Raw genomic sequence first — 57,671 nt, forward strand, 5'->3', positions numbered from 1 at the left:
CTACACCTCTCGGACGGCGGGGCGGGACCTGCGCGGGTTCTGGGAGCGGTGGGGGGCGCCGGTGACGGCGGAGTACCTGGCACGGGTGGCGGCCCTCGGACTGCCTGCGCCCGACGTGGACCCGAGCACGCTGGCCGAGTAGGAGCCCGACACCGATGCGCCCCTCCCCCTCCACCCCGAACCCCGAACCCCACCAGACCTCCCCGAACCCCACGTCCGACTCCCCCTCCGAGCCCCACCCGACACCCTCCTTGAACGCCGCACCCGACACCCCCTCCCCCACGTCGACCGACGCCCGCGGCGCGCTCCTTCGGGCCGCATCGCCGGATCCGGTGCAGGCCCTTCATCGGCGCGGGTTCCTCGGGCTCGCCGGCGGCCTGGCCGCGTTCCTCCTCCCCGACGGTCCGTTGTCCACAGCCACCCCGGCCGGCCCCACCTTTTCCACAGAACCCCGCTCGGCCCCCACCCCCACCACCCCGACCAGCCAGACTTCCGGCGTGACCGAGTTCGCCACCCTCCGCGCCAAGGCCACCGCGATGCTCACCGGCGCCCCCTTCGACCCCGCCGACCCGGCCTTCGCGGCCCCTCTCGCACGGCTCGACGCCTCGGCCACGACCCTGCGCGACACCCTCGACCGCTCACCCGAGCGCACCTCCCTCTGGCCCGACCTCCCCCTCAAAGGCGCCTCCGGCGACATCTCCAGCAGTCACCAGCGCCTGCGCACGCTGGCCACCGCCTGGGCCACCCCCGGCTCGAAGCTCCACGGCGACACCACGCTCGCGACGGAGCTCCTCAGCGCTCTCGACTTCCTCTACGCCCGCGCCTACAACGAGACCAAGAAGGAAGTCGGCAACTGGTGGCACTGGGAGATCGGCGCCGCCCGATCCCTGATCGACACCTGCCTGCTGATGTACGACGTCATCAGCCCCGGCCAGCGCGCCGCCTGGATCCGGGCGGTGGACCGCTTCTGTCCCAACCCAGACCGCCGGACCAACCTCACCAACTTCTCCGAGACCGGCGCCAATCGGGCCGACAAGGCACTGATCGTCGCCCTGCGCGGAATCGTCGGCGACGACGCCGCCAAGATCGCCCTGGCCCGCGACGGGCTGTCCGACGTGCGCGACGCCGGGCGCAACACCCTGTTCGGCTACGTCACCGCACGCGACGGCTTCTACGCTGACGGCTCGTTCATCCAGCACGACACCGTCGCCTACACCGGCTCCTACGGCGTCGTGCTGCTCCAGTCCGTGAGCGCGGTGCTCGGTCTGCTGGGCGGTTCGAGCTGGGAGGTCACCGACCCCAGGCGGGCGGTGATCCTCGACGCCGTGGAGCGGACGTTCGCGCCGTGGATCCACGACGGCCTGATGATGGACAGCGTCAGAGGCCGCGCGGTGTCACGCGGCGCCTACCGCGACCACGACGCCGGGCGTGACACGGTCGACGCCGTGCTCCAGCTCGCGACCGGCGCGCCCGAGCCCTACGCGAGCAGGTTCCGGGCGCTGGCCAAGGGCTGGGCGAGCAGGGGCAGGTTCATGGAGCGCGCGGGCATCGCGGCGACGGCCAGGGCGCGTGCCGTGCTCGCCGACGCCGCTGTCACCGCCGCGCCCAGACCGGTCGGACATCACGTCTTCGCCGACATGGATCGGGTCGTGCACCGCCGTCCCGCCTGGTCGTTCGCCCTCAGCCTCGACTCCAGGCGGATCGCCGGCTACGAGTGCGGCAACGGGGAGAACTACCGCGCCTGGTACCAAGGCGACGGCGTCACCTACCTTTACACCGACCTCGACCACTACAGCGCCGACTACTGGCCGACCGTCGACTCCTACCGGCTGCCGGGCACCACGGTCGACACGCGGCCCCGCGACCCGGCCGTCTCCGTCAGCGGCACCGGCACCTTCCGCCCGGCGAACGCGTGGGCGGGCGGCGCCGTCCTCGGCGGGTACGGCGTGGCGAGCCTCGAACTCATGGCCATGGGCACCACACTCACGGCCAGGAAGACCTGGGTCTGCCTCGACGACGCGGTCGTCTGCCTGGGAGCGGGCATCACCAGCACCGACGGCAGGACGATCGAGACCGTCGTCGACAACCGCGGCGCCTCCGGGCCGCTGATCGTCGACGGCATGCCCCGGGAGGACGGCGAGAGCACGTCCACCGCCTCGTGGGCACACCTGGAGGGCGTGGGCGGTTACGTCTTCCCTGGTGGCGCGCGGCTGCGCACGCTCCGCGAGGTGCGCACCGACACCTGGAGGGCGATCAACGACGGCGCCGACACGGGTGGCACGCCAGGGCCGGTGTCCAGGGAGTACGTCACGCTCTGGTTCGACCACGGCGCCAACCCGTCGGGCGCGGGCTACGCCTACCTGCTGCTTCCCAACGCGACCGCCGCGCAGACCGCCGCCCACTCCGGCGTCGAGATCCTCGCCAACACCGCGCAGGTCCAGGCGATCGCCGCCAAGCAGGGCGACGCCCGGCTGTTCGCCGCCACCTTCTGGTCGGCGGGCGAGGCGGGCGAAGTCACCGCCTCGGCGCCCTGCGCCGTCCTCGTACGGCGCGCGGGCGACCGGGTCTACCTGGCGGTCTCCGACCCCGGCCGCACGGTCGGCACCGTCACGCTCACCCTCGACCACCCCGCCCACGGCGTGGTCGGCAGCGACGACACCGTGACCGTCCGACCGGGTAAGAACCCCACGATCACCGTCAACCTGGCCGGATCGCGCGGTCACACCCACACGGCCGAGCTCACCGTCGGCCGCCATCGAGAAGGCTGGGCATGATCCCTCCCTACCTGTCCCTGCCGCCCACCGACCGGCTGCTCTCGCCGCGTACCGGCTGGACGCGCGCCCATTGGGAGGCGCTGACCGACCACCTGCTCGACTCGGTCGTGCCGTACGCGTCTCCTGGGTTCGCCCAGTACCGGCTCCCGGGACGCGCCAGTTGGTCGGGCAGGGCGCTCGACGGTCTGGAGGGATTCGCCCGCACGTTCCTGGCCGCCGCGTTCCGCATCGCGGGCGCGCGCGGCCAGGTACATCCCGCGCTGATCGAGCGCTACGCGACCGGCCTCGCCAACGGCACCGACCCCGCCAGCGGCGAGGCGTGGCCCGAGCTGACCGACTGCTCCCAGCAGATGGTCGAGGCGGCCTCCATCGCCGTCGGGCTGCACGAGTCGAGGCCATGGCTGTGGGACCGGCTCCCTGCCGAGGTGCGGGAGCGGGTCGTCGCCTGGCTGAGCGGCTTCCTCGGCAAGCGGACCTGGGACAACAACTGGATGCTGTTCCAGACCGTGAGCGAGGAGTTCGTGAAGTCGGTCGGCGGGCCTTATGCGCAGAACGAGATCGACAGAGGCCTCGACCGGATCGAGGAGTGGTACGTCGGCGACGGCTGGTACACCGACGGCGGCACCCGCAACTTCGACTACTACGGAGGCTGGGCGCTCCACCTCTACCCGCTGCTGTGGACGCGCATGTCCGGTGACGCCGACCGCGCCAAGCTCTACCGTGCCCGCCTGACCGAGTTCCTCACGACCTACCGGCACTTCTTCGGCGCGGACGGCGCGCCGATCCACCAGGGCCGCTCGCTCTGCTACCGATTCGCCTCACTCGCCCCGGTCTGGCTCGGCGCCCTCGTCGAGGCGACACCTCTCGCTCCCGGCCAGACCAGGAAGCTGGCCTCGTCCGTCGCCCGCCACTTCGCCGAACGCGGTGTCCCCGACCGCCGGGGCCTGCTTTCCCTGGGCTGGTACGACACCTTCCTGCCCACCACGCAGGCGTACTCGGGACCGGCTTCGCCGTACTGGGCGTCCAAGGGCCTGCTCGGCCTGCTGCTCCCGCCCGAGCATCCGGTGTGGACCGCCCGCGAACAGATGCTCCCCATCGACGAGCACGATGTCACCGTGGCCATCCCCGCCACCGGCCTGCTCCTCCACGGCACCCGCCACGACGGCATCGTCCGTCTGGTCAACCATGGCAGCGACCACGGCGCGCCACCCGACGACCCCCACTACGCCAAGCTCGCCTACTCCACCCGAACCGCCCCCGAAGCCGCCGAACACGCCTGGACCCGGAACGTCGACAACCACCTCGCCCTCGTCACCCCTGACGGCCTGCCCTCCGCGCGCGGCGCGATCCATCCGCTGACCTGTGAGGGACGCACCGCTTCCTCCTACACGGCAACCCCCGACGGCACCCGCATCACCACGACCTCCATCGTCCGCGGCCCGTGGGAAGTCCGCATCCACGAGATCGCCACCCCCCAGCCACTCACCCCCACACCGAACCCAGCGGACCTAACCCCCCGCCCCCCGCTCCAGCCAACAACCAGAACCAGAGCCACAGCCACGCTGACACAACCGCCCACAGCCACGCTCCACCCCACCCCCTCGCCACCTCAATACGCAGCACCACCCCAACCCCACGCAGCCACGCGCCCTGCCACAGACCCAGCCACGCCCCGGTTCGACTCGACCACCCGCCTCGACCCCGAGCCGGCCACACCCCGAACCGGCTCGACCACCAACCCCACCACCGAGCCGACCGCACCCCAACCCACCGAGACCACCGAGCCGGGTTCAGCCCAAACCACCCGGCATGCCGCCACCCCGACCTCACCCGGAGAAGAACCCTCCACGGCAGCGCACCCCCCTAGCCCCGGTGACGCGGAATCCCCGCCGCCCCTCGCCCGATCTCCCCACACCGACGAGCGCTCCCCCATCGCCACCCAGACCAGTGAAAGGCCTGCCGGACCGGCGGTACGAGAAGGCGGCTACGCCGTGTCCGACACCTCACCACCCGACATCGCCACCGGTCCAGGGTGGGCGCTGGCCCGCCGTACGGACGGGCTCACCTCCGCGATCATCGGCCTGTACGGCTGGCAACACGCCGACGTGTCCCGTGACGTGGAGTCGAACGCCTTCGGCCCCCACTCGGCCGTCCCCTGCCTGCACGCCGACACGCCGGGCCTGCACGTCTCACTCGTCGTGTTGTCAGGCGACACCGTCCACCCGTCCGCACTCCGCGAGGCGATCACGGTCGACGTGTCACCCCACGCGGTCACCGTCGCCTTCCCCGACGGCGACCGCCAGACGCACCCCCTGACCACCTCACCCACGCACCTGGCCCACTCCCCGCACGCCGAACCACCAGCCATGCCCTCATGAACCCGGAAGCCCGCCCCCGACTCCCGTGCCCACCCACCCGCACACCACGTCCCCAGAAGATCGATCCGAACACCACGTCCCCAGAAGACGTCCTCGACCGCGCGACACCATGCACGCCACCCACACGGGCACCGCACGAAAACCCGACCCGCCTGAACGCCAGGCTCGACCCCGGTGCGACCACCGAACGCCCGGCACAACCGCCGAACGCCCGGCACAGCCAACGAACCGTCCAGCACGACCGCCGAACCTCCGGGACCGAACGTCCAGCACAACCGCCGAACGCCCGGCACAACCACCGAACCTCCGGCACGACCGACTGTTGTCAGTCCTGGAGATGTCTGACTGAGGCGATGTCCACCACGCGCCCATCCAGGGTGGTGATCGCGCACGGTGGCACTCCGTCCACCAGCAAGTGGGCGGGGACTGATGCGTCACCCACCAGCGTGCGCAGCAGATCGACGGTGATGCCGCCATGAGTGCAGACGACGATCGCGGACGACTCGTGTGCGTGATCAGCGAGGAAGGCTTGGAAGCGCTCGGCAGCCCGGTACGACGAGTCGCCGCTGAGAGGAACGAAGTCGCGATGTCGTACTGCTGTCGCCCAATCGGCCAGGAAGTCCTCGAGAGATTGCGTACCGTCCCAGTTCATCCGTTCGCGCAGTCGGGCATCCTCTCGCACGGGGACACCGACCGCCGACGCGATGATGTCGGCGGTCTCGCGGGCCCGCCGCATCGGGCTGCTGAACACGGCGCCCGGATCAACGGCCTGCAGCCGGCGAGCGGCTCGATGCGCTTGGCGGCGCCCGATCGCGGTCAGACCCGGATCACCGGCGCGTTGCTCCTTCTCGCCATGCTGAACCACGTAGAAGATCGCCATACTGCCGCAGGATGTCCCATGGTGGCCCATCGCCGCACGCCAATATCGCGGCGCACAGAACCGGGTCGGTCGCATGAGAGGGCGTTCACGCGACCTCTCCAGACGCAGCGCGCAGAGAACAGTCAGCGCGAAAACCGCCGCTCGACCCCAGAACACAAGGCGCAACGCGCTGACCATCCCATGCGCCGACCAGCGAACACGATCACGCCTGACGCGCGGAGCCGTCTCTCAGCCCGACGAACACACCGCCCGACGAACCCGCCCAAGGCGCGAGTCGATCAGCCAGCGCGAAGGCGCACGATGCAGTCCGCGATGTGGTCGTTCACCAGGCCGATGGCCTGCATGAGCGCGTACGCGGTGGTCGGCCCCACGAACCGGAAACCGTACCCCTTCAGCTCCTTGGCGAGCGCCTTCGACCCGGGCGTGATCGCAGGAACGTCAGCCATCGAGCTGGGAACAGGAGAATCAGGATCAGCATGCCGCCAGACCAGCTCGGACAACCCTCCGGGCACCTCGAGCGCGGCCCGGGCGTTGGCGATGGTGGCCTGGATCTTGGCCCGGTTGCGGATGATGCCCTCGTCGGCGAGCAGCCTGTCGACGTCCGCCTCGGTGTAGGTCGCGACCTTCTCGATGGAGAAGTCGTCGAACGCCTTTCGGAAGTTCTCCCGCTTGCGCAGAATCGTCAGCCACGACAAGCCCGACTGGAACGCCTCCAGGCTCACCCGCTCGAACACCCTGTCATCGCCGTGAACAGGGCGACCCCACTCGTCGTCGTGGTAGGCGATGTAGAGCGGGGTCGTCATGCCGGTCCACTCGCACCGAATGACCTCGCTCACGAACGGCCCTTCTTCTCGCGGCCGATCGAGGCAGGCCGCCCGCTGCGGCCGTCGCGGCTCGCGGACGCGCGCTCCGTCCCGGCATGGGAGGAACCCACCACGGGCGAACCGATGTCGCCCCACGAGCGGCTGACCTTCTCGGTGCTCGCCGCATCGCCGTCCTCGCGTTCAGCGTTCGGAGCGGCGTCACCGTCGTCACCGGAGTCGTGCTCACCGGCCGGGGCATCGGCACCCGCCCCGCTGCGGCGGCTGGGCAGAGAATCCTGGTGCGCGGCGGGACGGGCAGGCGAGCCGGCGTCCCCATCCGATCCGACGGCCGGCGACGCGCCGTTGTCGCCCTCGTGCTCTTCAGGGGAAGAGACCGCTTCGCTGTCCCGCCACACGCCGGTGGAAGCCAGGCCTGCGTCGCGCTCATACTCCCCGAGAGAAGACGCGGGCTCCCCCAAGCGAGAGACGTGGTCGCCATCGCCGGGCGAAGAGGAGTCCGCGTCATCGCTGTGCGCGGCAAAGGAGGACGCCACACCAGAGTCGCCGACAGCGCCGACCCCGAGATCGTCGGCGACGTCGCGCACCGCAGCGCCGGGCGCGAGGTCACGATCGACAGTCGCGAAAGCGCCCGTATCGTCCCTGCTCGCAGCAGTGGAGGCAACCGAACCATGGTCACCGGACACACGCACCGCAGCGCGATCGCCAGCCGCCGAGGCGTCCTCGTCATCCCCGCCCGCAGTAGTGGCGGCAACAGAGCCATGGTCGCCGGACACACGCATGGCAGCGCCGACGGCGTGGTCGCGATCGCCGAGTGCGGAGGCGTCCTCGTCATCCCCGTGCGCGAAGGTGTCGACGAGGGTCGCGTCGCCCTTGTCATCCTGATGTGCGGTCGCGAGGGATGCGTCGTCTTCGTCGGTACGGCCGGCGGGCCCGGCCTCGTCATCGTCAGGCAGCGCGACGGAGGGCGCGGCGGGGCGGTGGTCGGTGCGTGGCGCGACACCGGGACTCGCGTAAGCCTCCTGGCGCGCCTGCAGCCGGCTGGCCAGCAGCTCCGACACGCGCTGCTCCAGCACGGCGATGCGGGTGTCGCGGGCGCTGATCGCGTTGGCGGCTCTGCGCAGGCTCTCGTCGACGCTCTGCGTGTGGTAGCCGACCAGGTTCACCGGCAGCTGCAACGCCATGAAATCGACGGCCGTGAGCTGCCCAGCCTCGGGAAGGCCGAGCGGCGGGACATCAGGCGGGAACTCTCCCAGCTCACCGCCCTTGCCAAGGGAGACCACGACGACGCAGGCGAGGATCGCCAGCGCGGCGATGGCGAGTACGACCAGCACATTGGAATCGTACTCGTACGATCGAGACATGAGGCCTGTAGTGCTGACGCCAGGCGCGCCCGAAGAGTCCGGGTGGACGCCCGCCGACACCCCCGACGAGGTGCGGCAGCTCGTGCGGAACGGGGGCACGGCACTGGTCAGGCTGCCGCGGCAGCTCGACGCCGCCCTCGCCGCCGCGGCCGTCTTCCGATGGGCCGGCGCGGGCGTGTTCGTGACGGAGCACGCCGACCAGGTACGGCTCGCGCTGGACATGACCGACTCCCTCGCAGGCACCCGCGCCCCCGCAGTGACCCGCCGCGGCCTGGCCTGATCGCCCGCCGCGCCTCGACGAGGTGTGCTGTCGCCGGTACGCGAAGGCGTGCGCGGGAGGCGCTTGGCACGTGGAACCTCGCGGGCGCGGGCACCTTCCCGAGGGTTTGCCGAAAGCCCGAGCGGTGTGCTTCACCCCAGGGAGAGGCAGCCCGGGACACGTGTGGGTTCATCCCAGGGAACGGTGCGATCCCAGTCCCAGGGAAAGGAGTGGGTTGAGGCCCGGGAATCGGTGTGAGAAGGGTTTCCCGCCGGGCGTGTCGTGATTGAGCGGCCCAAGGCCCAGCGTGTCATGAGCGGTCGCAGGGGTCCATGCGCGTCATGAGCGACTCCCGGGGGGCACGCGTGTCGTGAGCGACCCCCGAGGGCCACGCGTGTCGTGAGCGACCCCCGAGGGCCACGCGGTCGTGAGCGACCCCCGAGGGCCACGCGTGTCGTGAGCGACCCCCGAGGGCCGCACGTGTCCTGAGCGACCCCCGAGTCCACTCGTGTCGTGAGCGACCCCAGGGCCATGTGGGCGACTCAAGGGGCCTGCCGTGGCGTGAGCGATCCGAGAGGCAGGAAGTGCAGGCGCCACCCACCCCACGGCCAACGCCGAGCCCCTTGGGATGGGCCGGCCCGCGGGTCCCGTGGACGCCCGCAGGCCGCACCGAACATGGCGGCGTGCCGTAGGAGGCACCGAGCACGGCGGCATGCCACGGGTCGGAAACCCGCAGACCGCACCCAGCGCGGGGCAGCGTGCTGTAGGAGGCGCCGAGCGCGGCGGCGCGCCGTAGGTAGGGACGCCCGCAGACCGCACCCAGCGCGGCCGCCTGCCGTAGGCACCGAGCGCGCGGCGGCCTGCCGATGGTCGGGAGCCCGCAGACCGCACCCAGCGTGGCGGCCTGCCGTAGGAAGCCTGCGCGCCCATCATCGGGACCCCGCGCCCCCGCGCGGGAAGCAGCTACCCGCCGGTCGATTCGCCCAGCTCCTCCACGCTGGGTTCCATCGGCTGTCCCGGCGACTCCAGGAGGTTCAACGCCTCCTCCACCGACGTGGTCCACGTGATCGCGTCGAAGACGTTCGCGCGCGTGAACCCTTCGTCGTACATGTGCTTCACCAGCGCCCGCAGCGGCTCGTACAGCCCCCACGGGTCGAGGATCACCAGCGGCTTGGTGTGGACGCCGAGCACGCGCGCCGTCCAGATCTCGAACAGCTCCTCCAGCGTCCCGATGCCCCCGGGGAGCACCAGGAACGCGTCGGAGCGGGCGTCCATGACGCCCTTGCGTTCGCGCATGTCGGCGGTGATGACCAGTTCGTCCGACTCGGTGTCGGCGACTTCGATGTCGACCAGCACCTGGGGGATCACGCCGATGGTGCGGCCACCGGCGGCTCTGGCTGCGCTGGTCACCGCGCCCATGCAGGAGACCGTGGCCCCGCCGCTCACCAGGGTGTGACCCCTGAGGGCGATTTCGGTGCCGACCTCGGTGGCGAGGTCCACGTACTTGGGGTCGATCTTCTGACTGGATGCACAGAAAACGCAGATGTTCACGGAAACGGAGTCTATTGAGGCTCTGTCCGGTGGCTCGCGACGGCCTCCAACTCCTCGGTGCTGAGGCGGCTGCGGTTGTGCTCGGACTCGACGATGATGTTCACCGCCTCGTCGACGTCGTCGGTGAGGTGGATCAGGTCGAGGTCGGGGGCGGAGATCTTGCCGGTCGACAGCAGCGTTCCCTTGATCCAGTCGAGGAGGCCGCTCCAGTACTCGGTGCCTACGAGCACCACGGGGAACGAGGTGACCTTGTGCGTCTGCACCAGGGTGAGCGCCTCGAAGAGTTCGTCGAGCGTGCCGAACCCGCCGGGCAGCGTGATGAACCCGCACGAGTACTTCACGAACATCGTCTTGCGCACGAAGAAGTAGCGGAATTCGATGCCGAGGTCGACGTAGTCGTTCATGCGCTGCTCGAAGGGGAGCTCGATGCCGAGGCCGACGGAGATGCCGCCCGCCTCGGACGCGCCCTTGTTGGCCGCCTCCATGGCGCCGGGCCCGCCGCCGGTGATGACGGCGTATCCGGCCTTGGCCAGCTTGCTCCCCAGTTCGACGCCCAGCTGGTACTCGGGGGAGTCGACGGTGGTGCGCGCCGAGCCGAACACGGTGACCGCGGTGGGGAGTTCGGCCAGCTGGCCGAAGCCCTCGACGAACTCGGCCTGGATGCGCAGCACCCGCCACGGATCCATGTGAACCCAGTCGGTGGGCCCTTGGCGATCGAGAAGGCGCTGGTCATAGGTGGATTCAGGAACGAGCTGGCCGCGGACGACCGCAAGGCCCTGACGACGTTCGGGACGTGTCCGTTTCATACGGAGCACGCTAGCGCGCCCGGTTAAAAAATCTTGAAAAAAGGAGGGAACCGGATTTCGAAGCCGCTGCGTCTAACTGCCGAGGGTGCTGCTCGGGACTGAAAGTGGCTTTCCCCGCCAAATGGCCGGCGAGGAAAGCCACTTTCACGTTGTAGGGGGGTTACGCGCCCGGGGAGAGCCAGTTCAGCATCGCGGTCTCGCTGGCCCTGATCTGGCTGAGCGAGGCGTATTCACCCTGCTGGTGGGCGAGGTTGGGGTCGCCGGGGCCGTAGTTGACGGCGGGGACGCCGAGGGCGGAGAAGCGGGCGACGTCGGTCCAGCCCAGCTTGGCGCGGGGTGTGCCGCCGACGGCGGAGACGAACGCGGCGGCCACGGGGTGGGTGAGCCCGGGGCGGGCGGCGGGGGCGCCGTCGGTGATGGCCACCTCGAACCGGTCGAACACCTCCCGCACGTGCTCCTCGGCCTGCGCCAGCGACAGGTCGGGCGCGAAGCGGAAGTTGACGGTGACCACGGCCTGGTCGGGGATGACGTTGCCGGCCACGCCGCCGCGCACCGACACCGCGTTGAGCCCTTCGTGGTACTGCAGGCCGTCGACCACGGGCTGCCTGGCCTCGTAGGTGGTGAGCCTGGCCAGGATCGGCTCGAGGGCGTGGATGGCGTTGACGCCGAGCCATGACCTGGCGCTGTGGGCGCGCCTGCCTCGCGTGGTGATGTCCGCGCGGAGCGTGCCCTGGCAGCCGCCCTCGATCACGCCGTCGGTCGGCTCCATGAGGACGGCGAAGTCGGCGGCCAGCCAGTCGGCGTGGTCGCGGCTGACCCTGGTCAGGCCGTTGCGCTCGGCCTCGACCTCCTCGCAGTCGTAGAAGACGTAGGTGACGTCGCGGTTGGGGGCGGGAAGGAGGGCGGCGAGCTTGAGGGCGACGGCGACGCCCGCCTTCATGTCGGAGGTGCCGCACCCGTAGAGGAGGTCGCCCTCGATCCTGCTGGGCAGGTTGCCCGCCGTGGGGACGGTGTCGAGGTGTCCGGCGATGAGCACGCGCTCGGGGCGGCCGAGGTTGGTGCGGGCGACGACGGTCTCGCCGGACCTGTCGACGGTGAGGTGCGGAAGCCGTCTGAGCGCCTCCTCGACCGCGTCGGCGAGCACCTTCTCGTTGCCGCTGACCGATTCGATGTCCACGATGGTGGCGGTCAGCGCGCCTACGTCCTGCGTCAAGTCCAGCATGGCACCCAACCCTAACCTCGGGCGTACGGCCGGCCACAGGCCGGACCGGCAGGCACGGGGGCCGCCGCCGGGGTCAGGCGTTGACGCCGTGCTCCCTCAGCACGTCGTTCAGCGCCGCCTTGTCGTGCCGCTGGCCGGGCTCGAGCCGCTTGAGCACCAGCACGCACGGCAACCCGAACGTCCCCCCGGCGAACTCCTTCGGCCGCGTGCCGCCCACCGCCACGCACCAGTCGGGGATCCGCCCGCGCCCGAGCTCCTCCCCCGTCTCCACGTCGATCACCGGCATCGAGGCGGACAGGATCGTTCCAGCCCCGACGACCGCCCCGCGTCCCACGCGCGCTCCTTCGACCAGCATCGCCCTGCTGCCGATCAGCGCGTCGTCCTCCACGACGACGGGCACCGCGTTGGGCGGTTCGAGGACGCCGCCGATGCCCACCCCGCCGGACAGGTGGACGTTCTCCCCGATCTGCGCGCAGGAGCCCACGGTGGCCCAGGTGTCGACCATGGTGCCGCCGCCGACGTACGCCCCGATGTTGGTGAACGACGGCATGAGCACCACACCGGGCGCGAGGTAGGAACCCCATCTGGCGATCGCGCCCGGCACCACCCTCACCCCGTCGAACGTGGTCTTCAACGGCAGCCTGTCGTGGTGCTGGAAGTCGCCCACCTGCGACCTGGCCATGCCGAGCACCTTGAAGCTGAGCAGGATGGCCCGCTTGGCCCGCTCGTCGACCACCACCTCACCGTCGGCGGAGATCGTGGCCACCCGCGCCTTGCCGGTGTCGAGCTGGTCGATCGCGCCGACGACGACGCCTCTGGCGGCCGCGTCGGAAGGAGAGAGCGCCTCCCTGTGGGCCCACAGCTCATCGATGGCCGCCGGCAGCGGACTCGCATGGCTCTTGCTCATGGCCACGGAGCTTATCTGTCCGGGTAGGTTTCTCAGCGTGCGGCATAGCTTCTCCCGAGCCGTCCTGACCATCGCGATCATCGTCGTCGCGCTCGCGGTCGCCATCGCCGTGGGCGTCTACGTGCTGCTCAGGAAGGCCGATCCGCTGGCCGAGGACATCGAGAGCTGCGTGGTGCGCACCCCGAAGGGCGAGCTGGAGCTCGACATCGAGCAGGCGCGCATCGCCGCCACGATCGCGGCGGTGGCCGAGCGCAGGCGCCTGCCGGAGCAGGCCGTCGTCATCGCGTACGCCACGGCGATCCAGGAGTCGAAGCTCTACAACCTCTCGTACGGCGACCGCGACTCGGTGGGTGTCTTCCAGCAGCGGCCCTCGCAGGGCTGGGGCAGGAAGAAACAGATCATGGACCCGGTCTACGCGACCAACCGCTTCTTCGCCGCGCTGGTGAAGGTGAAGGACTACCGGAAGCTGCCCGTCGCGGAGGCCGCGCAGGCCGTCCAGCGCTCCGCCGCCGGGTACGCCTACGGGCCGCACGAGACGAGCGCGCGTATCCTGGCGGCGGCGTTCACCGGCAGGGTGCCGCGGGCCGTCCACTGCACCTATCCGAAGACGGCGACGCCCGCGCCTTCGCGGCCGGGAGAGGCGCGGCGGGAGCTGACCAGGGCGCTCGGCGCCGTGAGCGTGCCGACGTCGAGGCGCGGGTGGCTGATCGCCGCGTGGTCGGTCGCCCACGCCCAGGAGTACGGCCTGCGCAGCGTCGGCTTCGACGGGATCGTCTGGTCGTCGGAGGGCTGGAAGGCCGGCGGCACGGCGGGAAGGCGCGACGTCGAACTGACCTGAGCCAGGCGGCAGACGACGGAGACCGCGCCTGGCGGCACGGCGGGAAAGCGTGACGTCGAACTGACCTGAGCCGGACGGCCGACGACGGAGACCGCGCCCGGCGGCACGGCGGAAGGCGCGACGTCGAGCTGAGCTGGGGTCAGGCGGCGCGGCTGACGATGGTGATCGAGCCCGGCGGCAGCGGCTGCGCGTAGCTGGCGGTCCAGCCCTGGCCCTGCACCCGCTCGAACGACAGCAACCGCCCGTCGGCGGCCCGGTAGTCGGCGAAGTCGAGCAGGCCGCGCTCGGGCCGCCCGGTCTCGCCCTCCGACCGGAAGGCCGCGGTGCCCCTGTCGACGGGGTGGAACTCCACCCCTTCCATGATCAGCATGGTCTTGGCCGGGATCATGCCCTGCGTGGGCACGTCCGTCCAGAGCAGGACCTCCAGGTGCGGCGGATCGGTGGAGACGAGGCCGTGCCGTACCTGGACCGACAGCCACACCGGCCGCCGGGAGCCGTCGTCGAGCAGGTACTCGGTCCACTGCTGGCCCTGGCACGACACGTGGACGGCGCCACGCACCTGGGCGGGCTTGCCGTGAGTCTCGATCTTGTCGCCGACCCTGATCGTGCGCGGGTCGTCGTAGTCGGAGCCGACCGTGCCCTGCCCGGAGGAAGGAAGGGGGGACGCCGCGCCCGCGGCTGGGCGGCCCTTGCGCATGGTGGTGAGCAAGGCGCCCAGCAGGAGGACGATGGTGACGACGCTCAGCCCGATGACGACCATGGAGGTCATGCCGCGGGATCCTACTGGAGGCGACGCACCGCCGCACTGATGCGTTCGTCGGTGGCCGTCACGGCGATCCGGATGTGGCTGCCACCAGCGGTTCCGTAGAAATCCCCGGGTGCGACCAAAATGCCGGTTTCGGAGAGGCGGCGCACCTGATCCCAGCAGTCGGTGCCGTCGGAGGCCCACAGGTAGAGCCCAGCCGTGGAGTGGTCGACGCGCCAGCCGGCCTTCTCCAGCACCGGGCGGAGCAGCCGCCGCCTGGCGGAGTAGCGCTCGCGCTGCTCGTCGGCATGGGCGTCGTCGCCGAGCGCGACCGTCATCGCGGCCTGGACCGGCTCCGGCATGATCATGCCCGCGTGCTTGCGGATCTCCAGCAGCCTGGCGACCAGCGCGGGATCGCCCGCGACGAACCCGGCACGGTATCCGGCCAGGTTGGAGCGCTTGGACAGCGAGTGGACGGCCAGCAACCCCTCGTGGGAGCCGCCGCACACGTCCGGGTGGAGGATGGAGATCGGCTCCTCTTCCCAGCCGAGCTCGATGTAGCACTCGTCGGAGGCGACGATCGCGCCGCGCTCACGCGCCCAGGAGACCACCTTGCGCAGGTGTTCGGGGGGCAGCACCTTGCCCGTGGGGTTGGAGGGCGAGTTGACCCAGATCAGGTCGACGTCGGCGGGACCGAGGGCCAGCAGCCCGTCGGCGGCGATCGGCGTGGCCCCCGCGATGCGGGCGCCCACGTCGTAGGTGGGATAGGCCAGCTCAGGGATGACGACCCGCCGGGCGCCGAGCAGCGTCGGCAGCCAGGCCACGAACTCCTTCGAGCCGATGAGCGGCAGCACGGCACGCTCGTCGACCGTGACGCCGTGCCTGCGGCGCAACCAGCCCGCCGCCGCGGCGCGCACCTCGCGCGTGCCGTACGTCAGCGGATAGCCGGGGCTGTCGGCGGCCCCGGCCAGCGCGTCCTGCACGATCTGCGGCACGGGATCGACCGGGGTGCCGACCGACAGGTCGACGATGCCGTCGGGGTGCGCCTGCGCGCGCTCCTTGTAGGGCGCCAGCCGGTCCCACGGGAAGTCCGGCAGATTGTGCACCTGTCAGTGCTCCTCGGCCTGCGGCGGCAGTGCGGCGACGACGGGGTGGTCCTTGTCGATCTTGCCGACCTTCGAGGCGCCGCCCGGCGAGCCCAGGTCCTCGAAGAAGTCCACATTGGCCTTGTAGAAGTCCTTCCACTGCTCGGGAAGGTCGTCTTCGTAGAAGATCGCCTCTACGGGGCAGACAGGCTCGCACGCGCCGCAGTCCACGCACTCGTCGGGGTGGATGTAAAGCATGCGCTCGCCCTCGTAGATGCAATCGACGGGGCACTCCTCGATGCACGCCTTGTCCAGAACGTCCACGCAAGGCTGCGCGATGACGTACGTCACGTCGAGCTCCTTCTTAGACCGCGGGTTTTCTACGCCCTAGTATTGCCGGGTCAGCCAAGTGTCGGGAACGGAGGGTGGCAAACTCATGGCCGCTCGCCTCATCATCGCCCTGACAAGTGCGGATATTGGGGCCAGGGTTACCACACGGAGAATGGTGCCCGGTGGTTTCCGCGACGCCGTGGGCATTCTCGAATCGTGGGACGGCGGCGTGCTGCGCGTCCGCAAGCGCGACGGCACGCTCGTGGAGATCCAGGAGGAGCATTTGGTGGCCGCGAAGGTCGTGCCTCCTCGACCTGAGCGAGTGTAGCGGCGAGTATCTTTCATGTGACTGTGCGTACCTGTGCCGCCGTAGCCGCCGTTCTCCTCAGCGCCGGATGCGGCGCCGCGAAGACGGAAGAGAAGCCGCTGCCTCCGGTCGACGTGAAGGCCGCCTCGATGAAGGCCGGGTTCACCACCGTCGAGCGGCTGGCGGAGGCCGCCAAGAAGGAGGGCGAGCTCAACGTCATCGCCCTGCCGCGTGACTGGGCCAACTACGGCGAGATCATCGACACCTTCGCCGACAAGTACGGCATCAAGGTCAACCAGTTCGAGCCCACCGCCAGCAGCCAGCGCGCGATCGAGTCCGCCGCGCAGCTCAAGCCTGACGTCTTCGACCTCAGCCTGGAGGCCGCGGTCGCCAACGCCGCGCGCTTCGCGCCGTACAAGGTGGCGGGCTGGCAGGACGTGCCCGACCACGTGAAGGACCGGAACGGAGCCTGGTACGCCGGCTACGGCGGCTACATGTCGCTCGGGTACGACTCCCGCCACGTCAGGCCGCCCGCCTCCTTCGCCGACCTGCTCAGGCCCGGCTACAAGGTGGCGCTCCCCGGCGACCCCCGGCAGACCGCCGCCGCCTTCAACGGCGTCATGGCCGCCTCGCTGGTGGACGGCGTGCCCCAGGTGCAGCGCGGCGTCGAGCTGTTCGACAAGCTGCGGAAGGCGGGCCAGCTGACCCAGCAGAGCTCCGCCAACGTCGTCGTCGACTGGGACTACCTCAACGCGACCCGCACCGCCAAGCCCGGCGAGAGCTGGAAGGTCACGATCCCGAAGGACGCGCCCCTCGGCGCGTACTACGTGCAGGCGATCAACAAGGACGCCCCGCACCCCGCCGCGGCCAGGCTGTGGCAGGAGTTCCTGTTCTCCGACGAGGGCCAGAACCTGTTCCTCAAGGGCTACGCCCGTCCCGCGCGGGGTGAGGCGATGGTCATGAAGGGCACCCTCGACACCCAGGTCGCCGCGCAGCTGCCCGCCCCTCCCGGGCCGCCGGTGCTGCTCACGATCCCGCAGACCGACGCCGCGAAGGCCTACCTGAAGAAGAACTGGGCCCGGTGAGACAAGTGTGCCCGGTGTGACTGATATGTCGTAGAGACCTTCAGCCCCTAGAGTTGTTGTCCCACTACGGGGGAGCTGATCGGTCTTGCGATACGACACACCGAGCATGACGCGGTTGACCGCTCGCGCCTACGACAGCGGCTTCGGCTATGTCTCGCCGCAGGGAGCGCCACTGGTCGACCTGCTCGATCCGCAGCCGGGTGAGCGCGTGCTCGACCTCGGCTGCGGCACCGGCGTGCTGACCGCCGAGATCGCCGCCAGGGGGGCGAGCGTGCTCGGCATCGACGGCTCGCTCGCGATGATCGAGAAGGCCCTGGCCCAGCACCCGGGCATCGACTTCATCGTGGGCGACGGCCACGACTTCACCGTCGCGCAGGCCTACGACGCCGTCTTCTCCAACGCCGCCCTCCACTGGATGAGCCGCGACCCCCGCACCGTCGTCGCCAACGTGCGCGAGGCGCTGCGGCCCGGCGGCCGCTTCGTGGCCGAGATGGGCGGCGCCGGCAACTGCGCGGAGCTGACCGCCGCCGTCTCCACCGCATGGCGCGAGTACGGCCTGCGCGAGCCCGAGCTGCCCTGGTACTTCCCCACGCCCGCCGAGCACTCCAGGCTGCTGGAGAAGGAGGGCTTCGTCGTCAGGCTGCTCGAGTACTTCGACCGGCCCACCCCGCTCGACGAGTGCCCCCGCGGGGCCGCCGACTGGGTCCGTGTGTACGCCGGAACGCTCCTCGACGGGCTGCCCGCCGACCTGATCGAACCGCTGCTCAGGCGGGTCAACGAGCTGGCCGCCCCGGCGCTCCGCAGGGAGAGCGGCTGGATGGCCGACTACGTGCGGCTACGCTTCGCCGCCGTCAGGCGCTGATACGTACTCCATGATGCACAGGGCTGTTTTGCGCGGCTATGGTCTGTTCCGTGGCGGCACAAGTATGGCTGCGCCGCGACCGCGGCGCGAGGGACTGGTGAACGGAACAGGATGAACTTCTGCCTGAGCGACCTCGTACCACCCTTGCGGTGGAGCGACGCTGCCGCGATCACACTGCTCCACGGGCAACCGCACCTGCCTGACGCGTGGTGGCGGAGCCTGCCCATGCCGCGGGTGCTGGCCGCCATCGGACCCGAGCCCCTCGGCGAGCTGCTGACGGAGATCGCGCTGGAGCAGTGGCCCGCCGCGGCCATCGGCGACGTCCTGCCCGCGCTGCACGTCCTGGACCCCGACGAGGCCGACGAGCCGCACGTCGCGATCGCCCTCGACCGGGTGGGCTCGTGGCCGGGGCTGCTGTCGCTGAGCAGCCGCGAGCTGGTGGACCAGCCGTTCGTGAAGGCGCGGCCGGTGCTCACCTCGCTGTTCTCGGCGGTCTTCGTACGGCTGACGCCGGGCGAGGAGGCCGTGTCGCGCCCGGAGGCCGCGGCATCGCTCCCGCCGGAGCCGGACGTCCTGGACACCCCCGCGGAGCGGGACATCCTGGACACCTTCGCGGAGCCGGACACCGCACGGTCGGACACCGCACACCCGAACCTCGCGCAGCCGGAACTCTCCCAGCCGGCCCCCGCGCAGCCGACCCTGGCGCGGCCGGAGGCCCCGGAGCGGGACGCAGCCGACGTCCTGGAGTCCGCCGCGCCCGGACGGGGCGCCGCGGGCGTCGCACGGCTGGAGGCTCTCGCGCCGGACGCCCTGGAGCCGCCGGACGCTCTGAAGCCGGAGACCTCGGCGCCGGACCACCTGAAGCCGGAGACCTCGGCGCCGGACCACCTGGAGCCGGAGGCGAACGCTGCGGCACCGGACGCCTCGGGACCGAACGCCTCGCCGGACGCCTTGGGACCGGACGCCTTGGGACCGGACGCCTTGGGATCGGACGCCTCGAGGCACGGTCTGCAGGCGTCGGGTGCCGGCTCCCCCGTCGAGTTCGGCATGCCCGCGCCAAGCGCCGTGTCCCCGGCGGAACCCGTCACACCGAGCGCGGGCGCCCCGGTGGAACCCGTCTCGCCGAGCGCGGGCGCCCCGGTGGCGCCGGATCGGCCGGTCGCCGGGTCGCGGGCCGAGGCGCCGCCGCTCCCGTCGCGCAAGCCCCGCTCCACCAAGCAGTCCTACGGCACGCCGTTCGACGCCTTCGGGACCGGCACCACGACGGGCGGGCAGGACGCCGCCCCGCATGCGGCGCCCGAGCAGGCCGCGTCCGCGCGAGCCGAGCGCTGGGACGCCTTCCAGGCGTCCACTCCGCGTCCCGCCGACAGTGGCCAGGACTCCGCGTTCAAGCCGGTGTCCGAGGAGCCGCCGGCCCCGGGGGTGCCCGAGGCGTCCCGGCTCCAGGAGGCGGCCGGTGCCGGTGCTCTGTGGGCGGACGGCGTCCAGGAGCCCGCAGCCGATGTCCTCGATGGCACGGGCGCCGCGAGCCCCGGTGTGGAACGCGCCGAGCGTGAGGGCGACAGGGCCGACGAGGCCGCCCCGGATGGCGAGCGGCCGCACACGGTGGCCGACCCGGTGGGCGAGTGGTCCTTCGCCGCCGTGCCGGACGACGAGCCGGCGGCGGGCGTCCCGGACGGCGACCTGCCCGCTTCGCGGGTCCCGAGTGACGACCTGCCCGCAGCGCGCGTCCCGGGTGACGACCTCTCCGCTGCTGGTGTCCCGGATGACGATCTGCCCGCTGCGCGCGTCCAGGATGGCGACCTGTTCGGGTCGGACACGCCCGACGGCCTTCCTGTCACCGGCGCGTCCGGCGGCGACCTGCCCGACGCGGACGTCCCGAGTGGTGACCTGCCCGACGCGGACGTCCCCCACGACCGGCCGGCCGACGCGGGCGCCGCACATGGCGACCTATCCGACGCGCACGTCCCCCACGACCGGCTGCCCGACGCGGGCGTCCCGGGTAATGACCTGCCCGACGTGGGCGACGCGAGTGGGGAGCCGGCCGACGCGGGTTTCGCGAGTGGTGGCCTGCCCGAGGCGGGTGTGTCCGGTGGCGAGCCGTCGGCGGCGGGTGCCCCCGCCGGGGCGGTCGACCTGCACGCGCTGATCGAGGCCTCCTTCGCGGGTCTGGACGACAAGACGTGGGCCGTCGCGCAGAACCGCGTCTTCACCGATGCTCCTTCGGCCGTGGAGCAGTTGGCCAAGCTGTTCGCGGCCCCCAAGGCGGAGATCGTCGCCGTCGAGGCCGAGCTGCGCCAGCGCCTGCTGCGGTGGCTGGCCGCCGAGGAGACCGCGCCGTACCGGGCGCACCTCGACGACCTGCGCGCCCGGCTGGGCGTGGATCCGCCGCGGGACCTGCTGATCGGGGCGGCCGACTGGCACGGCAGAGAGGTGCGCGCGCTCGACGTGCCCGCCTGGCAGTTCGTGCAGGCGACGCTGGCCGCACCGGCGCGGATCGCCGAGGTGTCCGGCTCGCCTGCCGTTCCGGAGCCGCAGTTCCCTGGCCCGGCGGCCGAAGAGCCGCAGTTCTCCGGCCCGGTGGTGGCCGGTGAGCCGCCCTTCCCTGGTCCCGGGGTCGGAGAACCGTACCTTCCTGGTCCCGGGGCGGGAGAACCGCATCTTCCTGGCCCTGGAGCGGGAGAACCGCACCTCCAACGACCGCAGGAGCCCGCAGCGGCGCCCGTGCTGGAGCCGCGGTTCCAGTCCGTGCCGGGGGCCGAGCCGTACGCCGGGTCCGTCCAGGCGCCGCCGCACCCGGAGCCGCAGGGTGCGCCCGTTGAGGCGGCGGCCCGGTTCGAGGAGTTCCCTGCGCCCGCGCCATCCGACGGCAACGGCAACGGCAAGCCGCACCAGGCCTTCAAGGACGTCTCGCTGACCAAACGCTGCTTCCGGCAGCCCGACGGGCGCTGGTGGCTGCGGATCGACGTGACCGCCGAGCAGCTGGCCACCGGTGAGTGCGCGCTGCCGAGCGGGTTCGCCGCCTACCTGGGGCTGACCGCGGGCGCGAGCTGGACGGTCAGGAGCGCGGCGGGCGAGCTGTCGATCAGCTGGCTGGGCAGGCCGTGCATCAGCCAGATGGGCAGGCTGCTGGCCGACGTCGGCGCGCGGGAGGGCGGGCACCTGTTCATCACGCTCTCGAAGGAGGGCGTGCTGCGGGCCAAGCACCTGCCGGTGGCCACGCCGGGCGCCAGTAAGATCTCCAAGGCGCTGCGCCTGGCCGACTACACCGGCCTGAGCAGCGCGATCGAGCACGCCGCGAGAATCATCGCCATAAGGATTGGCATGTCGGGCAACGTCAGTCTGGACGACCTCAAGACCAGGCTCCGCGAACGCGGGGACCGTGACCTGCTCGACCTGTTGGACTGAGCCCGTGGCGCGGCTCGCGATCGCCCCCGGCTTCCCCAGGGAGCTCCGCGCTCTGGCTGCGCCAGAGCGCGGGCAGGTCATGGCCGCGCTGTACGGATTCCTCGACGAGGTCCCCGCCCCCGAGGGGGTGGGGACGGTGCGGATGGCCGACGGGCTCAAGGGCGTCGTGGTACGGCACGGCGACCTGTCGTGGCTGCTCACGCTGCTGCCCGACGACGAGGCCGAGACCTACGCGGGCCGGCACGCCTTCAGCGTCAACCCGCTGATCGGGGTGATCGAGCAGTGGGACGCCGAGGCGCTGGGCAGGGTCGAGCACGCCCTGCGCCGCTCGGCCGGGGCGACGCGGCTGTTCGCGGACGTGGACGACGCCGACCTGCTGGGCCTGGGGGTCGACCTCGCGCTGCTGCCGCTGGTCAGGTTAGTCACCAACGAGGCGGACGTGGACGCGCTGGAGCCGCTGCTGCCGCCCACGCAGTACCTGCCGCTGGCGGTGATGGCCAGGGGCGGCTCGCTGCCCGAGGCGTGGAAGGCGCTGGACTCCCGCCGCACCTCGTGGGACTCCCCCGAGCCGATCGACACCTCCGACCTGCTCGGGGCGCTGCTGCGCAGCCCTGACCTGGCGGTGTTCGCCGCGCGGCCCGAGGAGATCGACAGGATCGTCGGCAAGCCCGACTGGTGCGTCTTCCTGCACCCGCCCCAGCACCGGCTGGCCCGCGCCGGCCACTACGAGCACCCGGTGCTCGTCACCGGCGGCGCCGGCACGGGCAAGACGCTCACCGCCCTGCACCGGGCCGCGCACCTGGCCGAGCACGGCAACGGGCCGGTGCTGCTGGTGACGTTGACGCAGGGGCTCGCGGCCGACCTGTCGGCGCGCCTGGACACGCTGATCGAGGACGAGGCGGTCCGCAAGCGCGTCGACGTCGACAACGTCGACCGGCTGGCGGTCAGGATCGTGGCCGACGTGGAGGGGCGGCAGCCCGTGCTCGTGGGGCCGGGGGCGCGCTCGCTGGCCGAGTTGGCGGAGGAGGCGCTGCGGCTGCTCACCAGGGCGGCCGGCGACCTGCTCGACGACGTGCTGAGCTTCGGCGAGCCGGGGCGCAAGCCGTACCGGCACATCGTGGTGGACGAGGCGCAGGACGTGAGCCCGGCGCAGTGGCGGCTGCTGCGCGCGGCGGTGCCGCGCGCTCCGGACGACCTGTTCGTGGTCGGCGACCCGCACCAGCGCATCACCGACCATCGCAGCGCGCTGGAGGCGGTCGGCATCCACGCCGTGCAGCACGAGCTGGCGATCTCCTACCGGCTGCCGCACGAGGTGCTGTCCTTCGGGGTACGGCTGCGCGGCGGCGGCCCGGCGCTCGGGCTGGTCAAGCACGTGCAGGAGCTGCGCGACTTCCGCAGCACGCATCACGGCGAACGGCCGACGATCAGGGCCTACGACTCGCCGGAGGCCGAGCTGGCCGGGCTGGTGTCCACGATCGGGTCGTGGCTGGAGGACGGCGTGCCCGCCGCGGAGATGGCCGTGGCCGCGCGCACCACCCGCCTCGTCAGGTCCGCCAGGGAGGCGCTCGCCCGAGCGGGTCACGACGTGCGGGTCACGACGCTGCACGGGTTGAAGGGCCTGGAGTTCGAGCGGGTCGCGCTGATCGGGATCGCCGAGGGCGTGGTGCCCGAGCCGCTGCCGGACGACCCCGCCGACCGGGCGCGGGTGCTCCAGCGCGAGCGGGGGCTGCTCTACGTGGCCTGTACGCGGGCGCGGTCGGTGCTCTACGTTTCCCATGCGGGAAGAGGGAGCCCATTTTTGTCGTCCTAATCACATAGTCTCTGAACTGCGGATATCCTTTCCCTTTGCTGGTTGGACCCCAATGAATCTCAGCCTGAGTGACCTCGCGCCGCCCCTGCGCTGGACCTCTCCCGTCCAGATCGCACCTCTCGCGGATGATCCTCAGCTGCCCGACGCGTGGTGGCAGTCGATCCCGCTGGACCGGGCGTGTGCCGTGATCGGCACGCAGGCCGTGGCCGGCCGTCTCGCCGACGTGGCCGTGGCCTTCTGGGGGCATCTGCAGGTGGGCGACATCCTGCCGTTGCTGAGGTTCTCCAACCCGGGCGAGAGCGAGCGCACGCCCGACGTGCTCGGCCGCGACGTGGTTCACAAGCTGTTCGTCGGCGTGTTCGAGCGGCTGCTGGAGCCGGTCGCCGAGATCAGGACGGTCGCGCTGCCGCAGCTGGTCGACGAGTTGTTCGTCGCCCTCGACGAGCGGCAGCGCACGATCGCGCGCGACCGTGTCTACGCCGAGCAGCGGGCCACGCTCGACGAGCTCGCCCAGCGTTTCTCCGTGACGCGCGAGCGGATCAGGCAGATCGAGCGCGACCTGCGCGACCACGTGGAGGCGTGGCTGGCCTCGCCCGACGCGGGGCCGCTGCTGGCGCACGTTACCTGGCTGCGTGGGCAGTTGGGCTCCGCCGTACCCGCTGAGCATCTGGCCGACGCGGCGCCGTGGCACCGCACCGAGCTGGTGACGCTCGGCATCCCGGTGTGGCGGTTCGTCAGGACGCTGCTGACCGGCTACGACCAGGTCGACGGCTGGCTGATCGCGGGCGGTGTCGACGAGCTGCGGGAGAAGACCAGGCAGCTGTTCGCCGAGGGGCCGAAGGCCATGGCGGAGGCGGTGGCGATGACCGCGCAGCTCGGTGTCCGCGAGGACGTGGCCGAGCGGTGGCTGGCCACGGTGCCCCAGCTGCGGGTCTACGAGGGGCACGTCATGCTGTGGCCGCGCAGCGTGAACGAGAAGGCCGAGGCCGTGCTGGCGGTCTCGGGGCACGCGCTCACGCCCGAGGAGATCCAGGAGCGGATCGGCGAGGACTACAGCCTGGTCGGCATCCGCAACCAGCTGACCGCCGACGCGCGCTTCCGCCGCGTGGACCGCAACAAGTACGGCCTGGCGCGGTGGGGCGGCGAGGAGTACCTGGGGATCAGGGAGATGATCGCCAGGGAGATCGAGCGGGCCGGCGGGGAGGCCTCGGTCAACACCATCGTGGCCAACCTGACGTCGAGATACGACGTGAGCGAGAGCTCGGTGCGCGCCTACTCGGGCGGGCCGGGGTTCGAGCGCTCGCAGCGTGGCTGGATCAGGGTGGCCGCGCCCGACCAGCCGGGCTACCAGCCGCGCAAGGACGTCTCCGAGACGCGGCGCTGCTTCAGGTCGCGTGACGGGCGCTGGTGGCACCGGGTGGACGTCAACGCCGAGCACCTGCGCGGGTCTGGCTCCCCGCTGCCGACCGGGTTCGCCGCGCACCTCGGGATGGCGCCCGGCGGGTCGCTGACCGCCTCCGCGCCGTCGGGCGACGTGGTGATCTCCTGGCACAACCAGCCGACGATGGGGTCGATCAGGAACGTGCTGGCGGAGTTCAACGCCTCCGAGGGCGACCACGTGTTCCTGACGGTCTCGGACGGCGGGGAGCTGCTGACGCGCTTCCTTCCCGCCGCCCAGCCGGCGCTGCGCCCGCTGAACAGGGCGCTGCACCTGATCGGCTACACCGCTCCGGTCGACTCGGAGGCCGAGGGGCTGCGGCTCATCGGGGCCAGGGTGGGGCTGCCGGAGACGGCCACGCGCGAGGAGGTCGTCGCCCGGCTGCGCGAGCGCGGCGACCGCGACATCCTCGGCTTCCTGGGCGAGTAGCCCGTCCTGGAGGCTTTCTGGGCGAGTAGCCCATCCTGGAGGCGCGGCCGGGAGCAGGGCCCGGCCGCGAACGGCTGGGCCTTGGGGGTGGCGACGCGCCGGATTAGGCTCGTTCCATGTTGCGGATCTACGACACGCGCACCCGGCAGGTCGAGGAGCTTCCCCAAGCCAGGGCCCTGAGGATGTACACCTGCGGCCCGACCGTCTACCGGTTCGCGCACGTCGGGAACCTGCGCTCCTACCTCCTGTCCGACCTCGTCCGCAGGGTCCTGGAGCGCAACCGGGTCCGCGTGCTCGTCTGCCAGAACATCACCGACGTCGGGCATCTCGTCGACGACGCCGAGGTCGGCGAGGACAAGATCGTCCTACAGGCCCGCGAGGAGGGCCGCTCCACCCTCGACATCGCCCGCTTCTACGAGGACGCCTTCCGCCGCGACACCGCCGCCCTCAACCTGCGCCCGCCCGAGTACACCCCGCGCGCCACCGAGTCCGTCGACCTCATGATCGAGCTGATCGTCAAGCTCATGGAGAAGGGGCACGCCTACGCCGTACCGGACGGCTCGGTGTTCTTCGCCGCGCAGACCTTTCCCTCGTACGGCGAGCTCTCGGGCAACCGGCTCGACGCGCTCAGGCCGGGGCACCGGGTGGAGGGGGTCGACGAGCGCAAGCGGTTCCACGCCGACTGGGCGCTGTGGAAGCACTCGCACCGCGAGCTGGCGTGGGACACCCCGTGGGGCGGTCGGGGCTTCCCCGGCTGGCACGTCGAGTGCTCGGCCATGTCGCTGCGCTACCTGGGCGACCGGATCGACGTCCACACCGGCGGGATCGACCTGCGCTTCCCCCACCACGAGGACGAGCGCGCCCAGTCCGACACCGCCGCGGGTCACGAGGTGGTGCGGCGGTGGGTGCACGGTGAGCACCTGCTGTTCGACGGGCGCAAGATGGCCAAGTCCACCGAGAACGTGGTGCTGCTGCGGGACGTGACCGCCGCCGGGCTCGACCCGCTGGCCGTCCGGCTGGCGTTCCTGGAGCACCGCTACCGCCACCAGATGAACCTCACGTGGGACACCCTGCGCGCGGCCGACCGCACGCTGCGCCGGTGGCGGACCAGGGTCGCCGAGTGGGCCGAGTCGCCCAGCGCGCCGATGGCCGAGCCGTGGGTACGGCGCGCCGAGGCCGCCCTCGACGACGACCTCGACACCCCGTCGGCGCTGCGGGTGCTGCGGGAGCTGGAGAAGGACGAGTCGGTGGCGCCCGGCGCGAAGTTCGAGTCGTTCCTGCATCTGGACCAGGTGCTCGCGCTGGACCTGTCGACGGAGATCGGCAAGGTGCGGGTGCTCCCGCCGGGGGCGGCCGAGCTGCTCGACCAGCGGGCGCGGGCCCGCGAGGCGCGCGACTGGGACGCGGCCGACCGGCTGCGGGAGGAACTGGCCGAGCTCGGGGTCAAGGTGGCCGACACCCCCGACGGGCAGACCTGGACCTAGCTCCCTTCGTGCCCGGACGTCGCCTGATCGCGACCTTTCCGTCACGCGAGGTGATCATGGTCGTCGCACCGAGAAACGGCTGCGACACTTGGTGCGAAGCCACGGCATAAGGAGGTTTTCGTGAGGTTCAGGCCCTATGTGGGGTTGCCGTGGCCGCTGCGTTGGCTCGCGAGGGTGCTGACCGTCCTCCTGGCCCTGGCGCTCGTCCTCGCGGCGGTCGGCGTGTGGATAGCGCGGCAGTCGTTCCCGCGGCTCGAAGGCACCATCAAGGTTGCGGGCCTGACCGGCAAGGTCGAGGTCTACCGCGACGAGTGGGGCATCCCGCAGATCTACGCCGACACCTCCGAAGACCTCTTCATGGCGCAGGGCTACGTCCATGCCCAGGACCGCTTCTGGGAGATGGATTTCCGCCGCCACGTCACCGCGGGACGCCTGTCGGAGCTGTTCGGGCCGGCGACGCTGACCGAGGACAAGATCATCCGCACGATGGGCTGGCGGGAGGTGGCCGAGCAGGAGCTGGCGAACCTCACCGAGCGCACCAAGCGCTACCTCGACGCGTACGCCAAGGGCGTCAACGCCTACCTCGCCGAGCACCCGAACGCCTCGGACAGGAGCCTCGAATACTCCGTCCTGAAGCTGCAGAACTCCGGCTACAAGCCCGAGCCCTGGACACCGCTCGACTCGGTGTCGTGGCTGAAGGCGATGGCCTGGGACCTGCGCTCCAACCTCGACGACGAGATCGACCGTGCCCTCGCCGCCACGAAGCTGCCGAGGGAGCGGGTCAACCAGCTCTTCCCCGGCTACCCGTTCGACCGCAACCCGGCGATCGTGACGCAGGGCACCATCGCCGACGGCCGCTTCGACGAGCGCAGCGAGCCGCGGCTCGGCGAGGGCTCGGCCGTCCTCACCGGTGCGGCCGAGGCGCTGAGCAGGGTGCCCGACCTGATGGGGGCCGAGGAGAACGACGGGATCGGGTCGAACTCGTGGGTGGTCTCGGGCGAGCACACCACGACGGGCAAGCCGCTGCTGGCCAACGATCCGCACCTGTCGGCGCAGCTGCCGTCGGTCTGGTACCAGGCGGGGCTGCACTGCCGTACGAAGTCGGAAAAATGCGCTTATGACGTGACAGGGTTTACCTTCTCCGGGGTGCCCGGCGTCATCATCGGGCACAACGACAAGATCGCCTGGGGGTTCACCAACCTCGGCCCCGACGTCGCCGACCTCTTCCTGGAGCAGGTCAAGGACGACACCTACCTCTACAAGGGCGAATGGCTCCCGCTGGAGACCAAGAACGTGCAGATCAAGGTCGCCGGCGGCGACCCCGTGACCATCAAGGTCCGCAAGACCAGGCACGGGCCGCTGATGCACGAGGTGATGGGCAGCGTCAAACCGTCGGACGAGGCCAACGCCGTGGCCCTGCAGTGGACCGCGCTCACCCCCGGCACCGCCGCCGAGGCGATCTTCGACCTGAACGAGGCGGGCGACTGGCACGAGTTCCGCGCCGCCGCCTCGCTGTTCGACGTGCCCGCGCAGAACCTCGTGTACGCCGACACCGAAGGGCGCATCGGCTACCAGGCGCCCGGCCGCATCCCCGTGCGCGCCAAGGGCGACGGCACCTGGCCCGTGCCGGGCTGGACCGGCGAGTACGAGTGGCGCGGCGCGATCCCCTTCGACGAGCTGCCCAGCGTCTCCGACCCGGCCGACGGCTTCGTGGTCACCGCCAACAACGCCGTCATCAACCCCGACCGCTACCGGCAGCTCCTCACCAAGGACTGGTCGTACGGCTACCGCGCCAAGCGCATCCTCGAACGGGTCCGGCAGGCGACCAAGAGCGGCAAGATCGACGCCGAGACCATGAGCCGCATCCAGCAGGACTCCCACAACGGCCTGGCCGAGGTCCTCGTCCCCGCGCTGCTGAAGGTGGGCCTGGCCGGCCCCAGCGCCGACGCCCAGGCGCTGCTGCGCGGATGGGACGGCTCCCAGGGCCTCGACTCCGCGCCCGCCGCCTACTTCAACGCGGTCTGGCGGCACCTGCTCATGGCGACGTTCAACGACGAGCTGCCCTCGGGAGCCCGGCCGGGCGGCGGCGACCGCTGGTACGAGGTCGTGCGCAACCTGCTGGAGCGTCCGGAAGACCCGTACTGGGACGACGTGACGACCAAGAACGTCACCGAGACCCGCGACGACATCCTGCGCGCCGCCATGGCCGACGCCCACCACGAGCTGGCCGGACTGCTCGGCCCCGACGTGAAGGCGTGGCGGTGGGGCGACCTGCACACGCTCACCCTGACCAACCAGACCTTCGGCACCTCGGGCATCGGCCCTGTCGAGGCGCTGTTCAACCGCGGCCCGTTCGGCTCGCCCGGCAACAAGGACGCGGTCAACGCCACGGGATGGAACATCCAGGACGACTACGGGATCACCGCCGTCCCCTCGATGCGGATGGTCGTCGACCTGGCCGACATGGACCGCTCCCGCTGGATCAACCTGACCGGCGCCTCGGGGCACGCCTTCCACGACAACTACTGGGACCAGGCGGCGCTGTGGGCCGACGGGCGGACCACGCCCATGCACTCCAAGCTCGACTCGATCAGGAAGGCGGCCAGATACACGCTCACGCTCACGCCGTGAGCGGGCGTGACTCGCTCACTCGCCCTTCTCGATCCCCTCAGGGAGCGACTGGTCGCGCTTCCACCGCGGCGCCGCGCGGGGATACCCGCCGTCGTCGAGCCCGGCCAGTCGCTCGAAGGGGTTGTAGGCGGCCTGGTTGCCGCAGATCAGCAGCGACACGCCGAGGGAGAGCAGGTAGAGCGGCAGCATGGGCAGGCCGGCGCACCAGGCCCACTGGGTGGCGTGCCGGTCCTCGTGGTCGAGCAGCCTGCCGGTCAGGTAGGTCTCGGGGTGCTTGGTCAGCACGACGTTCCCGACGGTGAAGGCGCCGGCGACGGGGAAGCCGTAGCGATAGCCGTACGCGAGAATGAGTCCCTGAGGGCCGGGCTTTCTCGTCGTCCCGCCGATGACGGAGATCAGCAGGCCAAGAGGGGTGGAGAGGTTGACGAAGTTGGCGATCCTGCGGATCCGGTGCCGCCTGTCCATGCCTCTCACCCTTGACCCGACTTGACAAATCGGAATAATGATCCCCGTCCTGAAATCTCCCCCAAGAGCAGGATCATGAGATTCATCATTCTGGCCGCCCTGGTGTGCACCATGGCACTGGCCACCGTCGGCGGCCTCGCCGTCACCCAGACCTCCTCGGCCACTGACACCCCCACGGCTGACCGGCTGGAGTTACCCGTCTCCACCAGCCCCTCCCCCACGCCGACGCCCACCGCGGCCAAGTACACCGCGACCACCAAGGTGGTGGCCAAGAAGGGCGTCGCCTATCTGGACGTCGCCGTCACGTACGGCGGTGCGGCTCGCTTCACTGTGAAGCAGAAGGTGTGCAAGGGCAAGTCCTGCCGGACGGCCACCGCCTCCCTGCCGGTGACGACCGGCGCCGGCAAGGCCTCCACCAAGCTGGGCAAGGGCACCTACAAGAAGAGCGGCAAGGCCTCGGTCTCGCTCAAGGTGCTGCCCTGGCCGACGCGCACGGTGACGGCCACGGCGACGCCGTCGGCGACCGCCACGGTCACCGCGTCGGCGGTCCCGTCGGCCACGGTGACGGTCGCCTCGACGACCACGGTGAACGCGACCACCACGGTGAACGCCACCACGACCGCGACCACCACCGCGACCACCACGGTCACGACGGGCCCGACGGTCACGGCGACCGCCACGGTCTACGTCACCTGCACACCCGCGCCCCCGGCCCAGGACACGATCCCGACCCCGAGCCCGAGCCCGACGCCGAGTCCGAACCCGCCCACGCCCCAGGCGGTCCCGCCCGCGGACGGCGGCACGCCGGCCGTGGACCTGGCCGCCACGACCCCGCTGGCCGCCACGCCGACCCCGACCACCTGCCCCACCACGGGGGATGACGGGGGTGACGGCGGCGAGGACGACGACGGCGAGACAGGCGACCTGACACCCGAGCCCGACCCGCTCCCAACTCCGACCCCGACCCCGACCCCGACTCCGCAGCCCCCGGTCCAGTAGCCCGGATCCAGTGGCCCGGGTCCGGTAGCCCGGGTCCGGTAGCGCGTCAGCGGCCCCCGTCGACCGTCGGCGGGGGCTGCCGCATCATCGGGGCCTGCTGGTCGACGCCCTTCAGCAGCCACGAGCCGCCGCCCGCCGACGACGGCGAGAGCAACACGGCCACCAGCACGACCGCCATGCCCCCGTAGAGGTAGACGAAGCCGGCCACGTCACCGGCGATCACCAGGTCGCCCGCCGCGCGCTTCAGCGAGAACACCATCGACACCAGCAGCCAGCCGGCCGCCACCGCCGAGGCGCCGAGCTTGGCGCGCATCAGCCTGCCCGCGCCGAAACAGATCGCGAACAGCGCGGGCACCCAGCCGATGGCCGCCAGCGGCCACGTCGGCCCGACGTACCACGCGTGCGTGAACCCGCCCACCACGCCGAGGACGACCCCCAGCACGGCCAGCATGCCGTACGCGGCCCCCGCCAGCGCGGACTCGGCGTGGCTCCGTTGCTCCATAACGGAGGAGGTTAGTGGATGCCCGCGAACAGATCCTTCTCCAGGGCGTGATGCTCGCCCAGCCCGCCCGCCTCGATCGGCGCGCCCGGCCCGGTCTCGCCCGTGATCCCGCTGCGCAGGATGAAGTGCTCGACCCCGAACACCTCCTGCCCGATGTTGTTGGACAGCGCGAACCAGGGCGGGTCGACGGTGATCTGGGTGGCGTGCGCCCGCATCGCGTCGAACTTGTTGCCCAGGTACGGCCGGGCGTCCACCTCGGTGGTGATCTCGTGGTCCTGAACGCCGAACGGCACGTCCTCGACGTTCTCGGCGACGAAGCCGACCCCCGACCGCTCGATCTCCTCGGCCGTCCTGCGCATGACGGACTTGGCGGTGGCGGTGTAGTAGAACTTGGCGATCCGCCACGGCTCGCCCTCGCCGAAGGCCGGGTCGGCGGCCAGCTCGAAGGCCCGCCACGCCACCCGGTGCGCCTGGATGTGGTCGGGGTGACCGTAGAAGCCGTCCTCGTCGTAGGTGACCAGCACCTGCGGCCGCACCTCTCGAATGATCGCCACCAGCTCGGCCGCCGCCTCGTCGAGGTCGGCCCGCCAGAACGCGTGCGGCCGGTCGTTGGCGGCGGCGCCCATCATGCCGCTGTCGCGCCACCTGCCGGGACCGCCGAGGAAGCGGTGGTCGTCGACGCCCATCGCCTTGCACGCGGCGTCGAGCTCGCCGACGCGATGGGGGCCGAGCGCGTCGTCGCCGTCGGCCGCCAGGTGGGCCAGCTCCGGCGGGATGACCTCGCCCTCCTCGCCCAGCGTGCAGGTGACCAGGGTGACGTGGGCTCCCTCGGCGGCGTACCTGGCCATGGTGGCGCCGGTGCCGATCGTCTCGTCGTCGGGGTGGGCGTGGACGAGCAGCAGGCGTCGATCACTCATGCCCCGAGCGTATGCCACCCGGCGCCTGCCTCCACCACTGCTTCCACCCGCTCCACCTGCGTTTCCTACGGCGTCACCGGACGCGCGGGGCGACCGTCTCACCTGGCAGGATGGGGGCTTATGAGTGAGAGCTTCCCGCGCCTGCACGCAAGGACCCGCCGGTTCACCCTGGGAGTGCCCAGAGGCTTCACCATCTCCCCCGACGGCGCCCGCGTCCTGTTCCTGCGGACGCAGTCCGGCACCGACCCGGTGACCTGCCTGTGGGAGCTCGACACCGCCACCCACGTCGAACGCCTGCTCGTCGACCCCCGCGCCCTCGACGCCGACGACGAGAACCTGCCGCCGGAGGAGCGCGCCCGCCGCGAGCGCAGCAGGGAGCAGGCCGGCGGCGTCGTGGCCTACGCCACCGACTCCGCCGTCACGACGGCTGCCTTCGCGCTGTCCGGCGGCCTGTACGTCACCGACGTGGCCGAGGGCGCCACGCGCCGCCTGGAGACGCCGGGCGCGGTCATCGACCCCCGCCTGTCCCCCGACGGTCGCCTGGTCGCCTACGTGACCGGCGGCGGCCTCCGTGTCCACGACCTGGCCACCGGCGACGACCGCGCCCTGGCCGAGCCCGAGGGCGACACCGTCACCTACGGCCTGGCCGAGTTCATCGCCGCCGAGGAGATGGACCGCCACCGCGGCTACTGGTGGGCACCCGGCAGCGACGCGCTCCTGGTCGAGCGCGCCGACGAGGCGCCCGTCCAGACCTGGTACATCGCCGACCCCGCCAATCCGGACCGCGCCGCCGGACCGCAGCGGTATCCGGCGGCGGGCACGCCCAACGCCCGCACCGAGCTGTTCGTCATCGGGCTCGACGGCTCCAGGGTCGCGGTGCCGTTCGAGGACGAGTACCTCACCACCGCCGCCTGGGACTCCCACGCGCTGTCGATCGTCACCATGCCGCGCGACCAGAAGGCGCTACGCCTGTTCACCGTCGACCCGGCCACCGGCGCGGCCACGCTGCTGCGCGAGGACACCGACGACGCCTGGGTCGAGATCGTGACCGGCGTACCGGGGCATCTCGACGACGGCTCCCTGGTCTGGGTGGCCGACGACGAGGGAGGGCGCCGGCTGTTCGTCGGCGACCGCGCGATCACCCCGCCCACCCTCCAGGTGCGCGACGTGCTCGACATCGACCGCGACACCGTGCTGTTCAGGGCCAGCGGCGACCCGACCGAGATCCAGCTCTGGACCTGGGACGGCCACTCCCTCATGCCCGTCTCCACCTCGTCCGGCGTCTACTCGGGCCGGCTGTCGGGCGGCGTCGGGGTGCTGACCGAGCAGTCGCTCGAGAAGGAGGGCGTCTCCGCCACGGTGGTCCTGCCCAGCGGCATGACCATCCCGATCCCCTCGCTCGCCGAGCGTCCCGGCCTCGACCTGCGCGTCCACCTCGGCCGCGCGGGCACCCGCGAGCTGTCGACCGCGGTCGTCTTCCCCTCCTGGCACGAGCCGGGCTCGCGCAAGCTGCCCGTGCTCCTCGACCCGTACGGCGGGCCGCACGCCCAGCGCGTCCTGGCCGCCCAGGGCATGTACCTCACCAGCCAGTGGTTCGCCGAGCAGGGCTTCGCCGTCGTCGTCATCGACGGCCGCGGCACGCCCGGTCGCGGTCCGGCCTTCGAGCGGGCCGTCCTCAACGACCTGGCCACGCCCGTCCTCGACGACCAGATCGACGCGCTCCAGGGCGTCGCGCAGCAGTACCCCGACGACCTCGACCTGTCCAAGGTGGCCATCCGCGGCTGGTCGTTCGGCGGCTTCCTGGCGGCGCTCGCCGTCCTGCGCCGCCCCGATGTCTTCCACGCGGCCATCGCGGGGGCGCCGGTGACCGACTGGCGCCTGTACGACACCTGCTACACCGAGCGTTACCTCGGCGACCCCGCCGTCCAGCCCGAGGTGTACGACCAGTCGTCGCTGTTCGCCGACGCCGCCAAGCTCGACCGCCCGCTGCTGCTCGTCCACGGCCTGGCCGACGACAACGTGGTGGCCGCCCACACCCTCCGCCTGTCGTCGGCGCTGCTGGCGGCGGGACGCCCGCACACGGTGCTGCCGCTGTCCGGCGTCACCCACATGACGCCGCAGGAGGTCGTCGCGGAGAACCTGCTGCTGCTGCAGGTCGACTTCCTCAAGAAGGCGCTGGGCCTGGTCTGATCCACCGTCCGGCCCGAACCCCCACAGGCGGTGGGGGTTCGGGCCCGCCGGTGACCTGCCCGCCCGCGTCCGCAGACAGCTCAGGAGCCCTTCATCAGAGGCCGAGGTCGGCGTCGTGGACGAGGACGGCCGCCTGGACCCTGTTGGTCAGGCCGAGCTTGGCCAGCACCCTGCTGACGTGGGCCTTCACCGTCGCCTCCGTCAGATGGAGCTCGCGGCCCACCTCGGCGTTCGACAGTCCCCTGGCCAGCGCCCTGATCACGTCCTCCTCCCGCCCGGTGAGCGAGGCGAGCCGCCGCCTGGCCGTCTCGGCCCTCGACGGCGTCCTGTCCACGAACGCCCCGATCAGCCGTTTGGTGACCGTCGGCGACAGCATCGCCTGCCCTTCGGCCACGGTCCGTACGGCCGCGGCCAGCTCACGCGGCGGGGTGTCCTTCAGCAGGAACCCGACGGCCCCGAGCCGCAGCGCCTCGTGCACGTACTCGTCCAGGTCGAAGGTGGTCAGCATGATGACCTTGGGCGGGTCGGCGGCACCGAGGACGCGGGCGGCCCCGGCGAGCCCGTCGGTGCCCGGCATGCGCACGTCCATCAGCACGACCTCGGGCCGCAGCCGCGCCACCGCGGAGACCGCCTCGGCCCCGTCCCTGGCCTCGCCGACGACCACGATGTCGCCCGCCGCTTCGAGGATGAGCCGCAGGCCCGACCGGACCAGGGCCTCGTCGTCGACGATGAGGACCCGGATCACGCGGGGATCCTGGCCCGCAGCTCGAAGCCGCCGTCCTCGCGGGGGGCGGCGTGCAGGGTGCCGCCGCCGAGTTCGACCCGTTCGCGCAGGCCGACCAGGCCCCAGCCCGACTCGGGGAGCGGGGTGGCCGGCCGTACGGGGGGCTGGTTGGTGACCACCACCTCCAGCGCGGACGGCAGGAAGCGGATGGCGACGTCGGCGGCGGTCTGCCCGGCGTGCTTGTGGATGTTGGCGAGCGCCTCCTGCACCACGCGGTAGGCGGTGCGCTCGGCCGTGGGGCCGATCTCTCGAGTGTGGCCCTCGTCGTGCCTGGTCAGCGTGAGGCCGAGGGCGCGCGAGCGGTCCAGGAGCGCGTCGAGGTCGGCCAGCGTGGGCTGGGGCGCGCGGGGCGGGGCCTGCGCGGGGGTGCGCAGCACTCCCAGGACGTCGCGGAGGTTGGCCAGGGCCTCCCTGCCGATGCCGCCGATGAGGGCGGCCGCCTCGGCGGTGCGCGGGTCGGAGGTGCCGACCTCGAGTGCGCCGGCGTGCATCACCATGAGCGACACCCGGTGGGCGACGACGTCGTGCATCTCGCGGGCGATGCGGGCGCGTTCCTGTGCACGGGCCTGCTCGGCGCGCATGACCTGCTCGCGTTCGAGCCGGTCGGCGCGCTCCCTCGCGGCGGCGAGCACGTCGCGCCTGGCTCTGACCCACAGGCCGAAGACCAGCGGCAGCGCGATCACCGCCGCACCCACGAGGGTCGCGTTGGCCAACGTGCCGGTCACCGTCTCGCGCGTGCCGCCGAGCAGCGCGCCCACCACGGCCGACAGGCCGGTGACGGCCACGCCCGCGCCCGCGTAGGCGGCGACGCTCCGCGGCCCGCGCGACGTCGTGCCCGCGTAGTAGGAGGCGACGAGCAGCGGCGGCCACATCGCCAGCGCCACGTAGCCGGCGGCGCCGGCGACCGCCAGCGGCCACCAGGAGCGCCGCGTGAAGCAGGCGGCCAGCCCGGCGAGTACGGCGGCCGTCGTCGTCAGCGGCCAGGGCAGGCTGGACGCCACCCCCATCTGGCCGTTGACGACGGCCAGGCAGGCCAGGAACACCACGGCACCGAGCAGCATGGTCCGAGCGTACGGCGCGGCGAACCGGACTCTTTACGACGAAAGTCGTAAAGAGTGATCGACGATCGAGGGCGGACGGGCTCCCGCGACGCCGACCAGAGTGGCCCGCATGAGGAGAACACTTGTTGTCGCAGCCCTGTCGGCGGTCGCGCTCACGAGCGGCGCCGTCCCCGCAGGGGCCGAGGGCGCCCGGCCCGCCGTCCCCGCACCGACCGGCACGCGGACCGCCCTGCCCGCACCGACCGGCGACCGGCCCGTCGGCACGACCACCCTGCACCTGGTGGACACCGCGCGCCCCGACCCGTGGAACCCCGAGGCCGACCGGCGGGAGCTGATGGTCTCGCTCTGGTACCCCGCCACGCGGCCCGGCGGCCGGCCCGCGCCGTACCTGACCGGGGAGGAGTCGGCGGCCGTGCTGAAGGGCTTCGACGTGCCGCCCGGCGCGCTGGTGAAGACCAGGACGCACGCCCGGCAGAGCCCCCCGCCGAACAAGCGGCTGCCGCTGGTGCTGATGTCGCCCGGATTCAGCATGCCCAAGGCGACCCTCACCTCCCTGGCCGAGGACCTGGCCAGCAGGGGCTACCTGGTGGCGGCGGTCGAGCACACCTACGAGTCGGTCGCCACGACCTTCCCCGACGGCAGGACCACCACCTGCCTGGCGTGCGTCAAGGGACAGGACGGCGCGAAGGTCGCCGCCGTCAGGGTCGCCGACCTGCGGTTCGTCCTCGACGAGCTGATCGGGCGCGGGCTCGCCGACCGGTCGAGGATCGCCGCGGTCGGCCACTCGATGGGCGGCAACAGCGCCGTCCAGCTGCTGCTGGCCGACCACCGGGTGAAGGCGGCGGCGAATCTGGACGGCACGTTCGCCCCGGTGGTGGCGGAGCTGGACAGGCCCGTGCTGATGGCGGGTAACCCCGCGCACGTGCCGGACGGCCGCGACACCAGCTGGAAGCAGTCGTGGGGCAATCTCGTGGGCTGGAAGCGGTGGATCACCGTGGAGGGCACCGACCACGCGGCCTTCGTCGACTACGCGGTTCTCCGGCCCCAGCTCGGCCTTCCGGGCAGCGCGATCGAGGGCACGCGGGCGATCGGGATCACCCGCGCCTACGTCGCCGCCTTCGTGGACCGGCAGCTGAGGGGCGGGGACGGGCCGCTGCTCGACGGCCCGTCCCGCGCCTACCCCGAGGTGCGCTTCTGGAAGTGATCAGCGGGCGGTCGGCGCCGGGGCGCCGTGCCAGCTCGCCCAGAGGGCGGCGTAGGAGCCGCCCTCGGCCACCAGTTCGTCGTGCGAGCCCAGCTCGCTGATCCGCCCGTCCTCGACCACGGCCACCCGGTCGGCGTCGTGCGCGGTGTAGAGGCGGTGCGCGATGGCGATCACCGTGCGGCCGTCGAGAACGGCCGCGAGCGACCGCTCCAGGTTCCTGGCGGCGCGCGGGTCGATCAGCGAGGTGGCCTCGTCCAGCACCAGCGTGTGCGGGTCGGCCAGCACCAGCCGCGCCAGCGCGAGCTGCTGGGCGTGCGCGGGCGAGATCGACGTGCCGCCCGAGCCGACCATCGTGTCGAGCCCGTCGGGCAGCGACTCGACCCACTCCATCGCGTCGACGGCCCGCAGCGCGCCGAGCACCTCGTCGGACGAGGCCGACGGCCTGGCGATCAGCAGGTTGTCGCGCAGCGTGCCGCGGAAGACGTGGTGCTCCTGGGTCACCAGGGCGACGTGCCCGCGCAGGTCGTCGAGCGGCAGGTCGACCAGCGGCACGCCGCCGACGGTCACCGTGCCGGTGCGGGGGCCGTGGATGCCGGCCAGCAGCCTGCCCAGCGTCGACTTGCCCGCTCCCGAGGGGCCGACCATGGCCAGGCGCTCGCCGGGCCGCAACGTCAGCGAGACGCCGTGCAGGACGTCGTGGCCCTCGCGGTAGGAGTAGCGGACGTCGGCGGCCACCAGGTCCTCGCCGTCGGGGGTGTCGGCCCCGGCCGTACGGTCGTCCGGCACGTTGGCCACGCCCAGCAGGCGCGCCATCGCGGCCCCGCCGACCTGCAGCTCGTCGATCCACATCAGGAACCTGTCGAGCGGGTCGATGAGCTGCTGGGCGTAGAGCACGGCGGCGGTGACCTGACCGAGCATCACCCACCCGTTGATGTAGAACAGCCCGCCGACCAGCAGCGCGGCCACCACGGGGATCACGTAGCCCAGCTCGACGGCCGGGAACCACACCGTGCGCAGCCCGAGCGTGTAGCGCTCGGCCGCCCACGAGCGCCCGATGTCGCCGTCGGTGCGGGCGTGGCGCCGCTCCTGCAGGCCGAGCGCCTCGACCGTCCTGGCGCCCTCGACCGTCTCGGCCAGGCCCTCGGTCATGTCGGCGTAGGCGGCGTTCTCGCGCAGGTACCCGTCGCGCGCCCGCTTCAGGTACCACCGGGTCGAGATCCAGATGATCGGTACGGCCAGCAGCATCGGCACCATGAGCAGCGGGCTGACCAGCAGCATCGCACCGATCGTGATCGCCCCCGTGACGAGGGCGATCAGCGTCTCGGGCACCGCGTGGCGCACCGTCCTCGACAGCGAGTCGACGTCGCGCGAGGTCCGGGTGATCAGGTCGCCGGAACCGGCCCGCTCCACCGTGGACAGCGGCAGCGCCAGCACCCGCTCGACGAACTCCTCCCTGAGCTCGGCCAGCACCTTCTCGCCGAGCCTGGAGGAGGCCAGCACCGCGAAGCGGACCAGCACCGACTGCAGCACCAGGAACGTTCCGATACCGACGGCCACCAGCGTGCCGTCGACCTCGGCGCCGCGCCGCACGTCCTCCACGAGGTCGCCGAGCTGCCACGGCACGGCGAGCCCGGCCGCGGCGGCCAGCGCGTGCAGCGCGAGGGCGACGGTCAGCTCGCGCGGGTACTTCAGCGTCAGCCGCCTGGCGTAGGCGCGCACCTGCGCCTGGTCGGCGACAGGCAGGATCTCCCGAGCCATCTCAGTCCTCCCCTCTCGTCACGGTCGCCGCGTAGGCGGGTTCGGTGGCCAGCAGCTCCCGGTGCGCGCCCTCGGCGCGCACCCTGCCGCCTTCCACGTAGATCACGTGCTCGGTGCGGTCGAGCACCAGCGGGCTGGTCGTGCAGACCAGCGTCGTCTTGCCGGCCCTGGCCTTGGCCAGCCGGTCGGCGATGCGCGCCTCGCTGTGCGCGTCGACCGCGCTGGTCGGCTCGACCAGGATCAGCACCTCGGGGTCGGTCACCAGCGCCCTGGCCAGGCGCAGGCGCTGCTGCTGCCCGCCGGAGAACTCCCGGCCCGCCTCCGCCACGTGGGCGTCGAGGCCGTCGGGGAGCGCCTCCACGATGTCCTCGGCGCAGGCGGCGTGCAGCGCCTGCCGTACGGCCTCGGGGGAGGCGTCGCCGCGGACGTCGAGCTCGTCGCGCAGCCGGCCGGCGAACAGCCTGGCGTTGTTGTCGGCGACCAGCACCCTGGCGCGGACCTCGCGCAGCGGGAGCGAGCCCAGGTCGATGCCGCCGAAGGAGACCTGGCCGTCGGTGTAGCGGCCGAGGCGGTCGGCGATCTCGATGGCGTCCTCGGGCGTGCCGGACGCGATGGCGGTCAGCGTGCCGGGCCGGACGGTGACGCCGCTCTTGACGTCGTGGAGCAGGCCGCCGGGCGAGGACTCGGCGCCGCCGCTCACCTCGGGTTCGATCGCCAGGATCCGGATGACCCTGCGGGCGGCGACGTGGCCCTTGGTGAGCTTGTCGGCGGCCTCGGTCAGCGTGCGCATCGGGCCGATCAGGAAGACCGCGTAGACGTAGAACTCGACCAGCTGGCCGGTCCTGATCTGCCCACCGACGGCGAACGAGGCGCCGATGCCGGTCACGATCGCGATCAGCAGCCCCGGCAGCAGGATCTGCGCGCCCTCCAGGACCGACTCGACACCGGCCACCCGCACGCCGGCGTGCCGTACCCGCTGGGACTCCTCGCGGTAGCGCTCGGCGAAGACCTGCTCGCCGCCGATGCCGCGCAGCACGCGCAGGCCCCCGACGATGTCGGCGGCCCTGGTGGACAGCTCGCCCTGGAGCTCCCTGTGCGCCTGCTGGCGCTTGTGCAGCGGTTTGAGCAGCGGGCCCACCGCGATCGCCATGAGCGGCACGCCGACGAGCACCAGCAGGCCGAGCTCCAGCGACGTGGAGATCATGATCACGGTGACCGTGACGATCGCCACGATCGAGCCGGTGCCGCGCAGCAGGATGTCCATCGAGTTGCCGATGTGCGCGATGTCGGAGTTGCCGACGCTGACCACCTCGCCGGTCGACAGGCGCTTGGGCAGCGTGGCGCCCAGCCTGGTCGCCTGCCTGGTGGTCACCTGGACGGTGCGGTAGGCGGCGGCCAGCCAGTTGTAGACGGCGAGCCGGTGGCGCATGATGCCGGCGTAGGCCTGCACGAGCCCCAGCCCGAGCAGCGCGGCCGACCAGGTCACCAGCCCGCCGGAGTCCTTGCCCAGGACGGCGTCGATGCCCCTGCCGAGCACGTGCGGCATGAGCGCCTGCGCGAACCACCACAGGGTGGCGAAGCCGATGCCGACGGCAAGGGCGCCCGCCTGGTTGCGCGCGGTCCAGAGGAGGTAGCGCGTGGGCGTGCGTGAGTCAGGGATGCCGGGATCGGCCTGGGGTAGGGAGCGCATAGCCCGTCAAGATTGACAAAGGCCCGGCTGACCAGGCAAACCATTTTCCGTGCCCACCCGTCACAGCGGTACCGCGGGAAACACAGCGGGCCGTACCCCCGCCCAGGGAGGTACGGCCCGCGTGACGGCGCTACTTGGCGTTGGCCTTCAGGTAGTCGGCGTTCATCCTGGCGATGGTGTCCAGCGGGATGCCCTTCGGGCAGACCGCCGTGCACTCGCCGGTGTTGGTGCAGCCGCCGAAGCCCTCGGCGTCCATCTGGTCGACCATGGCCCTGGCGCGGCTGACGCGCTCGGGCTGGCCCTGCGGCAGCAGCGACAGGTGGGTGATCTTCGCCGCGGTGAACAGGGAGGCCGAGCCGTTCGGGCAGGCCGCCACGCACGCGCCGCAGCCGATGCAGGTCGCCGCGTCGAAGGCGGCGTCGGCGTCCTCCTTGCGCACCGGCAGGCTGTGCGCGTCCGGGGCGGAGCCGGCCGGGACGGAGACGAAACCGCCTGCCTGGATGATGCGGTCGAACGCCGAACGGTCGACGACCAGATCCTTCACCACGGGGAACGGCGCGGCGCGCCACGGCTCGATGGTGATGGTGGCGCCGTCCTCGAAGTGGCGCATGTGCAGCTGGCACGTCGTGGTGGCGACCTGCTCGCCGTGCGCCACGCCGTTGATCACCATGCCGCACATGCCGCAGATGCCCTCGCGGCAGTCGTGGTCGAAGGCGATCGGGTCGTCACCCGACAGGATCAGCTGCTCGTTGACGACGTCGAGCATCTCCAGGAAGGACATGTCGGGCGAGACGTCCTTGGCCAGGTAGGTCACCAACCGACCAGCGTCGCCGGGACCGCTCTGGCGCCAGACCTTGAGGGTCAGGTTCACTTGTAACTCCGCTGGCTCATCTTGACGTACTCGTACTCGAGCGGTTCCTTGTGCAGCACCGGACCGTCGGCGCTGTGCTCCCACGCCGACACGTGCGCGAAGTTCTCGTCGTCGCGCAGCGCCTCACCGTCGGCGTCCTGCGACTCGGCGCGGAAGTGACCGCCGCACGACTCGGTGCGCACCAGCGCGTCGAGGCACATGAGCTCGGCCAGGTCGAAGAAGTCGGCCACCCGGCCGGCCTTCTCCAGCACCTGGTTGAGCTCCTCGGCGGTGCCGGAGACCTTGACGTTGCGCCAGAACTCCTCGCGCAGCGACGGGATCAGCTCCAGCGCCTTGCGCAGGGACTCCTCGGTGCGCTCCATGCCGCAGTAGTCCCACATGATCTTGCCGAGCTCCCGGTGGAAGGAGTCGGGCGTGCGGGTGCCGTTGATCGACAGCAGCTTGTCGATCTTCGTGCGGACCTTGATCTCGGCCTCGGCGACGGCCTCCTCGTCGACCTCGCCGAAGGGGCCGTCGGCCAGGTAGTCGCCGATGGTGGTCGGCAGCACGAAGTACCCGTCGGCCAGGCCCTGCATCAGCGCCGACGCGCCCAGGCGGTTGGCGCCGTGGTCGGAGAAGTTGGCCTCACCGATCACGAACAGGCCGGGGATGGTGGACTGCAGGTCGTAGTCCACCCACAGGCCGCCCATCGTGTAGTGGACGGCGGGGTAGATGCGCATCGGCACGTCGTAGGGGTTCTCGCCGGTGATGCGCTCGTACATCTCGAACAGGTTGCCGTACTTCTTGCCGACGGCGTCGCGCCCGAGGCGGTTGATCGCGTCGCGGAAGTCGAGGTAGACGCCCAGCCCGCCGGGGCCGACGCCGCGACCCTCGTCGCAGACGTTCTTGGCGGCGCGGGAGGCGATGTCACGCGGCACCAGGTTGCCGAAGGCGGGGTAGATCCGCTCCAGGTAGTAGTCGCGCTCGTCCTCGGGGATCTCCCCGGGAGCCCGCGTGTCGCCCTTGGCCAGGGGCACCCACACGCGGCCGTCGTTGCGCAGCGACTCCGACATCAGCGTCAGCTTCGACTGGTACTCGCCGGAGACCGGGATGCAGGTGGGGTGGATCTGCGTGTAGCACGGGTTGGCGAAGTAGGCGCCCTGCTCGTGCGCCCGCCAGATCGCGGTGGTGTTGCAGCCCTTGGCGTTCGTCGACAGGTAGAAGACGTTGCCGTAGCCGCCGGTGGCCAGCACGACCGCGTCGGCCACGTGGCGTTCGATCTCGCCGGTCACCATGTCGCGGACGATGATGCCGCGCGCCTTGCCGTCCGAGACGATCAGCTCGAGCATCTCGTGCCGGGTGAACATCTGCACGGTGCCCGCCGCGACCTGCCGCTCCAGCGCCTGGTAGGCGCCGAGCAGGAGCTGCTGGCCCGTCTGCCCGCGGGCGTAGAAGGTGCGGGAGACCTGCGCACCGCCGAAGGAGCGGGTGTCGAGCAGCCCGCCGTACTCGCGGGCGAACGGCACGCCCTGCGCGACGGCCTGGTCGATGATGTTCACCGACACCTGGGCCAGCCGGTAGACGTTGGACTCGCGGGCGCGGAAGTCGCCGCCCTTGACCGTGTCGTAGAACAGCCGGTAGATCGAGTCGCCGTCGCCGCGGTAGTTCTTGGCGGCGTTGATGCCGCCCTGCGCGGCGATGGAGTGCGCGCGCCTGGGCGAGTCCTGGTAGCAGAAGGACTTGACGTTGTAGCCGAGCTCGCCGAGCGTCGCGGCGGCCGAGCCGCCCGCGAGGCCGGTGCCGACCACGATGACGTTCAGCTTGCGCTTGTTGGCCGGGTTGACCAGCTTGGCGCCGAACTTCCGCTTCTCCCAGCGCTCCTCGATCGGCCCGGAGGGCGCCTTGGCGTCCCTGATCTCGGGACCCTCGGTGTACTTCACTTCACCACTCCTGTCATGACCGCGAACGGCACCGCGAGGAAGCCGGCGACCAGTACGGCCGAGACCAGGGCGGCCACGGTGTTCAGCGGCTTGCGGCGGCGGCCGTTCGACCAGCCGAGCGTCTGGAACATGCTCCACAGGCCGTGGCGCAGGTGGAGGCCCACCATGACGACGGCCACGACGTAGAAGACGGTCACCCACCAGCGTCCGGGCTGGAAGCCGTCGACCAGCCGCTCGGAGGGGGCGGAGGAGAAACCGGCCGGGTTGACGACGCCGAAGGTCAGGTCGAGCAGGTGCCAGACGACGAACAGCGCGATCGTGATGCCGCCGAACCGCATGATGTGCGTGGTGTAGCCCTTGGCCTGCGACTTCTTGACCGCGTACTTCACCGGGCGGGCCTTGGCCGCGCGCCTGGCCAGCGAGATGGCCGCCCACATGTGCAGGACGACACTGACGAACAGGACGGCCTCGGTGAGCGTCAGCACCGTCCGGTACGGCACCAGCGGCTCGCCCATGACGCGCAGGAAGTGCGCGTACTCGTCGAAGGAGGCCTTCCCCAGGAAGATCTTGAGGTTGCCCACCATGTGGAGCAGCAGGAACAGCACGAGAATGGCGCCTGTGACGGCCATCACGGCCTTCTTGCCGTTCGAGGAGCCCAGGAACCCGCCGGTCTTCTTGGGCGTTGAAGGCTTCGCCGGTGGCTGTGGTGCCTTGGCGGGGGTGGAAACCGGCGCGGTGGCGGATCCGCGCTCAATCGTGGCTGTCACAACGTCCGACGCTATTTACGCTGCGTTTATCCGTCCAAGTCATCACAGTTCTGGTTTCGATAGCCTCAGGCTATACATCCGGCAGAGGGGCGCTTGGCACCCGCTGCCGTGCGACCAATCTCACAACCCCTACGCTGTGGAAAGTGCAGCTCCAGCAGCTCGCCTACTTCGTCGCGGTGGCGGAGACGAGGCACTTCACCCAGGCCGCCGAGCGCATGCGTGTGGCGCAGCCGTCGCTGAGCAAGCAGATCAAGGCGCTGGAGTCGGAGCTGGGCGCCCCGCTGTTCTCCCGCGCGCGCGGCAACGTCACGCTGACCCCCGCGGGCGAGGCCCTGCTGCCGCTGGCGCGCCGGATGCTGGCCGACGCCGACACCGCCCGCCAGGAGGTGGCCGAGCTGGCCGGCCTCAGGAAAGGCCGCGTACGGCTCGGCGCCACGCCGTCGCTGTGCGCGGGCCTGCTGGCCGACGCGCTCGCTCGTTTTCATCGTGCTTATCCGGGCATCGAGTTGCTCGTGGAGGAGGGCGGCTCGCGCGACCTGGTCAGAGCGCTCGCCAGAGGGCAGCTCGACCTCTCGGTGATCATCATGCCGTTGCAGAGCGACGACCCGGCCCTGGTGACGGAGGAGGTCCTGCGTGAGAACCTGGTCGTCGCCGCACCGTCACACGAGCGGGTCCGCCGGCCGTACCTGCGGATCGAGGACCTGCGCGGGCGGCCCATGGTGATGTTCAGGCGCGGCTACGACCTGCGGGAGGCCACGCTGGCCGCCTGCCGGCAGGCGGGGTTCGAGCCGCGGTTCGCCGTCGAGGGCGGCGAGATGGACGCCGTGCTGCGCTTCGTCGAAGCCGGCTTGGGCGTGGCGGTGGTGCCCTCCATGGTGCTGGACGGCAGGCCGGGCCTGACCGGCATCCCCCTCGCCCCTCCCGGCCTGCGCCGTACGATCGCGCTGGCGCATCGTAAGGACGTCGAACAGACCAGGGCCGCCCAGGCCTTCCGTGCCACCTTGCTCTTCTTCCTGGCCGAAGCGGAGCATGGCGGCGAACTCCCCCAAGGTGTCGAGCTCATCAGAGGTGTACGTGACAGCCCACGGCCTTCCTGAAATGCCGCCCCTGCTGCTGATCGAGGACGACCCTGGCGACGCGTTCCTTGTCGAGGAGCTGCTTCAGGAGGTGGAGAAGCCGCCGAAGATCACGTGGGCGCGCAGCATGGCCGAGGCGAAGGACCGCTTCAACCGCGACATCCAGTGCGTTCTTGTCGATCTCTCCCTCCCCGACGCCACCGGCATGGAGGCGCTGCGCCACGTGCTGGCCATGGCGGCCGACGTGGCCGTGGTCGTGCTGACCGGCCTCAACGACGCGCACGTCGGCATCGCGGCCGTCGCAGAGGGCGCCGAGGACTACCTGGTCAAGCAGGACATCGACGCCCGCCTGCTGGCCAGGGCCATCCGCTACGCCATCGAGCGCAAGCGCGCCGACCTGGCTCACCAGCGGCTCATCCAGTCGGAGCTGATCCGCAGGGAGAACACCCGCCTGGAGCGCGGGCTGCTGCCGGTGCCGTTGCTGGAGCCCGGCGCGGTCGAGCACCGGACCCGCTACCGCCCGGGACGCCAGCGCTCGCTGCTGGCCGGCGACTTCTTCGACACCGTGCAGGGCCCCGACGGGGCGATCCACACCGTGGTCGGCGACGTGTGCGGACACGGGCCCGACGAGGCCGCGCTGGGGGTGGCGCTGCGCATCGCCTGGCGCACGCTGACGCTCGCGGGACGGCACGGCAACGACGCGCTCCAGACGCTCGACACCGTCCTCAGGCACGAGCGCAAGTCTCCCGAGATCTTCACCACCCTCTGCACCGCCACCATCGACCCCGGCCTGGCCCGCGCGACCATGCACCTGGTCGGCCACCCGCCGCCCGTGCTCATCCGAGGGGGTGAGATCGACGTCGTCAGGGGCGGCCCCTCGGGGCCGCCGCTCGGCATCTTCCCTGACGTGGAGTGGAAGGCCATCGACGTGCCGCTCGGCGACGCGTGGTCGCTGCTGGCCTACACCGACGGGCTGATCGAGGCCACCGTGGACGGCGGGCCCGACCTGCTCGGCACCGAGGGCCTGCTGGCGATCATCGCCGACCACGGCGGCATCGATCTCGACCGCCTCATCGAGAGCGTCACCGAGATCAACGGGGAGGTCCTGAGCGACGACCTCGCAGCCGTACTGATCACGAGGAAGGGCTGAGCCGCATGTCCGCGCTGCGCCCGCTCCCCGCCCCTAAGCCGCCCACGGGGTACGGCAGGCTGCCCATCGGGCGCTGGTTCCTGTTCGCCGCGATCGTCGGGCTGCTCGTCGTCGTCGCGGGCGCCACGGTGACGGTCAGCTCGCTCGGCAGGCTGTCCGACGCGCGCCACGAGGTGGTCGAGGTCGTCGATCCGACCATGCTGGCCACCCTCGACCTGGCCGGCGCGCTGGCGAGCCAGCGGGAGGCGGTCACCGACTTCGGCCTGACCGCCGACCCGCAGTACGCCGACGCCTACGAGCGGGCCCGCGCGAGCGAGGACAGGGCCGTCGCGCGCATCAACGGCCTGATGCCCGGACATCGGATCGACAGCATCACGCGGGCCGCGGCGGCCTGGCGGGCGGAGGTCGCCGAGCCGATTCTCAAGGGCAGAGCCTTGACCAAGGAGAGTGTCCAGGCCGACCGGGGCAGGTTCGACCAGCTGAGGTTCGCGCTGTCCGGCCAGCGCGCCGCCCTGAAGCTGCACCATGACAGCGGCGTCGGGCGCCTGACCGATCGGGCCAGGACGTTCGCCTTCGCCCTCGGCGTGCTGGCCGCCGTCCTGATCGGCCTGCTCGTGCTGATCGGCTTGATCGTCAGGCACATGGTGCTGCGCCCGGTGACCGAGCTGGCCGCGCAGGTCCGCGCGGTCGCCCACGGCGACTTCGACCACCCGCTGCGCGTCGACAGGCCCGCCGAGCTGGCGGAGCTGTCGGGCCACATCGACGCGATGCGGCGCAGGATCCTGTCCCAGTGGCGGCGGTCGGACGAGCAGGCGGAGGAGCTGAGGCGTTCCAACGGCGAGCTGGAGCAGTTCGCCTACGTGGCCAGCCACGACCTGCAGGAGCCGCTGCGCAAGGTGGCCAGCTTCACCCAGATGCTGGAGCAGCGCTACGGCGACCAGCTCGACGACCGGGCCAAGCAGTACATCTCCTTCGCCGTCGACGGCGCCAAGCGGATGCAGCTGCTCATCAACGACCTGCTGGACTTCTCCAGGGTGGGCAGGATCGGCGGCGAGAAGGTGCCGCTCGACGCCGCGCTGCCGCTCGACGCCGCGCTGGCCAACCTCGCCGCCCAGATCGAGGAGGCGGGCGCCGAGGTGACCTGCACCGGCCTGCCCGAGGTGACGGGCAACAGGAGCCAGCTCACCCAGCTCTTCCAGAACCTCGTCGGCAACGCCGTCAAGTTCCGGAGCGACGAGCCGCCCGTCGTGCACATCGCGGCCCGTGAGGCCGCCGACGGCATGTGGGAGTTCTCGTGCGCCGACAACGGGATCGGCATCGAGCAGAAGTACGCCGACCGGATCTTCCTGATCTTCCAGCGGCTCCACACCCGCGACCGCTATCCGGGCACCGGCATCGGGCTGGCACTGTGCAAGAAGATCGTGGAGTATCACGGCGGCCGGATCTGGGTGGACAATGACACCAGGCAGGGCCCCGGCACGACCGTGCGGTGGACCCTTCCGGGCAGGGGCGAGTGATGAACGTGCTGCTGGTCGAGGACGACCCCGGCGACGTCCTGCTGACCAGGGAGGCGTTCGAGCTCAACCGGGTGCGCAACACGCTCTACGTCGTCAGCGACGGCGAGGAGGCCATGGCCTTCCTGCGCCGGCAGGGCGCCTACACCGCCGCGCCCAGGCCCGACATGATGCTGCTCGACCTCAACCTGCCCCGCAAGGACGGCAGGGAGGTGCTGTCCGACGTCAAGAGCGACCCCGACCTGCGCAGCATTCCCGTCGTGGTCCTCACCACCTCCGAGGCGGAGGAGGACATCCTGCACAGCTACCGCCTCCACGCCAACGCGTACGTGACCAAGCCGGTGGATCTTCATCAGTTCGTCAGGGTCGTCCGGCAGATCGACGAGTTCTTCGTGAGCGTGGTTAAACTGCCCCCTAACGGGGATGGGTGACGGGAATCACAGCCAGGCATCGGAAAAGGTGAGTGATGCTTCTCACACAACCCGATGCCAGCGTCGTAACGTATCCCCCACCAATGCGCGAGAGGCGAGTGATTCCACCACCCTCGCAGCACCCATTCCGCGGGAGGTGGAGAGGTCCGCGATGACCCAGACGACCCCTGAACCCCAGGTCAGACGAGAGCGCGCCCGAATCACGGTGCGCACGTTGCGCACAGATCGATGGTGGATCGCCCCGCTTTTGACCTTTCTAGGGCTGATGTCCTTTCTGGTCTACGGTGTGTGGGCGATTCTCGACACCAGCTACTTCGTCGAGCCCTACATCGCACCATTCTCGTCGCCGTGCCTGGCGACCTCGTGTCACGAGGGGGCGAGGTTCCTCGGGCTGGCGCCGTTCGGCGACTGGTACACCCTGCCGCCGGGGCTGCTGATCCTCGGCCTGCCCGGTGGCTTCCGGCTCACCTGCTACTACTACCGCAAGTCCTACTACCGCTCGTTCTGGCTCTCGCCGCCGGCATGCGCGGTCCAGGAGCCGCACGGCAAGTACACCGGTGAGACCCGCTTCCCGCTGATCATCCAGAACATCCACCGCTACTTCTTCTACGCGGCGATCGTGATCGGCCTCGTGCTCGCCTACGACGCGGTGCTCGCGCTCGTCCACAAGCCGCTCGGGCTCGGCACCTGGATCCTCATCGGCAACGCGATCCTGATCAACCTGTACACGCTGTCGTGCCACTCCTGCCGGCACATCACCGCGGGACGGCTCAACCACTTCTCTCGCCACCCGCTGCGCTACAAGGCCTGGACGTTCGTCTCCAAGCTCAACGCCAAGCACCAGCCGCTGGCGTGGGCGTCGATGTTCTCGGTGATGGGCGCCGACTTCTACGTCCGCCTCGTGGCCAAGGGCATCATCACCTTCCCGTACGCGTAAGGACCCGGAACACGTGGGATCTCAAGTGGAAATCGAGCGTCACGAATACGACGTCGTCGTCATCGGCGCCGGCGGCGCGGGGCTGCGGGCCGCCATCGAGGCCCGCCAGCAGGGCAAGCGCACCGCGATCGTGTGCAAGTCGCTGTTCGGCAAGGCCCACACGGTCATGGCCGAGGGTGGCGCGGCGGCGGCCATGGGCAACGTCAACCCCGACGACAACTGGATGGTGCACTTCCGCGACACCATGCGCGGCGGCAAGTTCCTGAACAACTGGCGCATGGCCGAACTGCACGCCAAGGAGGCTCCCGACCGGGTGTGGGAGCTGGAGGCGTGGGGCGCGCTGTTCGACCGCACCAAGGACGGGAAGATCAGCCAGCGCAACTTCGGCGGCCACGAGTACCCGCGGCTCGCGCACGTGGGCGACCGGACGGGGCTGGAGCTGATCCGCACCCTGCAGCAGCGCGTGGTCGCCCTGCAGCAGGAGGACTACGAGAACCACGGCGACTACGAGGCCTACATCAAGGTGTTCGCCGAGTGCACGGTCACCCGGCTGCTCAAGGACGGCGACGCCGTCTCCGGCGCGTTCGGCTACTGGCGCGAGACCGGCAACTTCGTCGTCTTCGACGCCCCCGCCGTCGTGCTGGCCACCGGCGGCATCGGCAAGTCGTACGTGGTGACCTCCAACTCCTGGGAGTACACCGGCGACGGCCACGCCCTGGCCCTCCTGGCCGGCGCCAAGCTCATCAACATGGAGTTCATCCAGTTCCACCCGACCGGCATGGTGTGGCCGCCGTCCGTGCGCGGCATCCTGGTCACCGAGTCGGTCCGCGGCGACGGCGGCGTGCTGCGCAACTCGCTCGGCGAGCGGTTCATGTTCAACTACATCCCCGAGGTGTTCAAGGACAAGTACGCCACCACCGAGGAAGAGGGCGACCGCTGGTACACCGACCAGGCCAACAACCGCCGCCCTCCGGAGCTGCTGCCGCGTGACGAGGTGGCCAGGGCGATCAACTCCGAGGTGAAGGCGGGGCGCGGATCGCCGCAGGGCGGCGTGTTCCTCGACGTCTCCACCCGGCTGCCCGCCGCCGAGATCGTCAAGCGGCTGCCGTCGATGCACCACCAGTTCAAGGAGCTGGCCGACGTCGACATCACCGCCGAGCCGATGCAGGTGGGCCCCACCTGCCACTACATCATGGGCGGCGTCGAGGTCGACGCCGACACCGCCGCCGCGGCCGTACCGGGACTGTTCGCCGCCGGAGAGGTCTCCGGCGGCATGCACGGCTCCAACCGGCTGGGCGGCAACTCGCTGTCGGACCTGCTGGTGTTCGGCAGGCGCGCGGGCGCCGGCGCCGCCGCCTACATCGACTCGCTGAGCGCGCGGCCCACCGTGTCGCAGGAGAGCGTCGACAGCGCCAAGGCCGAGGCGATCGCCCCGCTCGAGCGCTCCGGCGAGAACCCCTACGAGGTCCACCACGAGCTCCAGCGGACCATGAACGACCTGGTCGGCATCATCAGGACGTCCTCGGAGGTCGCCGAGGCGCTCGAGGTCGTGGAGAAGCTGAAGGAGCGGGTCCACCTCGTCGGCGCGGCCGGCGGGCGCATCTACAACCCGGGCTGGCACCTCGCGCTCGACCTGCGCAACATGCTGCTCGTGTCCGAGTGCGTGGCCAAGGCCGCGCTGATGCGCGAGGAGAGCCGCGGCGGCCACACCCGCGACGACTTCCCCGGCATGAACGCCGAATGGCGGCGCAAGCTGCTGGTCTGCTCCGCCGCCGCCGACGGCTCGTCCGTCACCGTCGAGGAGAAGCAGCAGCAGCCGATGCGCCCCGACCTGCTGGCCCTGTTCGACCTGGCCGAGCTGAAGAAGTACCTCACCGACGACGAGTTGGACGGGATCGAATGAGTTACAAGGCGAAGTTCCGCGTCTGGCGCGGTGAGGGCGGCGAGGGCAAGCTCGAGGACTTCACCGTCGAGGTCAACGAGGGCGAGGTCGTCCTCGACATCATCCACCGGCTCCAGGCCACCCAGGCGCCCGACCTGGCCGTGCGCTGGAACTGCAAGGCCGGCAAGTGCGGCTCCTGCTCCATGGAGATCAACGGCAAGCCGAGGCTCGGCTGTATGACCCGCATGTCCACCTTCGAGGAGGACGAGACGATCACGGTCACACCGATGCGCACCTTCCCCGTCATCAAGGACCTGGTGTGCGACGTGTCGTTCAACTACCAGAAGGCCAGGGAGGTGCCGTCGTTCACGCCGCCGGCCGACGTGCGCCCCGGCGAGTACCGGATGCAGCAGGTCGACGTCGAGCGCTCGCAGGAGTTCCGCAAGTGCATCGAGTGCTTCATGTGCAACAACGTCTGCCACGTCATCCGTGACCACGAGGAGAACAAGCCGGCCTTCTCCGGGCCGCGCTTCCTCATGCGGATCGCCGAGCTGGACATGCACCCCTACGACGTGGCCGACCGCAAGGAGTCCGCGCAGAAGGACCACGGGCTCGGCTACTGCAACATCACCAAGTGCTGCACCGAGGTCTGCCCCGAACACATCAAGATCACCGACAACGCGCTGATCCCGCTGAAGGAGCGCGTCGTCGACCGCAAGTACGACCCGCTGGTCTGGCTCGGCAGCAAGATCTTCAAGCGCCAGAGCTGACCCCACCGGCCCCTCCAGGACCGCCCGGCCATCCGGGCGGTCCCCACCTGGGCCCTCCTCGCATCCACCGGGCACCGGACTTATCGGGCTTATCGAATACGGCGCGCTCCGCATCCATCCGGTACAGCGGCTCCTCGCGTCCATCCGGCACAGCGGGCCTCTCGGGTCCTTCCGGCACAGCAGGCTCCTCGGCTCCTTCCAGTACAGCAGGCTCCTCGGCTCCTTCCGGTACGGCTGCCGCCGGGTCACGCGCCGACCGCCGTCGTGGGCTCGCCCCCGTCACCGTGCGCTCCTCCAGCAGGACTTCGCCTCCCACCGCCACGGCGCCCCGTCAGGCGCACACCGGGGCCACGCACCGACCCACCCGGCAAGCCCGTCAGGCACCCGCTGGGACCCGACGTACGCTCGGGTCATCCCCGGCAGGCCGTCGACACCCGCCGAGCCGACCACGTGGGGAACCATCACACGGCGATCCAGTGACCGATCACCCCCGGCAGGCCGTCACACGCTCGCTGAGCCCCGAGCGCCCTTCAATCGGACGCCAGGCGCACGGGCCGGTCCGGGTCTGTGGCCGGTCAGAACTCGCGGTGGTCGTCGACGTCGCGCAGGGGAAGGATCGCCGTGCGGTCCTCGGCCGCGGGAGCGGCGTCGTCGAGCTTCCAGGGCTCGGCGTCGCCCGCCTCGACGATCGTCGGGCCACCCGCCTGACCCTTGTGGTGCGGATCGTCGTAGGGCGCGTCACCGCCCGGCGGGATGTCGCCGAGCGACGGCTGGTCCGGCGGAACCAGCGGCTCGAACAGGTCGCGGTACTGCGGCTGCTGCCCCGGCGCCAGGTCAGGAGGCAGCGGGTCGTCGCCGGCCACGTGGAACTCGCGCGGCTTGAAGGCGTCGAAGTCGCCGGCCGGCTGGTCGTGGCTCTCCACGGACTCGGGCTGGACGTACTCCGGCTGGGTGTACTCCGGCTGGGTGTACTCGGGGTGCGGGTATTCCTGCTGGGCGTACTCGGGGTGCGGGTACCCGGGCTGCGGGTGCCCCGCCTGCGCGGAGTAGTCGGCCGTCGGACCCGGCTGGCCGTACATCGACGGGTCCTGCGGGAACGGGTGCTGGTAGACCGGCTGGTACTGGGCGGGACCGCCCGGGTAGGTCTGCACCGGCACGAAGCTGATGATCGGCGCGTAGGCCGGGACAGGGCCCGCGAAACCGGGTCCGGCCGGGTAGCCGCCGTACGGCTCGGCGGCGGGCTCGCCCCGGTGGTGTCCTGGCTGCTGCGGCCCGGCCCTGCGGACGGCGGCGGCGTGGGCCATCCTGCGCAGCCGTCCCTCGAAGATGAGCACGGCGAACAACGCGAGCAGGACCAGCACCAGCGCGGGGATGCCGAGCTTGCGGCTGAGCGTGGTCTGGTCGTACTCCGGTGCGGCGTTGCGCACCACCAGTTCCTCGGAATCGGAGACAGCCGTCGTGGGCTCGCTCGGCGCCTGCGAGGGCGTGTCGTCCTGCACGGTCGGGAAGGAGAACGTCGGCGTCTCCTCGGCGGTGTCCGCGGGGGCCGACGGCACGCTCACGTCCGTCGAGGGCACCACCGGCGGCGGCTGCTGGACGGGCGGAGCCTGCGTCGCCGGCGGCTTGGCCGTGGTCTTCTCGGGCTCGGGCGCCTTGCTGGTCTTCGTCGGCGACGGCGTCACCGTGGTCGTCACGGTCGTGACGGGATCGGTCGGCGTAGGCGTCGGCGACCCGAGCGTGGTGGTGATCGTGACCGTGGTGACGACCTCGGTCGGCTCGCAGGCCTCACCCGCGTCACACGGCGGGATCGCGTCTCCCGGGTCGCGTGCCACGACCGACGCGCTGGCGACCTGGCTGATGAGGGGGACCGCCGCGAGCACGACGCCGCCGCTGATCCCTAAGGAGAGCAGCAGGGCGGAGACGGCCGTCAGTCGCCTGGGTGCCACCGCTGCCCTCCGCGCATTCCCGAAACCTTGGTCAACGAGAATACTAGGACGGTAAATGTCAGCGCAAAGTCCGATTTACGACATCGGCTGTGATTTCCTGACACCGCGGCTCCGCTGGGCCCGCGCGACGCCCCACAACGCGGCGAGCAGCACCAGAATGCCGCCCCCCACGTACGGCAGGCCGTTCAGCCCTGTGGTGAGATCGGTCCTCCTCGCGGCCTGCGGCTTCGCGGGCGAGACGGCGAGTTCGCGGGCCAGCGGCGCCGCCATGACGGACGGCGAGCTCGCCGCCGACTGTTCGGGCGCGACCTGCGGAAGGCGCAACGCCGATCCACCCGACGCCTGCTGCGCCTCCTGCGCCCCGGTCAGCGCCGCGTCGGTCATCGGCGTCGCCTCCGCGGCCCACCGGCTCGTCGCGGGGGCCTTGACCCCGGTGGCCGGACTCTTCGTCCCCGTGCCACGAGACTGAACGCCAGCGGAAGCCTTCGTGCCCGTGGCCGGAGACCGGACACCAGTGGCAGGAGTCTTCGACCCCGTCACCGAAGACCGAACGCCAGTCGCCGGAGCCTTCGACCCCGTCACCGGAGACCGAACGCCGGTCGCGGGGGTCTTCGTGCCCGTGGCCGGGGACCGGACGCCGGTCGCCGGCGTCTGAACCCCGGTGGCGAGAGACCGCACCCCACTGGTGGGCGTCTGAATCCCCGTGACGGGAGACTGCACGCCGCTGCCGGAAGACCGGGTAGCCGGGAGCTGCAGCCCGGTGGCGGCAGGCAGGGCGCCCGTGGCAGGCGCCTTGACGCCCGTCCTCGGCAGCCTCCTGCCCGTCACGGCCCTGGACCTGGGAAGCCGCATACCTGTCGCAGACGACCGCGCGCTCACCCCCGGCGGCTGGACCCCGGTCGCAGGCGACTGGACCCCGGCCCCGGTCACGGGCGACCCAACTCCGGTCACGGGCGACCCAACTCCGGTCACGGGCGACCCAACTCCGGTCACGGGCGGCTGAACGCCCGTCGCAGGCGACTGAACTCCGGTCACGGACGGCTGAACGCCCGTCACGGACGGCTGAACACCGGTCATGGCCTGGGCTCCGACCCCGGCAGGGTGGGGCAGGGTTCTGGGCTGCCGGGTCGCCTCCCCCGCGCTCCACGCCGTCGTGCCCCTGCCGCCGTCGTCGACGCGGCGCACCGGTCCACCCCGGACACCGCCATCCGCCCCCTGGGCCTGGGCGCGCGAGTCCGCGCCCCCGCCCGCGCCCTCGGACACCTCCGGCAGTTCGGCGGCCTGCGCAGGCCGCGCGTCACCGGGAGCGAGCAACATCGGGCGCGGATCGACGGATCCGGGCGAGGGATGCCGCACCGGACGCGGCTCGGCGAAGCCCGCCAGCGGGTAGTTGACCGGGCGCGGCTCGGCGAACCACGGCAGCGGGTTCGCCGAGCGCGGTCCGGCTGGCCCTGGTGCCGGGTAGTTCCTCGGACGCGGCTCAGCGGCCCCTGATGCCGGATAGTTCGCCGGGCGCGGCTCAGCGGACGCCTGCGCCGGGTAGCTGCCCGGGCGCGAGGCAGCGGACGCCTGCGCCGGTACGTTCCCCGGGCGCGAGTCGGCGGACGCCTGCGCCGGGCGCGACTCGGCGGACGCCGGCGGGACGTTCCCCGAGCCCGAATCGGCCGATCCCGGCGCCGGGTAGTTCGCCGGGCGCGGCTGGGCGAACAGGGGCACGGGGTAGTTCGCGGGACGCGGCTCCGCGAAGACCGGCAGCGGATAGTTCGCGGGACGCGGTTCGGCGAACATGGGGACGGGATAGTTCGCCGGGCGCGGCTCGGCGAACCACGGCAGCGGCAGAGAAGCGACCGGGATCGTGGTCGTCTTGGTGACCCGCTCCGGAACGCCGTCGGCGCCTTGTCGTGCCTGCGCCTCCGCGGTCAGCACGACCTCTCTCGCACCCTCGGGCACGGTGAGCCTGACATCGGCCGCCCGTTCTCCCTGGGCGTCCCCGAACCGGCACATCCCTGCACCGGCCCCCGCGGAGCCCGTGCCTCCCGCACCGGTGGAACCCCCACCGGTGGAACCCGCACCCGGCGCGACATCCACAGAGACCGAGCCCGCCGGAGACCCTGCGCCTCCGGCCGAGCCCGCACCGTCGACGGCCGACCCCGCGCCGGGCGCGGCGTCCGCTCCTCCGGTGACGGCGTCAGCTCCGGTGGCGGGCGACGCGGCGCACGTCACCTGCGACAGCGCCCGCGCCGGCTGGGCCGTGACCGCCAAACTGGTGTCCCGTGCCGGACCTTCCACGGCCACCCTGAAGCGCAGCACATCACCGGTTCGCAACCATCGACCCACGTCCGGATCGGCCACCCGCTCCACTCTGAGCTCGATCAGCCCTTCGCGGGAAACCCCCGCAGAAGGTACCTCGATCTCCGAAGCCTCGACCGCCGACGTCGTGGCCGTGGTCGCCAAGATCAGCGCCCCTGATCCGACAGCCGACGCTATCTGGGCACGACGCCACCAACTCACTGCGCTTCTCCGCTTTTCCCCCGAGACGGGACGCGCCAACAAATACACTGCGTAGTGGTTATGTCACGCAGTGGAGTGGATTAATCCTCTCGCAGCAGAGTCTCCACAACCTTGACCACCGGCAGATCGGCCGCCAGCCACGGCACGTCGTAGAACTCCTCCGGCGCGAGCCAACGCAGCGCCAGGTGCTCCTTGGTCTGGGGCGTGCCGGAGACCAGCGACGCCAACCACACCCGCATCACGTAGTCGTCGCCGAGCGGCCAGTCGCCGCCCACGCGCTCGCCGACCCGGATGATCACGCCGAGTTCTTCGTGACACTCCCTGACCAGCGCGTCGATGTCGTTCTCCCCTTCGTCGACCTTGCCTCCGGGGAACTCCCAGCCGCCCGCCAGCTCGGGTGGCTCTGCTCGCTGCGCCGCCAGCAACCTGCCGTCGGCGATGATCGCCGCGCCCACCACCAGAACCGCCATCGCATCTCCTTGCCTTCGAGCCTCCCAACCTTACGCATCCGCCCCTGCGCCGGGGCAGGGGACGGAAGGCCAACGGTTGGTGAAGGATCACAGCGCTACAACACGGGGGTGAGCTTGGCCAGTTGCTCCTTGACGGCCGGGTTCTCCAGCGGCCTGGTGAATCCGACGATGGCGTCCCTGCCCCGATAGCTGGTGACCTTGATCGGGCCGCACAACCGGCAGCGCGCCTCGACCATCTTCCCCTTCGACACCACCATCCCGACGTGTCCGGGATTGTCGGCGCTGGTTCCTGGCCCCGCGTTGAAGAAGACGAGATCGCCGGGCTGCTCCTGCCCGTCGGGCACCTTCACCCCGAACGGCCACTGCCCGAACGTCGTCCTGGGGATCGTCAGCCCCACGCTCCGGTAGGCCATGTAGATGATGCCGGAGCAGTCGAAGGCGTC

Annotated in this window: 47 protein-coding genes (2 of these 47 running past the window's edge); 23 read left to right on the plus strand and 24 right to left on the minus strand. The window is 71.3% G+C overall.

Annotated features, from left to right (window positions below):
* From ACWDLG_RS09325 to ACWDLG_RS09335, 3 genes are all read left to right on the plus strand, one after another.
* Positions 1-142, plus strand: the 3' end of a protein-coding gene (locus ACWDLG_RS09325) for a M60 family metallopeptidase (protein WP_449917772.1). It extends 1,175 nt beyond the left edge of the window; 142 of the gene's 1,317 nt are visible here — the last part of the coding sequence; the start codon falls outside the window, past its left edge; it ends in the stop codon at positions 140-142.
* Between the two features lie 355 nt (positions 143-497).
* A complete protein-coding gene (locus ACWDLG_RS09330; RefSeq protein ID WP_449917773.1) occupies positions 498-2,774 on the plus strand; it encodes a polysaccharide lyase 8 family protein in 2,277 nt (758 codons plus the stop codon).
* Positions 2,771-5,152: a DUF2264 domain-containing protein gene (locus ACWDLG_RS09335; RefSeq protein ID WP_449917776.1), complete on the plus strand. Its 2,382-nt coding sequence runs from the start codon at positions 2,771-2,773 to the stop codon at positions 5,150-5,152. The genes ACWDLG_RS09330 and ACWDLG_RS09335 overlap by 4 nt, the downstream gene beginning before the upstream one ends.
* A 325-nt stretch (positions 5,153-5,477) precedes the next feature.
* Here ACWDLG_RS09335 and ACWDLG_RS09340 read toward each other — a convergent pair whose 3' ends face one another.
* The 3 genes from ACWDLG_RS09340 to ACWDLG_RS09350 all read right to left on the minus strand — a co-directional run bounded on the left by ACWDLG_RS09340 (position 5,478) and on the right by ACWDLG_RS09350 (position 8,187).
* Entirely contained in the window at positions 5,478-6,032 is a 555-nt protein-coding gene (locus ACWDLG_RS09340) for a histidine phosphatase family protein (RefSeq protein WP_449917778.1), read from the minus strand.
* Between the two features lie 278 nt (positions 6,033-6,310).
* A complete protein-coding gene (locus ACWDLG_RS09345) occupies positions 6,311-6,868 on the minus strand; it encodes a DNA-3-methyladenine glycosylase I (RefSeq protein WP_354905832.1) in 558 nt (185 codons plus the stop codon).
* A complete protein-coding gene (locus ACWDLG_RS09350; protein WP_449917780.1) occupies positions 6,865-8,187 on the minus strand; it encodes a hypothetical protein in 1,323 nt (440 codons plus the stop codon). Before ACWDLG_RS09350 ends, ACWDLG_RS09345 begins: the two co-directional genes overlap by 4 nt.
* Before the next feature lie 28 nt (positions 8,188-8,215).
* On the opposite strand from ACWDLG_RS09350, the gene ACWDLG_RS09355 reads away from it, so the two are divergent.
* The gene (locus tag ACWDLG_RS09355) at positions 8,216-8,497 is read left to right on the plus strand and encodes a hypothetical protein (protein ID WP_354905829.1); all 282 of its coding nucleotides are present in this window, start codon (positions 8,216-8,218) and stop codon (positions 8,495-8,497) included.
* A gap of 942 nt (positions 8,498-9,439) precedes the next feature.
* On the opposite strand, the gene ACWDLG_RS09360 is transcribed toward ACWDLG_RS09355, so the two are convergent.
* From ACWDLG_RS09360 to ACWDLG_RS09375, 4 genes are all read right to left on the minus strand, one after another.
* Positions 9,440-10,027, minus strand: coding sequence for an LOG family protein (locus tag ACWDLG_RS09360; protein WP_354905827.1), 588 nt, complete (start codon positions 10,025-10,027; stop codon positions 9,440-9,442).
* 11 nt (positions 10,028-10,038) lie between these two features.
* Entirely contained in the window at positions 10,039-10,833 is a 795-nt protein-coding gene (locus ACWDLG_RS09365) for an LOG family protein (protein ID WP_354905826.1), read from the minus strand.
* A gap of 160 nt (positions 10,834-10,993) precedes the next feature.
* On the minus strand, positions 10,994-12,055 hold the full coding sequence (gene dapE / locus ACWDLG_RS09370; RefSeq protein ID WP_354905825.1) for a succinyl-diaminopimelate desuccinylase: 1,062 nt from the start codon (positions 12,053-12,055) through the stop codon (positions 10,994-10,996).
* Positions 12,056-12,128: 73 nt separating this feature from the next.
* A complete protein-coding gene (locus ACWDLG_RS09375; RefSeq protein ID WP_354905824.1) occupies positions 12,129-12,962 on the minus strand; it encodes a 2,3,4,5-tetrahydropyridine-2,6-dicarboxylate N-succinyltransferase in 834 nt (277 codons plus the stop codon).
* Positions 12,963-12,999: 37 nt separating this feature from the next.
* On the opposite strand from ACWDLG_RS09375, the gene ACWDLG_RS09380 reads away from it, so the two are divergent.
* Positions 13,000-13,800: a hypothetical protein gene (locus tag ACWDLG_RS09380; protein ID WP_449917784.1), complete on the plus strand. Its 801-nt coding sequence runs from the start codon at positions 13,000-13,002 to the stop codon at positions 13,798-13,800.
* 139 nt (positions 13,801-13,939) lie between these two features.
* Here the strand turns inward: ACWDLG_RS09380 and ACWDLG_RS09385 are convergent, their stop codons facing one another.
* Genes ACWDLG_RS09385 through fdxA form a run of 3 tightly spaced genes read right to left on the minus strand, consistent with a single transcriptional unit; the run spans position 13,940 to position 15,981 of the window.
* A complete protein-coding gene (locus ACWDLG_RS09385; RefSeq protein WP_354905821.1) occupies positions 13,940-14,569 on the minus strand; it encodes a DUF4178 domain-containing protein in 630 nt (209 codons plus the stop codon).
* Between the two features lie 11 nt (positions 14,570-14,580).
* The gene (gene dapC / locus ACWDLG_RS09390; RefSeq protein WP_449917787.1) at positions 14,581-15,651 is read right to left on the minus strand and encodes a succinyldiaminopimelate transaminase; all 1,071 of its coding nucleotides are present in this window, start codon (positions 15,649-15,651) and stop codon (positions 14,581-14,583) included.
* 3 nt (positions 15,652-15,654) lie between these two features.
* A complete protein-coding gene (gene fdxA, locus ACWDLG_RS09395) occupies positions 15,655-15,981 on the minus strand; it encodes a ferredoxin (RefSeq protein WP_354905819.1) in 327 nt (108 codons plus the stop codon).
* Between the two features lie 85 nt (positions 15,982-16,066).
* Between fdxA and ACWDLG_RS09400 the strand changes: the two genes are divergently transcribed.
* From ACWDLG_RS09400 to ACWDLG_RS09435, 8 genes are all read left to right on the plus strand, one after another.
* Positions 16,067-16,288, plus strand: a complete 222-nt coding sequence (locus tag ACWDLG_RS09400) for a putative acetyltransferase (protein WP_449917789.1) — start codon at positions 16,067-16,069, stop codon at positions 16,286-16,288.
* A 23-nt stretch (positions 16,289-16,311) separates the two neighbouring features.
* The gene (locus tag ACWDLG_RS09405; protein ID WP_449917792.1) at positions 16,312-17,352 is read left to right on the plus strand and encodes an ABC transporter substrate-binding protein; all 1,041 of its coding nucleotides are present in this window, start codon (positions 16,312-16,314) and stop codon (positions 17,350-17,352) included.
* 106 nt (positions 17,353-17,458) lie between these two features.
* Positions 17,459-18,214 carry a class I SAM-dependent methyltransferase gene (locus ACWDLG_RS09410; RefSeq protein WP_449917795.1) on the plus strand — a complete coding sequence of 252 codons (756 nt, stop codon included), beginning with the start codon at positions 17,459-17,461 and terminating at the stop codon, positions 18,212-18,214.
* Between the two features lie 225 nt (positions 18,215-18,439).
* On the plus strand, positions 18,440-21,622 hold the full coding sequence (locus ACWDLG_RS09415; protein WP_449917797.1) for a hypothetical protein: 3,183 nt from the start codon (positions 18,440-18,442) through the stop codon (positions 21,620-21,622).
* Between the two features lie 4 nt (positions 21,623-21,626).
* Positions 21,627-23,432 (plus strand): UvrD-helicase domain-containing protein, encoded by a 1,806-nt coding sequence (locus ACWDLG_RS09420; RefSeq protein WP_449917798.1) that lies wholly within the window; start codon positions 21,627-21,629, stop codon positions 23,430-23,432.
* Positions 23,433-23,484: 52 nt separating this feature from the next.
* Entirely contained in the window at positions 23,485-25,299 is a 1,815-nt protein-coding gene (locus ACWDLG_RS09425) for a sigma factor-like helix-turn-helix DNA-binding protein (protein ID WP_449917800.1), read from the plus strand.
* Between the two features lie 116 nt (positions 25,300-25,415).
* The gene (cysS, locus tag ACWDLG_RS09430; protein WP_449917803.1) at positions 25,416-26,783 is read left to right on the plus strand and encodes a cysteine--tRNA ligase; all 1,368 of its coding nucleotides are present in this window, start codon (positions 25,416-25,418) and stop codon (positions 26,781-26,783) included.
* A gap of 120 nt (positions 26,784-26,903) precedes the next feature.
* Positions 26,904-29,414 carry a penicillin acylase family protein gene (locus ACWDLG_RS09435; RefSeq protein WP_449917805.1) on the plus strand — a complete coding sequence of 837 codons (2,511 nt, stop codon included), beginning with the start codon at positions 26,904-26,906 and terminating at the stop codon, positions 29,412-29,414.
* A gap of 15 nt (positions 29,415-29,429) precedes the next feature.
* Here ACWDLG_RS09435 and ACWDLG_RS09440 read toward each other — a convergent pair whose 3' ends face one another.
* A complete protein-coding gene (locus tag ACWDLG_RS09440) occupies positions 29,430-29,879 on the minus strand; it encodes a hypothetical protein (RefSeq protein ID WP_449917808.1) in 450 nt (149 codons plus the stop codon).
* Positions 29,880-29,954: 75 nt separating this feature from the next.
* Between ACWDLG_RS09440 and ACWDLG_RS09445 the strand changes: the two genes are divergently transcribed.
* Positions 29,955-30,878, plus strand: a complete 924-nt coding sequence (locus ACWDLG_RS09445; protein WP_449917811.1) for a hypothetical protein — start codon at positions 29,955-29,957, stop codon at positions 30,876-30,878.
* Between the two features lie 46 nt (positions 30,879-30,924).
* On the opposite strand, the gene ACWDLG_RS09450 is transcribed toward ACWDLG_RS09445, so the two are convergent.
* Positions 30,925-31,380 carry a DUF6113 family protein gene (locus tag ACWDLG_RS09450; protein WP_449917814.1) on the minus strand — a complete coding sequence of 152 codons (456 nt, stop codon included), beginning with the start codon at positions 31,378-31,380 and terminating at the stop codon, positions 30,925-30,927.
* A gap of 11 nt (positions 31,381-31,391) precedes the next feature.
* Positions 31,392-32,297 carry an N-acetyl-1-D-myo-inositol-2-amino-2-deoxy-alpha-D-glucopyranoside deacetylase gene (mshB, locus tag ACWDLG_RS09455; protein WP_449917816.1) on the minus strand — a complete coding sequence of 302 codons (906 nt, stop codon included), beginning with the start codon at positions 32,295-32,297 and terminating at the stop codon, positions 31,392-31,394.
* Between the two features lie 120 nt (positions 32,298-32,417).
* On the opposite strand from mshB, the gene ACWDLG_RS09460 reads away from it, so the two are divergent.
* Entirely contained in the window at positions 32,418-34,487 is a 2,070-nt protein-coding gene (locus tag ACWDLG_RS09460; protein ID WP_449917817.1) for a prolyl oligopeptidase family serine peptidase, read from the plus strand.
* A gap of 94 nt (positions 34,488-34,581) precedes the next feature.
* Here ACWDLG_RS09460 and ACWDLG_RS09465 read toward each other — a convergent pair whose 3' ends face one another.
* Positions 34,582-35,232, minus strand: coding sequence for a response regulator (locus ACWDLG_RS09465; RefSeq protein WP_449917819.1), 651 nt, complete (start codon positions 35,230-35,232; stop codon positions 34,582-34,584).
* Positions 35,229-36,332: a sensor histidine kinase gene (locus ACWDLG_RS09470; protein WP_449917821.1), complete on the minus strand. Its 1,104-nt coding sequence runs from the start codon at positions 36,330-36,332 to the stop codon at positions 35,229-35,231. Before ACWDLG_RS09470 ends, ACWDLG_RS09465 begins: the two co-directional genes overlap by 4 nt.
* Before the next feature lie 109 nt (positions 36,333-36,441).
* Here ACWDLG_RS09470 and ACWDLG_RS09475 point away from each other — a divergent pair, with 109 nt between their 5' ends.
* Complete coding sequence (locus tag ACWDLG_RS09475) at positions 36,442-37,536, plus strand: alpha/beta hydrolase family protein (RefSeq protein WP_449917824.1); 1,095 nt, start codon at positions 36,442-36,444, stop codon at positions 37,534-37,536.
* Here ACWDLG_RS09475 and ACWDLG_RS09480 read toward each other — a convergent pair whose 3' ends face one another.
* The 5 genes from ACWDLG_RS09480 to ACWDLG_RS09500 form a co-directional block, all read right to left on the minus strand.
* Entirely contained in the window at positions 37,537-39,294 is a 1,758-nt protein-coding gene (locus tag ACWDLG_RS09480; protein WP_449917826.1) for an ABC transporter ATP-binding protein, read from the minus strand. It abuts the gene before it with no gap.
* Position 39,295: 1 nt separating this feature from the next.
* The gene (locus tag ACWDLG_RS09485; protein WP_449917828.1) at positions 39,296-40,984 is read right to left on the minus strand and encodes an ABC transporter ATP-binding protein; all 1,689 of its coding nucleotides are present in this window, start codon (positions 40,982-40,984) and stop codon (positions 39,296-39,298) included.
* Between the two features lie 130 nt (positions 40,985-41,114).
* Positions 41,115-41,855, minus strand: coding sequence for a succinate dehydrogenase/fumarate reductase iron-sulfur subunit (locus ACWDLG_RS09490; RefSeq protein WP_449917831.1), 741 nt, complete (start codon positions 41,853-41,855; stop codon positions 41,115-41,117).
* A complete protein-coding gene (locus tag ACWDLG_RS09495; RefSeq protein ID WP_354905792.1) occupies positions 41,852-43,774 on the minus strand; it encodes a fumarate reductase/succinate dehydrogenase flavoprotein subunit in 1,923 nt (640 codons plus the stop codon). The genes ACWDLG_RS09490 and ACWDLG_RS09495 overlap by 4 nt, the downstream gene beginning before the upstream one ends.
* Positions 43,771-44,403 (minus strand): succinate dehydrogenase cytochrome b subunit, encoded by a 633-nt coding sequence (locus tag ACWDLG_RS09500; protein WP_354905978.1) that lies wholly within the window; start codon positions 44,401-44,403, stop codon positions 43,771-43,773. Before ACWDLG_RS09500 ends, ACWDLG_RS09495 begins: the two co-directional genes overlap by 4 nt.
* A 281-nt stretch (positions 44,404-44,684) precedes the next feature.
* Here ACWDLG_RS09500 and ACWDLG_RS09505 point away from each other — a divergent pair, with 281 nt between their 5' ends.
* From ACWDLG_RS09505 to ACWDLG_RS09535, 7 genes are all read left to right on the plus strand, one after another.
* Positions 44,685-45,638 carry a LysR family transcriptional regulator gene (locus tag ACWDLG_RS09505; protein ID WP_449917835.1) on the plus strand — a complete coding sequence of 318 codons (954 nt, stop codon included), beginning with the start codon at positions 44,685-44,687 and terminating at the stop codon, positions 45,636-45,638.
* Positions 45,616-46,767: a PP2C family protein-serine/threonine phosphatase gene (locus ACWDLG_RS09510; protein ID WP_449917839.1), complete on the plus strand. Its 1,152-nt coding sequence runs from the start codon at positions 45,616-45,618 to the stop codon at positions 46,765-46,767. Before ACWDLG_RS09505 ends, ACWDLG_RS09510 begins: the two co-directional genes overlap by 23 nt.
* Positions 46,768-46,772: 5 nt before the next feature.
* Complete coding sequence (locus ACWDLG_RS09515) at positions 46,773-48,284, plus strand: sensor histidine kinase (protein WP_449917842.1); 1,512 nt, start codon at positions 46,773-46,775, stop codon at positions 48,282-48,284.
* Positions 48,284-48,712, plus strand: a complete 429-nt coding sequence (locus ACWDLG_RS09520) for a response regulator (RefSeq protein ID WP_449917844.1) — start codon at positions 48,284-48,286, stop codon at positions 48,710-48,712. Before ACWDLG_RS09515 ends, ACWDLG_RS09520 begins: the two co-directional genes overlap by 1 nt.
* Before the next feature lie 151 nt (positions 48,713-48,863).
* Positions 48,864-49,649 (plus strand): hypothetical protein, encoded by a 786-nt coding sequence (locus ACWDLG_RS09525; protein ID WP_449917846.1) that lies wholly within the window; start codon positions 48,864-48,866, stop codon positions 49,647-49,649.
* Between the two features lie 25 nt (positions 49,650-49,674).
* Positions 49,675-51,552, plus strand: a complete 1,878-nt coding sequence (locus ACWDLG_RS09530) for a fumarate reductase/succinate dehydrogenase flavoprotein subunit (protein WP_449917847.1) — start codon at positions 49,675-49,677, stop codon at positions 51,550-51,552.
* Complete coding sequence (locus ACWDLG_RS09535; RefSeq protein ID WP_354905780.1) at positions 51,549-52,301, plus strand: succinate dehydrogenase/fumarate reductase iron-sulfur subunit; 753 nt, start codon at positions 51,549-51,551, stop codon at positions 52,299-52,301. Before ACWDLG_RS09530 ends, ACWDLG_RS09535 begins: the two co-directional genes overlap by 4 nt.
* Positions 52,302-52,876: 575 nt before the next feature.
* Here the strand turns inward: ACWDLG_RS09535 and ACWDLG_RS09540 are convergent.
* The 4 genes from ACWDLG_RS09540 to ACWDLG_RS09555 form a co-directional block, all read right to left on the minus strand.
* The gene (locus ACWDLG_RS09540) at positions 52,877-54,247 is read right to left on the minus strand and encodes a hypothetical protein (protein ID WP_449917848.1); all 1,371 of its coding nucleotides are present in this window, start codon (positions 54,245-54,247) and stop codon (positions 52,877-52,879) included.
* A 75-nt stretch (positions 54,248-54,322) separates the two neighbouring features.
* Positions 54,323-54,631, minus strand: a complete 309-nt coding sequence (locus ACWDLG_RS09545) for a hypothetical protein (RefSeq protein WP_449917851.1) — start codon at positions 54,629-54,631, stop codon at positions 54,323-54,325.
* 2,207 nt (positions 54,632-56,838) lie between these two features.
* Positions 56,839-57,228 carry a (deoxy)nucleoside triphosphate pyrophosphohydrolase gene (locus ACWDLG_RS09550; RefSeq protein WP_354905774.1) on the minus strand — a complete coding sequence of 130 codons (390 nt, stop codon included), beginning with the start codon at positions 57,226-57,228 and terminating at the stop codon, positions 56,839-56,841.
* 95 nt (positions 57,229-57,323) lie between these two features.
* Positions 57,324-57,671: the final stretch of an NlpC/P60 family protein gene (locus ACWDLG_RS09555; RefSeq protein ID WP_449917854.1), read on the minus strand. The gene runs 744 nt beyond the window's last position; the window shows 348 of its 1,092 coding nt (coding positions 745-1,092); its start codon lies off the right edge, out of view; its stop codon occupies positions 57,324-57,326.

Source organism: Nonomuraea sp. NPDC003727 (genome assembly GCF_053586935.1).

Excerpts from the sequence above, each read along its gene's own strand:
- cysS (WP_449917803.1), top strand. The coding sequence starts at position 25,416 with ATGTTGCGGATCTACGACACGCGCACCCGGCAGGTCGAGGAGCTTCCC.
- dapE (WP_354905825.1), bottom strand. The coding sequence starts at position 12,055 with ATGCTGGACTTGACGCAGGACGTAGGCGCGCTGACCGCCACCATCGTG.
- ACWDLG_RS09470 (WP_449917821.1), bottom strand. The coding sequence starts at position 36,332 with ATGCTGCTCGGTGCCGTGGTGTTCCTGGCCTGCCTGGCCGTCGTCAAC.
- ACWDLG_RS09545 (WP_449917851.1), bottom strand. The coding sequence starts at position 54,631 with ATGACCGACGCGGCGCTGACCGGGGCGCAGGAGGCGCAGCAGGCGTCG.
- ACWDLG_RS09440 (WP_449917808.1), bottom strand. The coding sequence starts at position 29,879 with ATGGACAGGCGGCACCGGATCCGCAGGATCGCCAACTTCGTCAACCTC.
- ACWDLG_RS09475 (WP_449917824.1), top strand. The coding sequence starts at position 36,442 with ATGAGGAGAACACTTGTTGTCGCAGCCCTGTCGGCGGTCGCGCTCACG.
- ACWDLG_RS09535 (WP_354905780.1), top strand. The coding sequence starts at position 51,549 with ATGAGTTACAAGGCGAAGTTCCGCGTCTGGCGCGGTGAGGGCGGCGAG.
- ACWDLG_RS09335 (WP_449917776.1), top strand. The coding sequence starts at position 2,771 with ATGATCCCTCCCTACCTGTCCCTGCCGCCCACCGACCGGCTGCTCTCG.
- ACWDLG_RS09410 (WP_449917795.1), top strand. The coding sequence starts at position 17,459 with ATGACGCGGTTGACCGCTCGCGCCTACGACAGCGGCTTCGGCTATGTC.
- ACWDLG_RS09365 (WP_354905826.1), bottom strand. The coding sequence starts at position 10,833 with ATGAAACGGACACGTCCCGAACGTCGTCAGGGCCTTGCGGTCGTCCGC.
- ACWDLG_RS09340 (WP_449917778.1), bottom strand. The coding sequence starts at position 6,032 with ATGGCGATCTTCTACGTGGTTCAGCATGGCGAGAAGGAGCAACGCGCC.
- ACWDLG_RS09355 (WP_354905829.1), top strand. The coding sequence starts at position 8,216 with ATGAGGCCTGTAGTGCTGACGCCAGGCGCGCCCGAAGAGTCCGGGTGG.
- mshB (WP_449917816.1), bottom strand. The coding sequence starts at position 32,297 with ATGAGTGATCGACGCCTGCTGCTCGTCCACGCCCACCCCGACGACGAG.
- ACWDLG_RS09550 (WP_354905774.1), bottom strand. The coding sequence starts at position 57,228 with ATGGCGGTTCTGGTGGTGGGCGCGGCGATCATCGCCGACGGCAGGTTG.
- ACWDLG_RS09445 (WP_449917811.1), top strand. The coding sequence starts at position 29,955 with ATGAGATTCATCATTCTGGCCGCCCTGGTGTGCACCATGGCACTGGCC.
- ACWDLG_RS09520 (WP_449917844.1), top strand. The coding sequence starts at position 48,284 with ATGAACGTGCTGCTGGTCGAGGACGACCCCGGCGACGTCCTGCTGACC.
- ACWDLG_RS09450 (WP_449917814.1), bottom strand. The coding sequence starts at position 31,380 with ATGGAGCAACGGAGCCACGCCGAGTCCGCGCTGGCGGGGGCCGCGTAC.
- ACWDLG_RS09460 (WP_449917817.1), top strand. The coding sequence starts at position 32,418 with ATGAGTGAGAGCTTCCCGCGCCTGCACGCAAGGACCCGCCGGTTCACC.
- ACWDLG_RS09480 (WP_449917826.1), bottom strand. The coding sequence starts at position 39,294 with ATGGCTCGGGAGATCCTGCCTGTCGCCGACCAGGCGCAGGTGCGCGCC.
- ACWDLG_RS09400 (WP_449917789.1), top strand. The coding sequence starts at position 16,067 with ATGGCCGCTCGCCTCATCATCGCCCTGACAAGTGCGGATATTGGGGCC.
- ACWDLG_RS09415 (WP_449917797.1), top strand. The coding sequence starts at position 18,440 with ATGCCGCGGGTGCTGGCCGCCATCGGACCCGAGCCCCTCGGCGAGCTG.
- ACWDLG_RS09525 (WP_449917846.1), top strand. The coding sequence starts at position 48,864 with ATGACCCAGACGACCCCTGAACCCCAGGTCAGACGAGAGCGCGCCCGA.
- ACWDLG_RS09425 (WP_449917800.1), top strand. The coding sequence starts at position 23,485 with ATGAATCTCAGCCTGAGTGACCTCGCGCCGCCCCTGCGCTGGACCTCT.
- ACWDLG_RS09500 (WP_354905978.1), bottom strand. The coding sequence starts at position 44,403 with ATGGCCGTCACAGGCGCCATTCTCGTGCTGTTCCTGCTGCTCCACATG.
- ACWDLG_RS09515 (WP_449917842.1), top strand. The coding sequence starts at position 46,773 with ATGTCCGCGCTGCGCCCGCTCCCCGCCCCTAAGCCGCCCACGGGGTAC.
- ACWDLG_RS09375 (WP_354905824.1), bottom strand. The coding sequence starts at position 12,962 with ATGAGCAAGAGCCATGCGAGTCCGCTGCCGGCGGCCATCGATGAGCTG.
- ACWDLG_RS09485 (WP_449917828.1), bottom strand. The coding sequence starts at position 40,984 with ATGCGCTCCCTACCCCAGGCCGATCCCGGCATCCCTGACTCACGCACG.
- ACWDLG_RS09385 (WP_354905821.1), bottom strand. The coding sequence starts at position 14,569 with ATGACCTCCATGGTCGTCATCGGGCTGAGCGTCGTCACCATCGTCCTC.